Annotated in this window: 52 protein-coding genes, 1 tRNA gene and 3 rRNA genes (2 of these 56 cut by a window edge); 4 read left to right on the top strand and 52 right to left on the bottom strand. The window is 31.7% G+C overall.

Annotated elements, in window-relative coordinates; genetic code table 11:
• From H3N56_RS08420 to obgE, 16 genes are all read right to left on the bottom strand, one after another.
• Window positions 1-781, bottom strand: partial view of a Tex family protein gene (locus H3N56_RS08420; protein WP_185880750.1) — the start only. Its footprint begins 1,385 nt before the window's first position; the window shows 781 of its 2,166 coding nt (coding positions 1-781); its start codon is at window positions 779-781; its stop codon lies beyond the left edge, outside the window.
• Between the two features lie 130 nt (window positions 782-911).
• Window positions 912-1,175: a 30S ribosomal protein S16 gene (gene rpsP, locus H3N56_RS08415; RefSeq protein ID WP_185880749.1), complete on the bottom strand. Its 264-nt coding sequence runs from the start codon at window positions 1,173-1,175 to the stop codon at window positions 912-914.
• Between the two features lie 52 nt (window positions 1,176-1,227).
• Entirely contained in the window at window positions 1,228-2,571 is a 1,344-nt protein-coding gene (ffh, locus tag H3N56_RS08410) for a signal recognition particle protein (protein ID WP_185880748.1), read from the bottom strand.
• A 14-nt stretch (window positions 2,572-2,585) separates the two neighbouring features.
• Window positions 2,586-2,897 carry a YlxM family DNA-binding protein gene (ylxM, locus tag H3N56_RS08405; RefSeq protein WP_185880747.1) on the bottom strand — a complete coding sequence of 104 codons (312 nt, stop codon included), beginning with the start codon at window positions 2,895-2,897 and terminating at the stop codon, window positions 2,586-2,588.
• A 109-nt stretch (window positions 2,898-3,006) separates the two neighbouring features.
• Window positions 3,007-4,287 (bottom strand): adenylosuccinate synthase, encoded by a 1,281-nt coding sequence (locus H3N56_RS08400; RefSeq protein ID WP_185880746.1) that lies wholly within the window; start codon window positions 4,285-4,287, stop codon window positions 3,007-3,009.
• A gap of 19 nt (window positions 4,288-4,306) precedes the next feature.
• Entirely contained in the window at window positions 4,307-5,005 is a 699-nt protein-coding gene (trmB, locus tag H3N56_RS08395; protein WP_185880745.1) for a tRNA (guanosine(46)-N7)-methyltransferase TrmB, read from the bottom strand.
• Between the two features lie 16 nt (window positions 5,006-5,021).
• On the bottom strand, window positions 5,022-6,257 hold the full coding sequence (locus H3N56_RS08390) for a 3-deoxy-D-manno-octulosonic acid transferase (RefSeq protein ID WP_185880744.1): 1,236 nt from the start codon (window positions 6,255-6,257) through the stop codon (window positions 5,022-5,024).
• Between the two features lie 3 nt (window positions 6,258-6,260).
• On the bottom strand, window positions 6,261-6,923 hold the full coding sequence (gene cmk / locus H3N56_RS08385) for a (d)CMP kinase (protein WP_185880743.1): 663 nt from the start codon (window positions 6,921-6,923) through the stop codon (window positions 6,261-6,263).
• Window positions 6,924-6,940: 17 nt separating this feature from the next.
• Window positions 6,941-7,870 (bottom strand): 50S ribosomal protein L11 methyltransferase, encoded by a 930-nt coding sequence (prmA, locus tag H3N56_RS08380; protein WP_185880742.1) that lies wholly within the window; start codon window positions 7,868-7,870, stop codon window positions 6,941-6,943.
• Between the two features lie 8 nt (window positions 7,871-7,878).
• Entirely contained in the window at window positions 7,879-8,673 is a 795-nt protein-coding gene (locus H3N56_RS08375; RefSeq protein ID WP_185880741.1) for a TIGR00282 family metallophosphoesterase, read from the bottom strand.
• 116 nt (window positions 8,674-8,789) lie between these two features.
• The gene (gene rny / locus H3N56_RS08370; RefSeq protein WP_185880740.1) at window positions 8,790-10,355 is read right to left on the bottom strand and encodes a ribonuclease Y; all 1,566 of its coding nucleotides are present in this window, start codon (window positions 10,353-10,355) and stop codon (window positions 8,790-8,792) included.
• A 28-nt stretch (window positions 10,356-10,383) separates the two neighbouring features.
• The gene (locus H3N56_RS08365; protein ID WP_185880739.1) at window positions 10,384-10,731 is read right to left on the bottom strand and encodes an STAS domain-containing protein; all 348 of its coding nucleotides are present in this window, start codon (window positions 10,729-10,731) and stop codon (window positions 10,384-10,386) included.
• Window positions 10,732-11,127 carry an ATP-binding protein gene (locus tag H3N56_RS08360; protein WP_185880738.1) on the bottom strand — a complete coding sequence of 132 codons (396 nt, stop codon included), beginning with the start codon at window positions 11,125-11,127 and terminating at the stop codon, window positions 10,732-10,734. It abuts the gene before it with no gap.
• A gap of 7 nt (window positions 11,128-11,134) precedes the next feature.
• The gene (locus H3N56_RS08355; protein ID WP_185880737.1) at window positions 11,135-11,551 is read right to left on the bottom strand and encodes a hypothetical protein; all 417 of its coding nucleotides are present in this window, start codon (window positions 11,549-11,551) and stop codon (window positions 11,135-11,137) included.
• A 74-nt stretch (window positions 11,552-11,625) separates the two neighbouring features.
• Complete coding sequence (gene miaA, locus H3N56_RS08350) at window positions 11,626-12,528, bottom strand: tRNA (adenosine(37)-N6)-dimethylallyltransferase MiaA (protein ID WP_185880736.1); 903 nt, start codon at window positions 12,526-12,528, stop codon at window positions 11,626-11,628.
• Window positions 12,529-12,585: 57 nt separating this feature from the next.
• A complete protein-coding gene (obgE, locus tag H3N56_RS08345) occupies window positions 12,586-13,872 on the bottom strand; it encodes a GTPase ObgE (RefSeq protein WP_185880735.1) in 1,287 nt (428 codons plus the stop codon).
• A 144-nt stretch (window positions 13,873-14,016) separates the two neighbouring features.
• Between obgE and H3N56_RS08340 the strand changes: the two genes are divergently transcribed.
• The gene (locus tag H3N56_RS08340; RefSeq protein WP_185880734.1) at window positions 14,017-16,008 is read left to right on the top strand and encodes a glycogen-debranching protein; all 1,992 of its coding nucleotides are present in this window, start codon (window positions 14,017-14,019) and stop codon (window positions 16,006-16,008) included.
• Between the two features lie 30 nt (window positions 16,009-16,038).
• On the opposite strand, the gene glgA is transcribed toward H3N56_RS08340, so the two are convergent.
• The 7 genes from glgA to rplU all read right to left on the bottom strand — a co-directional run bounded on the left by glgA (window position 16,039) and on the right by rplU (window position 22,658).
• Window positions 16,039-17,406, bottom strand: a complete 1,368-nt coding sequence (glgA, locus tag H3N56_RS08335) for a glycogen synthase GlgA (protein ID WP_185880733.1) — start codon at window positions 17,404-17,406, stop codon at window positions 16,039-16,041.
• Complete coding sequence (glgD, locus tag H3N56_RS08330; RefSeq protein WP_185880732.1) at window positions 17,407-18,558, bottom strand: glucose-1-phosphate adenylyltransferase subunit GlgD; 1,152 nt, start codon at window positions 18,556-18,558, stop codon at window positions 17,407-17,409.
• Between the two features lie 28 nt (window positions 18,559-18,586).
• The gene (locus H3N56_RS08325) at window positions 18,587-19,714 is read right to left on the bottom strand and encodes a glucose-1-phosphate adenylyltransferase (RefSeq protein ID WP_185880731.1); all 1,128 of its coding nucleotides are present in this window, start codon (window positions 19,712-19,714) and stop codon (window positions 18,587-18,589) included.
• Window positions 19,715-19,748: 34 nt separating this feature from the next.
• Window positions 19,749-21,602 carry a 1,4-alpha-glucan branching protein GlgB gene (gene glgB / locus H3N56_RS08320; RefSeq protein WP_185880730.1) on the bottom strand — a complete coding sequence of 618 codons (1,854 nt, stop codon included), beginning with the start codon at window positions 21,600-21,602 and terminating at the stop codon, window positions 19,749-19,751.
• 110 nt (window positions 21,603-21,712) lie between these two features.
• Entirely contained in the window at window positions 21,713-22,003 is a 291-nt protein-coding gene (gene rpmA / locus H3N56_RS08315; protein ID WP_185880729.1) for a 50S ribosomal protein L27, read from the bottom strand.
• Window positions 22,004-22,339 carry a ribosomal-processing cysteine protease Prp gene (locus H3N56_RS08310; RefSeq protein ID WP_185880728.1) on the bottom strand — a complete coding sequence of 112 codons (336 nt, stop codon included), beginning with the start codon at window positions 22,337-22,339 and terminating at the stop codon, window positions 22,004-22,006.
• Between the two features lie 7 nt (window positions 22,340-22,346).
• On the bottom strand, window positions 22,347-22,658 hold the full coding sequence (gene rplU, locus H3N56_RS08305; protein WP_185880727.1) for a 50S ribosomal protein L21: 312 nt from the start codon (window positions 22,656-22,658) through the stop codon (window positions 22,347-22,349).
• Between the two features lie 212 nt (window positions 22,659-22,870).
• On the opposite strand from rplU, the gene H3N56_RS08300 reads away from it, so the two are divergent.
• Window positions 22,871-23,596 carry a ThiF family adenylyltransferase gene (locus H3N56_RS08300; protein WP_185880726.1) on the top strand — a complete coding sequence of 242 codons (726 nt, stop codon included), beginning with the start codon at window positions 22,871-22,873 and terminating at the stop codon, window positions 23,594-23,596.
• 2 nt (window positions 23,597-23,598) lie between these two features.
• Complete coding sequence (locus tag H3N56_RS08295; protein ID WP_185880725.1) at window positions 23,599-24,102, top strand: flavodoxin; 504 nt, start codon at window positions 23,599-23,601, stop codon at window positions 24,100-24,102.
• 42 nt (window positions 24,103-24,144) lie between these two features.
• Here H3N56_RS08295 and H3N56_RS08290 read toward each other — a convergent pair whose 3' ends face one another.
• The 5 genes from H3N56_RS08290 to H3N56_RS08270 form a co-directional block, all read right to left on the bottom strand.
• The gene (locus H3N56_RS08290) at window positions 24,145-25,854 is read right to left on the bottom strand and encodes a proline--tRNA ligase (RefSeq protein ID WP_185880724.1); all 1,710 of its coding nucleotides are present in this window, start codon (window positions 25,852-25,854) and stop codon (window positions 24,145-24,147) included.
• Between the two features lie 49 nt (window positions 25,855-25,903).
• Window positions 25,904-27,958 (bottom strand): ATP-dependent DNA helicase RecG, encoded by a 2,055-nt coding sequence (recG, locus tag H3N56_RS08285; RefSeq protein WP_185880723.1) that lies wholly within the window; start codon window positions 27,956-27,958, stop codon window positions 25,904-25,906.
• A gap of 49 nt (window positions 27,959-28,007) precedes the next feature.
• A complete protein-coding gene (locus tag H3N56_RS08280; protein ID WP_185880722.1) occupies window positions 28,008-28,754 on the bottom strand; it encodes a YebC/PmpR family DNA-binding transcriptional regulator in 747 nt (248 codons plus the stop codon).
• A gap of 75 nt (window positions 28,755-28,829) precedes the next feature.
• Window positions 28,830-29,408 (bottom strand): uracil-DNA glycosylase family protein, encoded by a 579-nt coding sequence (locus H3N56_RS08275; RefSeq protein WP_185880721.1) that lies wholly within the window; start codon window positions 29,406-29,408, stop codon window positions 28,830-28,832.
• A gap of 12 nt (window positions 29,409-29,420) precedes the next feature.
• Window positions 29,421-30,194 carry an MBL fold metallo-hydrolase gene (locus H3N56_RS08270; RefSeq protein WP_185880720.1) on the bottom strand — a complete coding sequence of 258 codons (774 nt, stop codon included), beginning with the start codon at window positions 30,192-30,194 and terminating at the stop codon, window positions 29,421-29,423.
• A gap of 214 nt (window positions 30,195-30,408) precedes the next feature.
• Here H3N56_RS08270 and H3N56_RS08265 point away from each other — a divergent pair, with 214 nt between their 5' ends.
• Window positions 30,409-31,083 carry a LexA family transcriptional regulator gene (locus H3N56_RS08265; protein WP_185880719.1) on the top strand — a complete coding sequence of 225 codons (675 nt, stop codon included), beginning with the start codon at window positions 30,409-30,411 and terminating at the stop codon, window positions 31,081-31,083.
• 46 nt (window positions 31,084-31,129) lie between these two features.
• Here H3N56_RS08265 and H3N56_RS08260 read toward each other — a convergent pair whose 3' ends face one another.
• The 24 genes from H3N56_RS08260 to ligA form a co-directional block, all read right to left on the bottom strand.
• Window positions 31,130-31,699, bottom strand: coding sequence for a YiiX/YebB-like N1pC/P60 family cysteine hydrolase (locus H3N56_RS08260; protein ID WP_185880718.1), 570 nt, complete (start codon window positions 31,697-31,699; stop codon window positions 31,130-31,132).
• Entirely contained in the window at window positions 31,674-32,393 is a 720-nt protein-coding gene (gene pgeF / locus H3N56_RS08255) for a peptidoglycan editing factor PgeF (RefSeq protein WP_185880717.1), read from the bottom strand. Before pgeF ends, H3N56_RS08260 begins: the two co-directional genes overlap by 26 nt.
• 12 nt (window positions 32,394-32,405) lie before the next feature.
• The gene (aroF, locus tag H3N56_RS08250; RefSeq protein ID WP_185880716.1) at window positions 32,406-33,422 is read right to left on the bottom strand and encodes a 3-deoxy-7-phosphoheptulonate synthase; all 1,017 of its coding nucleotides are present in this window, start codon (window positions 33,420-33,422) and stop codon (window positions 32,406-32,408) included.
• A gap of 44 nt (window positions 33,423-33,466) precedes the next feature.
• Window positions 33,467-36,280, bottom strand: coding sequence for an ATP-dependent DNA helicase (locus tag H3N56_RS08245; RefSeq protein ID WP_185880715.1), 2,814 nt, complete (start codon window positions 36,278-36,280; stop codon window positions 33,467-33,469).
• Between the two features lie 35 nt (window positions 36,281-36,315).
• A tRNA-Asn gene (locus tag H3N56_RS08240) sits at window positions 36,316-36,391 on the bottom strand.
• A 10-nt stretch (window positions 36,392-36,401) separates the two neighbouring features.
• Window positions 36,402-36,518, bottom strand: a 5S ribosomal RNA gene (gene rrf / locus H3N56_RS08235).
• Between the two features lie 53 nt (window positions 36,519-36,571).
• Window positions 36,572-39,485: ribosomal RNA gene (locus H3N56_RS08230) — 23S ribosomal RNA — on the bottom strand.
• Between the two features lie 152 nt (window positions 39,486-39,637).
• Window positions 39,638-41,151 (bottom strand): 16S ribosomal RNA (locus tag H3N56_RS08225).
• The 16S, 23S and 5S rRNA genes sit together here with 1 tRNA gene alongside, the layout of an rRNA operon.
• Window positions 41,152-41,357: 206 nt before the next feature.
• Window positions 41,358-42,026 (bottom strand): glucosaminidase domain-containing protein, encoded by a 669-nt coding sequence (locus H3N56_RS08220; RefSeq protein ID WP_185880714.1) that lies wholly within the window; start codon window positions 42,024-42,026, stop codon window positions 41,358-41,360.
• A 129-nt stretch (window positions 42,027-42,155) separates the two neighbouring features.
• Window positions 42,156-43,664: a glutamate--tRNA ligase gene (gene gltX / locus H3N56_RS08215; RefSeq protein ID WP_185880713.1), complete on the bottom strand. Its 1,509-nt coding sequence runs from the start codon at window positions 43,662-43,664 to the stop codon at window positions 42,156-42,158.
• A 74-nt stretch (window positions 43,665-43,738) separates the two neighbouring features.
• Window positions 43,739-44,840 (bottom strand): peptide chain release factor 2 gene (gene prfB / locus H3N56_RS08210; protein ID WP_185880712.1). Its coding sequence is split into 2 segments (ribosomal slippage): window positions 43,739-44,767 and window positions 44,769-44,840, totalling 1,101 coding nucleotides; the frame shifts between segments, so codons are not numbered across the junction.
• Between the two features lie 19 nt (window positions 44,841-44,859).
• Window positions 44,860-45,312 carry an NAD(P)H-dependent oxidoreductase subunit E gene (locus tag H3N56_RS08205; protein WP_185880711.1) on the bottom strand — a complete coding sequence of 151 codons (453 nt, stop codon included), beginning with the start codon at window positions 45,310-45,312 and terminating at the stop codon, window positions 44,860-44,862.
• The gene (gene acpS, locus H3N56_RS08200) at window positions 45,299-45,682 is read right to left on the bottom strand and encodes a holo-ACP synthase (RefSeq protein ID WP_185880710.1); all 384 of its coding nucleotides are present in this window, start codon (window positions 45,680-45,682) and stop codon (window positions 45,299-45,301) included. Before acpS ends, H3N56_RS08205 begins: the two co-directional genes overlap by 14 nt.
• A 2-nt stretch (window positions 45,683-45,684) precedes the next feature.
• Entirely contained in the window at window positions 45,685-46,446 is a 762-nt protein-coding gene (locus H3N56_RS08195; RefSeq protein WP_185880709.1) for a TatD family hydrolase, read from the bottom strand.
• Between the two features lie 73 nt (window positions 46,447-46,519).
• Window positions 46,520-47,404, bottom strand: a complete 885-nt coding sequence (gene hslO, locus H3N56_RS08190; RefSeq protein ID WP_185880708.1) for an Hsp33 family molecular chaperone HslO — start codon at window positions 47,402-47,404, stop codon at window positions 46,520-46,522.
• Window positions 47,405-47,420: 16 nt separating this feature from the next.
• Entirely contained in the window at window positions 47,421-47,933 is a 513-nt protein-coding gene (locus H3N56_RS08185; RefSeq protein WP_185880707.1) for a helix-hairpin-helix domain-containing protein, read from the bottom strand.
• Between the two features lie 9 nt (window positions 47,934-47,942).
• Entirely contained in the window at window positions 47,943-49,343 is a 1,401-nt protein-coding gene (locus tag H3N56_RS08180) for a coproporphyrinogen III oxidase (protein WP_185880706.1), read from the bottom strand.
• Window positions 49,344-49,353: 10 nt separating this feature from the next.
• Complete coding sequence (locus tag H3N56_RS08175; protein WP_185880705.1) at window positions 49,354-50,343, bottom strand: type IV pilus twitching motility protein PilT; 990 nt, start codon at window positions 50,341-50,343, stop codon at window positions 49,354-49,356.
• 17 nt (window positions 50,344-50,360) lie between these two features.
• Complete coding sequence (locus H3N56_RS08170; RefSeq protein WP_185880704.1) at window positions 50,361-51,167, bottom strand: undecaprenyl-diphosphate phosphatase; 807 nt, start codon at window positions 51,165-51,167, stop codon at window positions 50,361-50,363.
• 9 nt (window positions 51,168-51,176) lie between these two features.
• Entirely contained in the window at window positions 51,177-52,172 is a 996-nt protein-coding gene (rfaD, locus tag H3N56_RS08165; protein ID WP_185880703.1) for an ADP-glyceromanno-heptose 6-epimerase, read from the bottom strand.
• A gap of 9 nt (window positions 52,173-52,181) precedes the next feature.
• Window positions 52,182-53,015 carry a PHP domain-containing protein gene (locus tag H3N56_RS08160; protein ID WP_185880702.1) on the bottom strand — a complete coding sequence of 278 codons (834 nt, stop codon included), beginning with the start codon at window positions 53,013-53,015 and terminating at the stop codon, window positions 52,182-52,184.
• Between the two features lie 63 nt (window positions 53,016-53,078).
• Entirely contained in the window at window positions 53,079-53,807 is a 729-nt protein-coding gene (locus H3N56_RS08155; protein ID WP_185880701.1) for a hypothetical protein, read from the bottom strand.
• Between the two features lie 9 nt (window positions 53,808-53,816).
• Entirely contained in the window at window positions 53,817-56,480 is a 2,664-nt protein-coding gene (secA, locus tag H3N56_RS08150) for a preprotein translocase subunit SecA (protein WP_185880700.1), read from the bottom strand.
• 78 nt (window positions 56,481-56,558) lie between these two features.
• Window positions 56,559-57,671, bottom strand: partial view of an NAD-dependent DNA ligase LigA gene (ligA, locus tag H3N56_RS08145; RefSeq protein WP_185880699.1) — the 3' portion only. Its footprint extends 873 nt past the window's final position; only the last 1,113 of its 1,986 coding nucleotides appear in the window; its start codon lies beyond the right edge, outside the window; the stop codon is at window positions 56,559-56,561.

Below are 57,671 nucleotides of genomic sequence, written 5' to 3'. Positions count from 1 at the left end.
ATCCTTTATTTTTAAAATCTTTCAATATAATTTTTTCTATAAAGTCTCTAGTTGCATCTTCAAATGAAATATTAACATTAAGAATATCTTCTGTTTCTCCACGGTTTACAGCTAATATTCTATGAGCTGGAAGTTTTGAAACGGGTTCCGAATATTCATAATAGTCTCCATATATTTTTTTAGGATCTAACTCTTTGGCCTTTTTTGTTTCTTTAGAATTCAAAACTCCAGACTTTAGCATTATTTCTCTAATTCTTTCTCTGTACAAAGGATTTTCAGATATATTTTGTGCAACTATCAACTTTGCACCTTCTAGTGCATCCTCTACAGATAGAACCTCTTCGTTTAAGAATTGTTTTGCAAGATCCATCACTAATTCTTTATCTTCCAATTTATATATACTGTCTGCTAGTGATTCTAGACCTTGTTCTTTTGCAATATCTGCCTTTGTTTTTCTTTTTTTCTTATAAGGGAAATATAAGTCCTCAATCACTTGAAGTTTTTCAGCAGATAATATCTCAGATTTTAACTCATCTGTTAATTTCCCCTGTTCTTCAATCAATCTTATTACTTCTTCTTTTCTTTTTGCTAAATTTCTCAAATAAGTAATTGATTCCAGTATTTTAGAAATTTGTATTTCATCTAAATTTTCTGTCATCTCTTTTCTATATCTAGATACAAAAGGAACAGTCGATCCTTCATCTAAAAGTTGAATTGTATTTTCAACTTGTTGAAGCTTTAACCCCATTTCTTTTGCCACTATTTTAAAGAGGTTTTCCATATTATCCCCCCAACATTTTATAAATAAAACTGATACTATTATACCATATTTAAAGAAGCATTGTCTAATAAAACAGCGAAAAAAAGAGACTTTATACAGATGTATAAAGCCTCTTACAATCATTATTTAATTAGTTCTTTTTTGCAGCTTCGAATTTTGCCCAAACTCCAGCTTTATCTAATAGAGATTTAACTGTTCTAGTTGGTTGAGCTCCGTTCATAAGGAACTTGATTATTTCTTCTTCTTTAAGAACTACTCTTGAGTCCTCTAATGGGAAGTAGTTACCTAAGTAAGCTACAGCCTTTCCATCTCTTCTTGATAAAGCTTCCATTGCAGCTATTCTGTATACCGGTCTTTTTTTGCTTCCCATTCTAGTTAATCTTAATTTTAACATATAAAATCACTTCTCCTTCTTATTATTTTTAAATTATTTAGTATCTATCTGATTAAAAAGGAAATTTCATTCCACCTTTTCCACCCTTCATTCCAGGCATCTGTGGAAACTTTCCTGTTGAAAACATTTTCATTACTTCCTTCATCTGTTCAAACTGTTTTAGAAGTTTGTTTACATCTGAAACTTCAGTTCCACTTCCCTTTGCGATACGTTGCTTTCTAGTAGCTTTTAGTATCTCAGGTTTTTTTCTTTCTTCTTTAGTCATTGATTGAATTATCGCTTCAACTTTTTTCATTTCTTTTTCAGCTGGAGCTAAATCCCCAATTTGACCTACACCAGGTAACATTTTTAAGATGTTTCCAAGAGGTCCTAATTTTTTTATATTTTGCAATTGTTTTAAGAAGTCGTCCAAATCGAACTTTTGAGTTCTAATTTTTTCTTCTAATGACTTTGCATCATCTTCATTAATTGCTTCTTGAGCTTTTTCAACAAGAGAAACTACATCTCCCATTCCCAAGATTCTTGATGCTAATCTTTCAGGATGAAAAAGTTCCACATCCTCAATTTTTTCACCTGTTCCTACAAATTTTATAGGTTTTCCAACAACTGATTTAATTGATAATGCTGCTCCACCTCTAGTATCACCATCAAACTTAGTTAAAATAACTCCATCTATACTCAATGCATTATTAAAAGATTCAGCTAAATTAACAGCGTCTTGTCCAATCATAGCATCCACAACAAGAAGAATTTCTTGAGGTCTTACTATTTTCTTTATATCTTTTAATTCATCCATTAGCTTTTCATCTATATGTAATCTTCCCGCAGTATCTATTATAAGATATGTTGCGTTAGCTTTTTTAGCAGCTTCTAATCCTCTTTCACAAATTCCAACTGCATCTTTACTATTTTCTTCGAAGTAAACTTCTACTCCAATCTGATTTCCCAAAACTTCCAATTGTTTCATCGCAGCCGGTCTATATACGTCGGCTCCAATCATAAAAGGTTTTTCTCCTTTTTTCTTTAAGAAGTTTGATAATTTTGCTGCAAATGTTGTTTTTCCTGCTCCTTGTAAACCTGCTAACATCACTACTGTAGGGTTTCTTACTCCCTTTGTCAATCTTGAGTTAGTTCCTCCAAGAAGTTCAATAAGTTCATCATTAACAATTTTTATAAATTGCTGTCCAGGATTAACGCCAGTAACAACTTCAGAACCAATAGCTTTTTCTTGTATTTTATTAATAAAATCTTTAACAACTTTATAATTTACATCAGCTTCTAAAAGAGACATTCTTACTTCTCTTAAAGCTTCTTTTATATTACTTTCACTAAGTTTTCCATGACCTCTTACTTTTTTAAAGATATCTTGGAATCTTGCTCCTAAATTATCTAACATAGTCACCTCTATAATTAAAAGATCTTTTCTATAATTTCATCTAACTTCTCAGTTGTAAAATTAGCTTTAAGTTGTTGTAACTCTTCATATAATTCTTGTTCTCTTTTATAAAATCCTATTTTTTCTTCATATTCTCTAAGAACTCTTATTCCACGTTTTATATTATCATAAACAGCCTGTCTACTTATGCTGTGTCTCTTAGCTATTTCAGACAATGATAAATCCTCTTCGAAGTGTTCTAATAGGTATTCTTTTTGTCTTTCACTCAGCAAATTTTTATAATAATCTAAAAGTATTGAAACCTCTAACATCTCATCTAATTCCATAATATCACCCACATATTATATCCAATTATTAAAACTATGTCAAGGACTTTTTCTTTACACTTTTTTGACTTTTTAAAAAGGAGGAGGAAAAATTCCTCCTCCTCAAAAACTATATTTCCCCTAAGAAAATATTTTGAGTTCTATCAGGTCCAACTGAAACAACAGTTATTGGACATCCTAAAATCTCTTCCATTCTCTTTAAGTATTTTTTACAATTTTCTGGAAGTAAATCATACTCTTTTATTTGAGTAATATCTTCAGTCCATCCTGGAAGTTCTTCATAAATTCCTTTAGCTCTTGCTAATATCTCAGTAGCTGCTGGAACTGTTTTGTACACTTTTCCATCTATTTCGTATCCAGTACAAATCTTGATAGTATCTAATCCACTTAAAACGTCGATTTTAGTAACTACAACATCTGTTAGTCCGTTTATTTCAACTGCATATTTTCCAACAACTAGATCTAACCATCCACATCTTCTTGGTCTTCCAGTTGTAGCACCGTACTCTCCACCAGTTTTTCTGATAGTTTCTCCTAATTCATTATCCAGCTCAGTTACGAATGGTCCCTCTCCTACTCTTGTAGTATAAGCTTTCATAACTCCAATTATTCTGTCTATTTTCTTAGGTGATACTCCAGCACCAGTTGTAACTCCACCACTTGTTGGAGAAGAAGAAGTTACGTAAGGATATGTTCCATAGTTTATATCAAGCATCATAGCTTGTGCCCCTTCAAATAAAACGAATTTATCATTATCTAAAGCTTCGTTTATTTCAGGAACTGAATCTATGATTCTATGCTTTAATAATTCTGAATACTCAGTGTAATCTGCTAGTATTTCGTCATAGTTTAATTCTGGTGCGTTATATATTTTAGTAAATAACTCATTTTTTTCATCTAGATTTGATTTTAATTTTTCTGCAAAAATTTCCATATTTAAAAGATCTACTGCTCTGATTCCAACTCTTGAGAATTTGTCAGCATAACATGGTCCAATTCCTCTCTTAGTTGTTCCAATCTTTTTATCTCCACTTTTTTCTTCTTTTAATATATCAAGTTGAATGTGGTAAGGCATAATTAAGTGAGCTCTATCACTTATATAAAGGTGACTTGTTTTAGCTCCTTTTTCATCTAATGTTGCTAATTCCTTTAAAAGAACTTTCGGATCAACTACTACTCCTGGTCCAATTATACATTTACCATTTCCGTGTAACATCCCTGATGGTAGTAGGTGAAGTATAAACTTCTCTCCATTTACAACAACAGTATGACCTGCATTGTTTCCACCTTGGAATCTAACTACATAGTCAGCTTTATGCCCAAGTACATCTATAATTTTACCTTTTCCTTCGTCTCCCCATTGAGTTCCAACTACAACATATCCTGCCATTAAAATCTCCTCCAAATCATTATTTAGTTTTTTCTATTTCAATATAATTGATGTTTTTGTTGTGTTTATTAACGAATAAATCTTCAAATTCTGTTCTTATATTATCAACTGCTTTAGGACTAGAATGTAAATCTGAAGTATGATACACAACCTCATATCCATCTAAATCTTTAGCAAATTCTAAGACATCACTATAGTACTGATCGTGGTCTGTTTTAAAAAATAGTTTTCCACCTACATTCATTATAACATCTAAGAGCCTAAATAGTGAAGGTTGTAAAATTCTATTTTTTTCATTTCCTTCCCATGGATCTGGAAAGTTTATATAAAGTCCCTCAATTTCACCAGGAGCGATGAAATTAGTTATCTCTTCTCCTCTTCTTCTTAAGAAAAGTACATTATCCAACTCTTTTTTTACCGCTTTTCCTGCAGAAAGAACAAGTCTTTTAAATCTTAGTTCTAAAGCTACATGGTTTCTATCTGGATGTCTCTCAGCCATTCCTATTGCGAAGTTTCCACTTCCTGAACCTATTTCAAGATATATTGGATTGTCATTTTTAAAAAACTCTCTCCATTTACTTTTGTATGAGTCCATTATTTCTTTATCATATACTATATGATTTGGAAACTCAACTAATTTTACCATATAAGGATTATAATGAACCCTAGATGAGGCAAAAAAATGTTTCCATAACTTGTCTTCTAATCTTTCCGACATCTCTCCTCCATAATTTTTAATATTTTAATTTTAATTTGATATCATCTATAATTTTTTCTGCCGCTTTACTATTTTCATCAAAAAATATTTTAATATTTTTATTTTCTAAACTATTTTGTTCAACTTCATTTATAGCTTCCAAAAACGCTTTTTCATTTTCAACTTTATAACCAATTTTCTTTTCTAATATTTCTTTTGAAATATCTTTTACATTTTGAATATATGGACCAAAAATTGGAGTTTTTTTATAGAACAATGGTTCTAATAGACTATGTCCACCTATATTAACTAATGTTCCACCAACAAATGCTATATCTGATATGCTATAAAATTTTCTTAATATTCCCATTTGATCAACTAAAATTACTTCATAACTATCTTCTAAGTTTCCATCTATTTCTGAAAGTTTTTTATATTTTAAACCGTTATCTATAATCATTTTTTCTATTGATTCTATTCTTTCAAGATGTCTTGGAACTATTACTAAAATATATTTTGAAAGTTTTTTATAAAGAGATAGAATCTGTTCATCCTCTCCCTCTCTTGTACTTCCAGCTACAAATATTTTTCGTCCATTTGTTCCAATCAAATCTTTAAGTTCATTTTTTTCATCAATAGAATAATCTTCAAATTCTATATCAAATTTTAAATTTCCAATAGTTTTTACATTTTCTACCTTTGCTCCAAGCTCTATAATCCTTTTCGAATCTTCTTGAGATTGCATAAAAAATAGAGAGATATCATCCAAAATTGGTGATAGTATATTTTTTAGTATCTTATATCTTTTAAAACTTCTATCTGATATCCTTCCATTCACCAGCACAACAGGACTTTTCTTAGATACCTCTTTTATAAGATTTGGCCAAATTTCGGTTTCAACTATTATCAATAATTTAACCTCTATTTTTTTCAATATCTTTTTTATTAAGAATATATCATCTAACGGAAAATAAATTATATTTATTTTCTCATTATTTTTATATCTAGATTTTGCCGTTGAATATCCAGTATCTGTAAAAACGCTCATTAGAATATTTTCTTCAAATTCATTTTGTAATTTTCTTATCAAACCTTCAGAAAGATTTACTTCTCCAACAGATGAACAATGAATCCAAATATATTTCCTATTGCCACTTAAAAATTCATAATTTTGAAATAACCTTTTTTTAAAGAACTGTCTTTTCTTCAAGCTAAAAATACTAGTAAGAATTAAAATTGGATATAGTATAATTCTTAACAAATTATAAATCATATACTACCTACCAATTTTTGTTTTAATCATTTCTGATATCTTATCTACAGTTTCAACTATAGTTAAGTGGCTTGTATCTAGCTCGATAGCATCTTCAGCTTTTTTCAAAGGACTCTCTTTTCTATTTGAATCTAAGTAGTCTCTTTCTTTTATTGCATTTAGAACATCCTCATAATTTTCAGATATTCCTTTACTCTCATAATCTTTAACTCTTCTTTTAGCTCTCTCTTCTGGCGAGGCAATCAAAAATATCTTCAAGTCAGCATTTGGAAAAACAACTGTTCCAATGTCTCTTCCATCTAATATCACTTTTTTACCTTTGCTTATTTGTCTTTGAAGCTCAACTAATTCTTCTCTAACTTTTTTAATTGCTGAAACTGGCGAAACTGCGATAGCTACTTCTGGAGTTCTTATTTCTTGAGAAACATCCACGCCATTTAAAAAAAACTTTTCCCCAACTATATCAAGTTTTATATCTTTTAATATATCAGATATTTTTTCTTCATCATCTAAAGATATACTGTTTTTTATGACATACAAAGCTACCATTCTATACATAGCTCCTGTATCCAAATATGTAAATCCATAATTTTTTGCTAATATCTTTGCTATAGTACTTTTACCGCTTCCTGCAGGTCCATCTACAGCAACTATGAATTCTTCCATTTTTCCCTCCAAAACTATTACGCCTTTATAAGTATTGCTCTCCACTCTTTATCGGCTTTTATTTCAACTATTTCAAATCCTATAGCTTCTATTTCTTTTACTAACAGAGGTAACTTCTCGTCTATAATTCCAGAGAAAATTATATATCCATCTTTTTTTACAACCTTTGAGATATCTTTTAAAAGTAATAGAAGTACATCTGCTAAAATGTTTGCAACAACTACATCAAACTTTTTATCTTTAACTACAGATATTAAATCTCCTAGATACACTTTTACTTTATTTTCATCAATTTTATTAAGCTCTAAGTTTTCTTTTGCTGACTCTACTGCTAATTCATCTATATCAGTACCGTAAATTTCAGAAGCACCTAATTTTTCAGCAGCTACCATTAAGATTCCTGAACCAGTTCCAACATCTATAACAGTATCTCCATCTTTTATTGTTTCTTCCATTAACTTTAGACATAGAGATGTTGTTGGATGAGATCCTGTTCCAAAAGCTCTACCTGGATCTAATTCAATAATTAACTCATCGTCTTCAGCTTCATACTCTCTCCAAGTTGGTTTAACTACAAACTTTGCACTTACCTTTTCTGGATAAAGATATTTTTTCCAACTATTTTGATAGTCTTCCTCTTCGTACTCATAGAAATCTATAGAGTAAACTAGCTCTTCGCTATCTCCAAATTTTTCTTCAAACTTTTCTTCTATAGCTTTATTTCTTCTTGCTGAATATGCATTCAGTGGAAAGTAAGCAGATATTGAATAATCTACCATTAGAAAGTCTTTCTCATTTTTATAAAAATCTAACGGATTCTTATTTTTTAGTGGTTCGTCAACTTTTAGACCTGTTGCACCAAAATCATAAAAAGTATCTGCTATCGATTTTTGTGCCTTTTCTATATCATCACTTTCAAATATAACCTTTATCTCTACTACTTTCATTTCATCACCTACTCAAAGATTCCTAACTCTAAAAGAGAAAGGTTTATTCTGTCAATTCTTGTACATTCTCCAACTTCTTCGTCTATTTCTACAGATATTCCATTAACTCTTTCGTTCCCTTCAGCTATTTCAAACCTTTGAGGTAGAGATGTTAAAAACTTTGGAATAATTGATTCTGACTTCATTCCTATTATTCCATTATCTGATCCTGTCATTCCAATATCAGTTATGTATCCTGTTCCTTCTGATAGTATCTTATTATCTGCAGTTTGGATATGAGTATGCGTTCCATATACCAGTGTAGCTTTTCCATCTAAATATTTTCCTAGTGCAATTTTTTCAGATGTAGCTTCTGCGTGAAAATCTATTATTATAATTTTACATTCTTTTCTAACTTCTTCTATAAGTTCATTTACCTTTGTAAATGGGCAATCAATAGGAGTCATAAAAACTCTTCCTTGAAGAGATATTACAGCTACTTTATTTCCTTTTTTATCTTTCTTTATAGTATATCCAAATCCTGGGACACCATTTGGATAGTTATATGGTCTAAGAATTCTATCACTTCTATCTAAGTATTCATAGATTTCTTTCTTATCCCAAATATGATTTCCTCCAGTAATAACATCTACTCCCCAACTAAGCATTTCATCGGCAAGTTTTCCAGTAATTCCAAAACCAGCAGCTGAATTTTCTCCATTTACTATTATAAAGTCATAATTATTTTTATTCTTATCTAAATACCCTTTCAATGCTTTTCTTCCTGGGTTTCCGACTATATCTCCTATCACTAAAACTTTCATATTTCCCTTCTTCCTAATTAATCTTTAATTTTTTCAATCTACATTATAACATTTTTCCTTCAAAATTAAAACTCCAAAATAAAACCTCCATCGTTTTTACAATGGAGGTTAATTTACTATTTAGCGTATTCTACTGCTCTTGTCTCTCTCATGATTGTAACTTTGATTTGTCCAGGATACTGCATAGTTTCCTCTATTCTCTTAGCTACTTCTCTAGCCATTTTAGTAGCTGCGTCATCTGATACAACTTCTGGGTTGATTATTATTCTAATTTCTCTTCCCGCTTGAATTGCATATGAAGATTCAACTCCATCAAACGATGTTGCAATTTCCTCTAAGCTTTCTAATCTTTTTAGGTAAGCTGATAGAGTTTCTCTTCTTGCTCCAGGTCTTGATGCAGATATTGCATCTGAAGCTTGAACAAGTATTGCTTCAACAGTTTCAAACTCAACTTCATTATGGTGAGCCATAACAGCATTTATAACTTCTGGTTTTTCTCCAAATTTCTTTAAGAATTCTCCACCTATAATAGCATGTGAAGCTTCAATATCATGATCTAGAATCTTTCCTACATCATGAAGTAATCCGGCTCTCTTAGCAAGAGCTGTATCTGCACCAATCTCTGCAGCAAGATTCGCAGCAAGTTTAGCCACTTCTATAGAATGCATTAATACATTTTGACCATAACTTGTTCTATATTTTAATTTTCCTAATGTTTTTATAATTTCGATATGCATACCTGGAATTCCTAGTTCAAGAAGAGCGTGCTCTCCAGCTTCAAGGATATCCTTTTCTATTTCTTTTCTTGATTTATTAACAACTTCTTCAATTTTACCTGGGTGAATTCTTCCGTCTGTTATAAGTTTTTCTATTGCTCTTCTAGCAACTTCTCTCTTAACACCATCAAAACTTGATAGTACAACAGCTTCTGGAGTATCATCAATTATAATATCTACTCCTGTAAGGGCTTCTATAGCTCTTATATTTCTTCCTTCTCTTCCAATTATTCTACCTTTCATCTCATCATTAGGAAGATTAACAACTGAAACTGTAGCATCTACAACATAATCTGATGATGCCTTTCCAATTGCTGTTGAAAGTATTCTCTTAGAAATTCTTTCTTTTTCTTCTTCAAGTTTACCCTCATATTCTCTTATAGCTACAGCTGTTTCATGAACTAAATCATCTTTCAACTTAGATATTAACATATCTTTAGCATCATTTTTTGAAAGTCCTGAGATTCTTTCTAATTCATTTTCTTGAGCAATTCTTATTGTTTCTACCTCTGTTTTTTTAACTTCTAAAACCTCAGCAGTTTTTTCAAGTTCTACAGCCTTAACCTCTAATTTCTCTATTTTAGTATCAAGAGTTTCCTCTTTTTTAGTAAGTCTTGTTTCTTTTTGTAAAAGATCTGTTTTAGCTAATTTTATATCCTTTTCAGCTTCCTCTTTCATATGGTAAGCTGATTCTTTAGCTTTTAACTCTATTTCTTTCCCTTTTGCTATAGCTTCCTTTTCAGCTCTTTCTAATATCTCTTTAGCTTTTAATTTAGCCTTCACTTTTTCATCTTCTAAATTGTTCAATTCAGTAATTTTTTTATCTATAACAGACTTTTTATATAGCATAGCTATAACTATACTTAGCCCGATTATTGCCAATCCTATTCCGATTACAACGTTCATATTCCTTCCTTTCGTTATTTATTTTTTATTATCTAAAACTTTCTACAGCCTCGTCTTCACTCTTATAGATTTCAAATATTTCATCTAATCCAATCATTTCAAATATAGTTCTAATATGCTCATTTAAATTAATTAACTTAATATCTCCGCCCATTTCTTTTACAACTCTTAATTTTCCTCTTAATATACCCATAGCCAAACTGTTGATATGAACAAGACCATCAAAATCTATAACAAATTTTGTAGTATCCATTTCAACTAATTTACTGATTCTATCTTTTAATTTTGGTGCAACTAAAGCATCAAGCTCACCTATTACCTTAATTACTTTTATATCCCCAACATTTTTTTCGATCATTTCAAAGTTTGTAGTCATTTACTCTACCTCCCTAATTTTCTTTTCAACTTTAAATTTGGTTCCATTCAACTTTTTTTCTATTCTAAAATCATCAGCTATGGCTTTGGCTATAAATAGTCCCATGCCCCCTTCTTCCTTACTCTTTTTTTCCTCATCAAAACCAACACCATTATCTTCCACAATCAGATAAATAGTATCTCCTTGCTTTTGAAGTTCTATTATTATATCTCCTGGTTGGTATTGGTATCCATGCTCTACAACATTTGTTGAAAGCTCATCAATTATAGATAATATTTGCATTATATCTTTTTGATCTAATTTCTGAAGCTCTAAATATGTTCTAGCAAGGGCTCTGATAAGAGAAAGATTTTTTAAAGAAGAAGGTACGTATAATCTAATCTCATTTTTTAACATCCTTCATTCACCTTCTCTCTTCAAATTCAACTATTTTCCATTCTTTGTTTTTTAATTCATATCCAATCTTAAAATAAGTAATCTGTTCATCAAATCTAAAAGCTACCGTATTTTCTGCTCTTTTATTAGAAATTATTGGTTTTGTATAAGAAATATTCATTTTAGAAAAATCATACATATTCAATTCGTTCGTAATAAATCTCTTTTTCATAGGCATATCTATTGAAGAAGTAAATAAATTAGTTTTATTTTTTTCTAATTCATTTTTTATATTAGTTAGAAGTTCATTTAATAATTTTTCATTTTGAATTTTTTCATAAAAATCCTGACTCATTTTTTGGTTATTTAAAGAGTCTTTTTTTTCAATATTTGAACAAGAAACAGTTAAAAGTAATATTAATAGTACACTTATCTTTTTAAACATTACACCATCTCCCGCTAGCTTTTCTGTATAATGATACCACATCACTATCTAATTATCAAGTTAATAATTTGGGTCTAAAGCTTCGAAAATTTTTCTAGAACATCCTGTATTATTGCATTTTCTGACATATTATCCAAGTCATACCATATATAACTAGTATCGTTTTTAAACCATGTAAATTGTCTTTTGGCATACTTTCTAGAATCCTGCTTTATTTGATCAACAGCTTCATCAAAAGTTAATCTTTTATCCAAATATTCTAATATTTCATTATATCCAATTATATTTATTTTTTTCAGACTCTCTCCATATTTGTGATACAATTCTTCAACTTCTTTAATCAATCCCATCTCCAGCATTATATCAACTCTTTTATTAATTCTCTCATATAATACTGCTCTATCTCTTCCAAGACAAATCTTTAGAAATTTATAATTATTACCTTTTATGTTTTTCTTTGAAAGTACAGAGAATTTTTCTCCTGTTAAGTAAAAAACTTCAAGAGCTCTTTCCACTCTTCTTCTATTATTAGGATGTATTTCCAAGGCTGCTTCCGGATCAACCTCTTCTAATTTTTTATATAACTCATCCTTTTCTATAGTCATAAGTTCATCTCTTAACTTCTGGTCTCCCATTGGTAAGCATGATAATCCCTCAGTTATAGAATTTATATATAACCCTGTTCCGCCAACCATTACAATGTTTTTTCCAAGTCTCTCCTCTTCGGAAAGTATTTTATTTGTTTCTCTTTGAAAATCACCAACATTATATCTTTTTGTAGGTTCTGTTACATCTATCATAAAATGGTTTACTCCTTCCATTTCTTCTGGAGTAATCTTTGCTGTTCCTATATCTAGTCCTTTATATACTTGTGCTGAATCTACCGATATTATATCTGCCTCAATAGCTTTAGCTAATTTTATTGATAAACTTGTTTTTCCAACACCCGTTGGACCAGCGATAATAATCCCCTTCATTTTCTCCTCCCTTCATAATGGAAAAGGGCTGCACTTTAAAAGTTCAGCCCATCTTTATTAATCAACATAGTCAAATTCTACATCTGCAATTCTTACTGTATCTCCGTCCTCTACTCCTGCATCTCTTAATGCATCTTCAAGTCCTAAGTTTTTCATCATATGTAAGAAACTAATAACTGAATCCTCATCATGAGTGATTATGTATTTAGCAAGAACTCCATCAACGATAGATCCCTCAACAACAAATACTCCATCCTCATCTTGAGTTATCTCATAATCTTCTTTTTCAGGTCTAATCTGTTTTAGAATTTCAAAGATATCAGTTTCCTCTTCTATTTCATCTCTTTCAGTATCTTGAAGAACATGCCAAGTTTTATTTAAAACATCTTGGATACCGTCTCCTAATATTACTGAAACTGGATAAACTTCATTCCCTTGAGACTCTACGTAAGCTTTAAACTCTTCATATTTTTCCATATCCCATAATAGATCCATTTTATTAGCTAAAACAATTTGCTTTTTAGTAGCTAACTTTTCACTGAATCTAGATAACTCATTATTAATTCTATCATAATCTTCTATTGGGCTTCTTCCTTCAATTCCAGCAACGTCAACTAGATGATATATTATTTTACATCTTTCTATATGTCTTAAGAATTTGTGTCCTAATCCAACTCCTTCATGAGCACCTTCAATAAGACCTGGTATGTCAGCTATTACAAAAGATCTCTCTTCTCCTAATCTAACAACTCCAAGTTTTGGTTCTAAAGTTGTAAAATGATAATTTCCAACTTTAGATTTTGCTGATGAAACTTTATTTATAAAGCTAGACTTTCCAACTGATGGGTATCCAACTAAAGCAACGTCAGCTAAAAGTTTTAATTCTAACTTTACTTTTATCTCAATTCCTTCTTTTCCTTTTGTAGCTATCGTAGGAGTCTTTCTAATTGAGTTCTTGAAGTTTGTATTTCCAAGTCCTCCTTTTCCTCCTTTTAAAAATACTCTTGCAACATTTTTCTCACTCAAATCTGCAAGAAGTTTTCCTGTTTCAAATTCTCTAACTTGAGTTCCTACTGGAACTTTTATTATTAAATCCTGTCCAGTCTTTCCAAACATATTCTTCTTTGCTCCATTCTCTCCATTCTCAGCTTGGAACAACTTCTTATACTTAAAATCTATTAAAGTATTTATGTTTGGATCAGCTAGAAATATTAAATCTCCACCTTTTCCTCCGTCTCCACCGTCTGGGCCTCCGAACTGAATGCACTTCTCTCTTCTGAAAGTTGCAGCTCCGTCCCCTCCATTTCCGGCTTTAACTGTTATTATTACTTCATCTATAAACACAGCTTTCACTCCTTAATTTCAAATTTTATCAATCATTTTATTTTACACTCTTTTTCAGTTTTTTGCAAGTTTTCTAAGTTTTTATTTGCTTTTCTAGCATTAACAATGTATAACTTATTAACTAAAAAATAGTAGGTGATAATGATGTTTGAAATAGATGTTGGAACTCCAAAACTTGGAAATTTTATAGAGGAAGATGGAACTAATTTTGGAATCTTTTCTCAAAATGCAACCAAAGTTAAAATTAATTTTTTTCAAAAAGAGGATGACTCCATCCCCTTTTTTTCTTATGAATTAGATGGGAAATTAAATAAAACTGAAAATATTTGGCACATAAAAATTCTCAATTTACCAGAGAAGACTTTTTACACTTGGTCTATCGATGGACCAAAAGATAGTCATGGGCACTGTTTTAATTATTTCAATCACCTTATGGATCCCTACGGTAAGTCCATAACAACAATTTTGGTTGGTGTTCCTCCCAAAACGATTACACTAAAACAAACAAATCAGAATTTTAAAAATGTTACCACTAATATTGAATTTAAAGATTCAATTATCTATGAACTACAAGTTAAACTTTTTACTAAAAATTCAAACTCTGGAGTTAAAAACCCCGGAACATATGAAAGCATCTCCGAAAAAATTTCTTATCTTAAGAATCTTGGAATTACAACTGTTGAACTACTTCCTATCTTTGAATTTGATGAAAATACTGTATTTAAAGATCCTAGCACAAAGAAAAAATTAAAAAACACTTGGGGATATAACCCCATTTCATTTTTTTCGCCCTCAAAAAAATTCTCTACTTCCAAAAATCCTGCTGATGAAGTCAATGAATTTAAGGCTATGGTATCTGCTTTGCACCAAGCTGGAATTCAAGTTATTTTAGATGTTGTCTACAACCATACAGCTGAATCTGGAGAAAAAGGGCCTATTTATAACTTTAAGGGAATTGATAACAGTTTATTTTATATGATGACCCCAGATCAAAAATTCTATATGAACTATTCCGGAACCGGAAACACATTTAATTGTAATACAGAACCATCAAAAAAAATAATTTTGGACTCTCTTAGATATTGGCATTTAGAAATGGGTGTAGATGGTTTTCGTTTTGATTTAGCTCCTATATTAGGAAGAAATCAAAAAGGAGAGTGGATTGGACCCAATTCAATATTATCTGATATCCAAAATGATATCGACTTAAAAGATGCTATTTTAATCTCAGAAAGTTGGGATGCTTCAGGTGGTTATTTTTTAGGAGATTTCCCAATAAAATGGAGTGAATGGAACGGAAAATTTAGAGATAATGCCAGAAAATTTATCAGAGGAGATTTCGGACAAGTTCCAGACTTAATAAAAAGAATATTAGGTAGTCCCGATATATTCCCATCTCCAGAAAAATCATTAAACTTCATTACTTGCCACGACGGTTTTACTATGTGGGATTTAGTAAGTTACAATCAAAAGAATAATTTCGATAATGGTGAGAATAATAACGATGGAGAAAACAATAACTTTTCTTTCAACTGTGGCTTCGAAGGAGAAACTACAGATGAAAGAATAATAACACTACGAAAAAAACAAATTAAAAATTTTTTAGTTTTACTTTTAATGTCTCAAGGAATTCCAATGCTCCTAATGGGTGATGAAATTGGTAGAACTCAATTTGGGAATAATAATGCTTATTCACAAGATAATGAAAAAGTTTGGTTTGATTGGGACAAGATTATTGATAATCGTGAACTTTTCTTTTTTACTAAAAACATGATTAGATTCAGAAAAAGATATGATATTTTGCGGAACAACAGATTTTTTTTATCCGACACTTCGTCTCCTTATTCTATAACCCTACATGGAACCGAGCCAAACGCTCCAGATTTATCTTATTATTCTAGAAATATAGGGATAATGTTTATAGATTCTTTATCTAATACCAATATATACTTAGCCTTTAATTCCTCAGATTCTATGATTCAACTTGAGTTACCACAATTAAACAATCAAAATTGGTATAGAGTTGTTGATACGTCTAAAGACTCTGGGTTTGAATTTTTAAACGAACCTGAATTTCTAGATATATCATCTTATAAACTCGGACCAAGAAGTTCTATTATACTTGTTTCAAAGTAAAAAAAGGTATCCTTCATAGGATACCTTTTTTTACTTTATTACTTCTTCATATAAATCTATATATTTTAAACTAATATTTTCCCAAGAATTATTTTCTAGCATTGCTCTTTTTTGTAACTCTTTCCATTTTTTAGAATCTTTATAAATTGAAAGAGAATATATCAGCGTATTTAACATTTCATGGGCATTATAATTTTTAAAACTAAATCCAGTTCCATCATTCTCATACTGATTATAAGGTTTTACTGTATCCGCCAGTCCTCCTGTTTCTCTAACTAGAGGTATTGTTCCATATCTCATAGATATCATTTGTGATAATCCACAAGGCTCAAAATCAGAAGGCATCATAAATATATCTGATCCTTCATATATATCTTTTGCTAAGTCTTCATTGTATCCAATTTTCACAAAAACTTTTCCTGGATATCTTTGTTCTTGTTCTTTAAAAAACTCTTGATAATGATGCTCACCACTACCTAATAAGATAAACTGAACATCTAATTCCATCATTTCATCAAAAACACAAGAAATCAAATCTATTCCTTTTTGTCTATCTAGTCTCGTCACAACACTTACAATTGGAATTTCATTATTTATTTCTAATCCTGTTAGTTTTTGTAATTTTTTCTTTTTTGTTTTTTTATTCTTTGAAGGCTTATAAACTTCTGTGTCTATTCCATTTAGAATTCCTCTTAACTTATAATCTATATGGTTAAATAATCCAGATAATCCTTCCCCATAATGGTTGGTTTTAATTTCATTAGCATAAGTTTCACTAACTGTAGAAACAAAATTAGAGTAGTTGATTCCAGCCTTCATAAAAGAAACTCCATCTCTGTATTTTATAGCCTCTTCTCTATAATAAGTATTATAGTCAATTCCCAAAATATCTTCTAAATTCTCTTTTCCAAATACACCTTGAAATCTAAGATTGTGTATTGTAAAAATTGTTTTTATTCCTTTATCATTTAGATATAGAGGTATCATTCCTGTGTGCCAATCATTACAATGAATTATATCTGGCCTAAATCCTGTTATATCAAATGTTTCTAGTACTGCTTTAGAAAAAAAGGCAAATCTTTCACAGTCATCGAATTCTCCGTATATTTTATGACGTTTGAAATAATACTCATTATCTATAAAGTAATATGTCACACCCTCATAAACCAATTGTTCCACTCCTACATATACACTTCTCCATGCTAAGTTTATATATTTATGACCCAAATAAACCATCTCTTTTTTAAATTTTTCAGGGATAGAACTATACTTAGGCATTATTACTCTTATATCTACTCCTGCTCTATTCAAAGATTTTGGTAGTGAATGAGCAACCTCACCAAGACCTCCTGTTTTTATAAAGGGCCAAGCTTCACCAGTCGCAAATAATATCTTCATCTAGCTCTCCTTTAATTCTCCAAGTATTTTTTTCAACTCTGAATCATACCAACGTAAATTTTTTTCAATAACCAGTGGATATTTTCTCAATCCACAAAGTTGTGTTTTTTCAGGAAGTTCATTTCCTTTGTCTATGATAACATTTTTTAATTTTACATCCTTCCCAATTTTGCACCCTTGTAAAATAATGCAGTTTTCAACTACAGCTCCTTTGTCAATTTCAACTCTTCGTCCTATTACAGAATCTTTAACTTCTCCCTCTATTAAACATCCATTTGCTATTAGAGAATTATTGACCTTGCTTTCTGATCCATAATGAGTGGGAGGAGTATCTTTAATTTTAGTATAGATTTTTCTTTCTCCAGAAAAAAGCTCTTTTCTAATTTTAGGTGTTAAAAGATCCATATTAAATTCAAAGTAACACTCCAATGAATTTATATACTTTGCGTAACCTTTAAATTCAATTCCTCTTGTCTTATAATTTTTAATATTTTCAAAAATTGCATCTTTTATTCCAGTGACTTTTCCCTCTGTTATTCTCTTAAATATAAGTTTTAAAAAATTTGATTTTGACATTATGAACATATCTAAAGATATTTTATCTCCATCATTTTCAAAAAAATTAATTCCTGACTCAACTACATTTTGATTCTCCAGAATTAAATTAGTGGTTTTATTAAAACAACTATCAACCTTTTCTTTTACAGATTTATACACTACAGTTATTTCATTTTGATTTTTTTCATGCTCTTCCACTATTTTTTTCAAATCAATATTATAAACTATATTAGGATTAATAATAATGATATTCTCCTGCTTGCTCTTTACAAAATACTCTAAATTTTTTTCTAAAACTTTGATATTGGCCATTTTCCCATCTACTATCGCTGGATTAAAAAAGAAAATCCCATCAGATTTTCTATCCAAATCCCAAGGTTCTCCAGAACCTATATGATCAATTAGTGAATGTCCATTTTCTTCTTCTAAAAAAATTCCGATGTTATGCACTCCAGCATTAACTAAATTAGACAGTGCAAAATCCATTATTCTATATCTTCCTCCGACTGGAACAGAAGATGCATTTCTAATTTTGGTCAATCCCCCAATATGAATATCCTCAAGATAAATACAAGCCATATATCTATTCAGCATTTTGTCCCCCTAAAATTAAGCATTTTATTTATAAAATTTCTTTTTTATCAGCTATAACTACAATATCTTCTCCAGTTCCTATCTTTAAGTCATCACCTATTTTTACATCTGTTGCTATTATAGTTTTATTTATGATTACATTTTTCCCAATTATAGTATTTTTCATAACAACCGAATCTATAACTTTACTATTTTTTCCGATTTTTACTCCAGAGAATATTACTGAATTTTCTACAGTTCCTTCTATTTCACAACCTTCGTCAACAATTGAATTTTTAATTACAGCGTCTTTTCCTAAATATTGTGGCGGGTAACTTTCTTGTCTTGTATAAATTTTCCAATTATTATCATAAATATTTAAATTATTACTTTGATTTAGTAAATCCATATGTGCTTCCCATAAACTATCTATAGTTCCAACATCCTTCCAATACCCTTCGAAATTATAGGCATTCAAGCTATAATTCTTTTCTATCATCTTAGGAATTATATTTTTCCCGAAATCATTTTCCGATTTTTTTTCAGCTTCATCTTCAATCAGAAGTTTTTTTAGAGCTTTCCAATTAAATATATATATTCCCATTGAGGCTAATGTACTTTTAGGAACTTTTGGTTTTTCTTCAAACTCATAAATTTTCCCTTCTGAATCTGTATTCATTATTCCAAATCTACTAGCCTCTTTTAATGGAACTTCTAAAACTGCTATTGTTGCATCTGAATTTTTTCTTTTATGAAAATTTAGCATTTTAGAATAATCCATTTTATATATATGATCTCCTGATAAAATTAAAACATACTCAGGAGAATAACTATCTATATATGGCATATTCTGATATATTGCATTAGCTGTTCCCTTGTACCATCCACCACCTACTTTTGTTGTATGTGGCTGAAGAACTGTCACCCCACCATTTTGTCTATTCAAATCCCATGGCGTCCCCGTTGAGATATGCTGATTTAATAGGTGAGGTTCATACTGAGTTAAAACTCCAACCGTATCAATTCCAGAATTACAACAATTACTAAGAGGAAAATCTATTATTCTATATCTCCCACCAAAAGGAACTGCTGGTTTAGCTATCTTTTCTGTTAAAGGTATCAATCTACTTCCTTGGCCCCCCGCTAAGATCATAGCTATTATCTCTTTTTTTACCATTTTTAGTCCTCCGTCTTATACTATTTAATCAAAACTATCCTTTACTCTTGAAAAATTGTACTGAAAAAGCTGGTATATTAACTTCTATACTTTGCTTTCTTCCATTCCACTCTTTTTTTGTTGGAATAATTTTTTCTTTATTTCCAATTCCACTTCCCCCATACTCTAAACAGTCACTACTAAATACTTCTGTATATTCAGTATTTTTCGGAACTCCTATCCTATATTTTTGTCTATTCAATCCTGAAAAATTTAAAACTACAATAAGTGTATCATTTTCCAATTTCCCTTTCCTTTCAAATGAAATTATACTATCAGAAATATTACTATGTTCTATCCATTCAAAACAACCTGGATTTCCATCCAATTCCCAAAGAGCTTTTTCATTTAAATAAAATCCGTTTAAATCTTTTACAAATTTTTTTAATTTTTTGTTCAAATCAACATTTATTAAATACCATTCTAATTCCTCGTAAAATCTCCATTCTAAATAATGCCCAAACTCTCCACCCATAAATAATAATTTTTTCCCTGGATGAGCAATCATATAGGCATACAATAATCTTAAGTTTGAAAATCTCTCCCAGTCATTTCCAGGCATTTTATTTACTAATGATTTTTTTCCATGAACTACTTCATCATGTGATAAAGCTAAGATATAATTTTCAGAAAAGGCATACACAAGAGAAAAAGTTAGATTTTTATGAAATTTACCTCTATCCATAGGATTTATAGACATATATTTTAAGGTATCATTCATCCATCCCATGTTCCATTTATATTCGAATCCAAGTCCTCCATCTAATTCTGATTTAGTAACTCCCTCCCAAGAGGTTGAATCTTCAGCACATATCAGAGCATATGGAAATTCTTGTTTAATTGCATAGTTTAAACTTTTTAAAAACTCGATACCCCATAAATTTCTATTATCACCATACTGATTTTTAAGTTCTGGATGGCCATCTCTTCCAAAATCCAAATACAAAATATTGGCAATAGCATCCATTCTTAGTCCATCAATATGAAATTTATCCATCCAAAATAACGCATTGGAAATTAAAAAACTTCTAACTTCATTTCTAGAAAAATCAAAGTTAGCTGTTCCCCAACCATCATTCTCTCCTAAAAGTTTCCAATTTGATTCATATGTTGGTGTTCCATCAAATCTATAAAGCCCATGATTATCTTTACAAAAATGTCCAGGTACCCAGTCAAGTATTACTCCTATTCCATTTTTATGAAAATAATTTACAAAATACATGAAATCCTCCGGAGTTCCGTATCTACTGGTGACCGCATAATATCCTGTTCCTTGATATCCCCAAGAATCATCTAACGGATATTCATTTATAGGCATTATCTCTATATAGTTATAATTCATTTCTTTTACATAGGCACATAATTTTTCAGCTATCTCTCTATAATTAAAAAAATTATCCCCATTTTTTATCCACGATCCTAAATGAACCTCATAAATATTTACAGGCTGATTACGGGTTTCTTTTCTTTTTTTTATCCAATCCTCATCCTCCCAGTCGTATCTTAAATCTCCGTATACTATAGAGGCCGTTTGTGGTCTAATTTCTGAATATCTAGCGTATGGGTCAGCTTTATCTCTCCACTTCTCATCTTGTCCCAAAATTTTAAATTTATATTTTTGATATTTATAAATTCCAGATAAAGAGATTTCCCAAATTCCTTCATTGTTTATTTTTCGCATATCCATTCCTTGCCACTGATTAAAATCTCCAATAATCTGAACTTTTTTAGCATTTGGTGCCCAGACACGGAATACGCATTTCCCCTCATTAAATATAGCACCTAAATAGTCATAGATTTTACGATGCTCTCCTCTATGAAACAAGTAAATATCTAATTCGTTTTTCATACATTCCTCCGTACATTTAGTGGTACTGATATTACCTTATCTCCTGATTTTTTGCAATACAAAAAATAAAAAAATCGGTAACTGTAATAGTTACCGATTTAAATTTCTTATTAGTTAGCTTTCTCAGCATAGATAGAAACTTGTTTCTTGTCTCTTCCTAATCTCTCGAACTTTACGTATCCATCGATTAGAGCGAATAAAGTATGATCTTTTCCGCATCCCATGTTAGTTCCAGCGTGGAATTGGTTTCCTCTTTGTCTTACTATGATGTTTCCAGCCTTAACAACCTCTCCATCGTATTTCTTAACTCCAAGGTATTTAGGATTAGAGTCTCTTCCGTTCTTAACAGAACCCTGTCCCTTTTTCTTTGCAAATAATTGTATATTTAATGTAAATTGCATTTAAATTTCCTCCTTCTCTACAAGCTTTAAATGTTTGGGATATCCCTTTGATAACTCTTTCAACATAAGCACCATGGTATCTAGAAGAGTATTAACTTCATTTCCTTTACTTGAAAAATCCATTCCTCTTAAATCTACTTCTAAATAACCCTCAGGATCAATTTCATATCTTGGCGTTATATCAAGAACGTCCTGCATACCTCCCAATGGGAATTGCATTGCCATTGAGATAGCCGCACAAACTATGTCTTCACCGTGGTTTGCGTACTCTGCATGACCGGTAGCTTTATATCTTATAACTCTACCATTTTTTCTAAAAATCTCAATCTTCGTCATAATTTAATTACGCGTTGATTGCTGTTACTTTTATCTCAGTGAAAAGTTGTCTATGACCTTTCTTTCTGTGATATCCTGTTTTTGGCTTGTATTTGAAGTTAACTACTTTAGCACCTTTACCTTGAGCTACAACCTCTGCAACAACTTTAGCTCCTTCAACTATTGGAGTTCCAACTTTTACATCTTCTCCATTAGCTATTAAAAGAACCTCTGTTAATTCTACAGTTGTGTTAACTTCAGCATTTAGTTTCTCAACTCTTAATACTTCACCTACTGCAACTTTGTACTGTTTACCACCAGTTTTTATAACTGCGTACATTCTAACACCTCCAAAAGTATAAGATCGCTGGGTTGGGTTGCTGAAGACCCGTTCCATGCGTAATCTATCTGATATAATAGCATATATCACCATATTTGTCAATAAACATAAATAAATCACCTCAATTAAAAAAAAGGATTTACTTGAAAAAATATAATTTCCGTTATATAATCTTTATGTAATTAGTAAACAATAAAAAGGATGATGATTTAATGATATTTCAAAGAACTGAACTTTTAATAGGAACTGAAAATCTTCAAAAACTTAAGGATTCCCATGTTATAGTTTTCGGAGTGGGTGGAGTAGGAGGATTTGCTGTTGAATCTCTTGTTAGAGCTGGTATTGGAGAAATTACAGTAGTAGATTTTGATACAGTCGATATAACAAATATGAATAGACAAATAATAGCGACTCAAACTAGTGTTGGAAGAGATAAGGTAGAACTAATCAAAGAAAGAGCTTTATCTATAAATCCAAATATTAAAATTCATCCATACAAAGAAAAATTCTTCAGACATAATTCTGATTTATTTTTTTCAAAAGAACATAAATATACATATATAGTTGATGCTATTGACATTGTCACTGCTAAAATTGATTTAATTGAAATTGCAAAAGAGCAAAATATTCCTATCATCTCTTCTATGGGAACAGGAAACAAAATAAATCCTACTATGCTTGAGGTAACTGATATACATAAAACCTCAGTTTGCCCTTTAGCTAAAGTAATGAGAAAAGAATTAAAAGAAAGACGTATAAACAAACTGAAAGTCATTTATTCTAGAGAGATTCCTATGAAACCAAAGAATAATGACGGAAATAGAGAGAAACAAAACAATGTTGGAAGTATTTCTTTTGTTCCATCAGTAGCTGGTCTTATAATAGCTAGTGAGGTTATAAAAGATATATGTGGGTTAAAAAATATAGGAGGAAATTAATAATGAAAAAAATTGGTATATTTTATGGTTCAACATCTGGGAAAACAGTTGGAATCGTTGATGAAATAGAGTTTTACTTAAGAGGCACAGATTATGAGACTTTCGATGTTGCTAATGGAATAGATGAATTAGAAAGTTTTGACAACCTTATATTTGTTTCTCCAACTTACGGAGTGGGAGAACTTCAAGCGGATTGGGAAGCTGTTTTACCTAAACTTAAAGAAACTAACTTCTCTGGTAAAGTGGTTGGAATCGTTGGATTAGGAAATCAATATGCTTTTGGTGAATCTTTCGTGGGTGCTATGAAGCATCTATATGATATTGTTATTTCTAACTCTGGTAAAGTAGTTGGATTCACATCAATTGATGGATACCACTACGAAGAATGTGAAGCCTTAGTTGGTAATGAGTTTGTTGGATTAGCTTTAGATGAAAATAATCAAGATGATGATACTCCGGATAGAATCAAAAATTGGATTAATCAAATAAAACCAGAATTTAATTAATAAAAATCCCTGCTGTGTAATCACATAGCAGGGATTTTCTATTTAGTATTGCTTCATTAATTCTTTAACTTTTGCAACTACTTCATCTTTGGATATTTCTATAGTTTCGTTAGTTCTTCTGATTTTTAATTCTACAATTCCTTCAGCTGCTTTTTTTCCACAAACAACTTTGAAAGGGAATCCCATTAAATCTCCATCTTTAAATTTAAATCCAATTCTTTCATCTCTGTCATCTAACATAGATTCAATTTTTTCTGACTCAAGAGAATTATATATCTCTTCAGCTAGTTTAACTTGATCTTCATCTTTCATATTCGCAATAATTACATCAACTATAAATGGTGCTATTGCTGATGGCCAAATAATTCCATTCTCATCATTATTTTGCTCTATTGCAGAAGCCATAGTTCTTGATACTCCAATTCCATAGCATCCCATTTCAATTACTTGACTCTTACCATTAACGTCTAAATAAGTTGCACCTAAAGCTTTTGAATACTTATTTCCTAATTTGAAAATATGTCCACATTCAATTCCTCTTGCACTCTTTAATGTTCCACCACATTTGTGACACTTTTCACCTTCAGAAACAGTTCTTATATCAGCTACTATCTCTGCTTTATAATCTCTTCCGTAATTCATATTTAGGTAATGAGTATCTTTTACATTTCCACCTGCTGTATGGTTAGTTATTTCTAACACAGATTTGTCTGCAATTATTTTAATTTCTTTTAAATCCATTCCGTATGGCCCAATAAATCCTTTTATAAGTCCATGATTTTCAAGCTCTGCATCATTTAACATCTCTACCGCTACTGTATCAATGATATTTTTAAGTTTTACTTCATTTACTTCAAAATCTCCTCTGATAAGTACCATGTAAACTTCATCTGTTGCCATATCTTTATACATCATAGCTTTAACTGTTTGCTCTACAGGAACATTTAAATATTTTACAACATCATCTATTTTTGATACATCAGGTGTATCTTCCATTTTTAATTCTCTTAATTCTGATTTTTCTAAATGATTTATTACACTCGCTGCAGTTTCAACGTTTGCTGCATAATTACATGAATCACAATAAATTATTTCGTCTTCTCCAGATTCAGCTAAAACGTGGAACTCTTGAGAACCGCTTCCACCAATTGCTCCAGAATCTGCCTCTACAGCTCTAAATTTAAGTCCGCATCTTTCAAATACTTTAGAATATGCAGATTTCATATTTTCAAATTCATCATCTAGTGACTCAAGACTTGAGTGGAATGAGTAAGCATCTTTCATAAGAAACTCTCTTCCTCTCATAAGACCAAATCTTGGTCTTCTTTCATCTCTAAATTTTGTCTGTATTTGATAAAGATTTAAAGGTAGAGCTTTATAAGATGAAATATCATTTCTGATTATATCTGTTATAACCTCTTCGTGTGTTGGTCCTAATACAAATTGTCTCTCATGTCTGTCTTGAAGTCTCATCATTTCAGGACCCATAACATCCCATCTTCCACTTTCTTGCCATAATTCAGCTGGTTGTAAAACTGGCATGAATATCTCTTGAGCTCCAGCTCTATCCATCTCTTCTCTTACAATTCCCTCTACTTTTTTTAGTGCTTTTAATCCAAATGGAAGGTATGTGTATATTCCACTTGCTAACCTCTTAATCATCCCTGATCTAAGTAATAGTTTATGACTGATTACTTCTGCTTCTTTAGGAGTTTCCTTAAGAGTTTTTACATAATATCTACTAAATCTCATTCTTGCCTCCGTCTTTATCTTATTTAGCTATATTCTATCATATTTTATTTTAAGAGGTCAAACTCTCCTTGAACTTTTCTTCTATATCTACCCTTAAAAACTCATTTTCTATCTTTCCATCTGTTTTTAACAAGTAATCAGTGCAAATATCCTTAACTAATTTTATAGTTTTTACATCATGAACTATATCAATAAATTTCAAATCACTTATTCCACTCTGTCTTGTTCCAAATATCTCTCCTGGTTTTCTAAGTTTCAAATCTTCTTCAGCAATTTTAAAACCATCCTGTGTTTCTTCTAGTATCTTTAATCTTATTCCTGATCCTTCATTTCTTGTCTTTGATAAAAGAAAACAATAAGACTGTTTCTCTCCTCTACCTACTCTTCCACGAAGTTGATGAAGAGTTGATAACCCAAATCTTTCAGCATCACTTATTACCATTATTGTAGAATTTGGAATATTTACTCCAACTTCAATTACAAGTGTTGATACAAGAATATCTAACTCTCCATCTTTGAAATCTTTCATAACTTGATCTTTTTCAGAAGATTTCATTTTTCCATGAAGAACTCCAATTCTAAATTTTGGCAATTTTTGTAAAATTTCTTCATATATTTCAGATGTTGATTTTATAGAAAGTTTTTCACTCTCCTCTATAAGTGGAGCTACAAAATAAGCCTGTCTTCCCTCTTTTATTTTTTTATCAATGAAATCATACATTTTTTCTTTTTCTTCTTCTGACTGTAACCACTTAGTTTTAATAGGTTGTCTTCCTGGAGGCAATTCATCTATAATAGCTACATCCAAATCTCCATAGATACTAAGAGCTAATGACCTAGGTATCGGAGTGGCACTCATTACTATTAAATTTGATAATATCCCTTTATCTCTTAGAAGTTTTCTTTGGACTACTCCAAATCTATGTTGTTCATCTATTACTACTAAACCTAAATTTAAAAATACTACGTTCTCTTCTATAAGTGCATGAGTCCCTATAACTAAATTTATTTCTCCATTTGAAATTTTCTCTAGCATAGCCTCTCTTTTCTTTCCTTTAACACTTCCTGTTAATAGCTCTACATTTACCCCTAATTTTTCAAATGCTTTCTTTATTGAAAACAAGTGCTGAGTAGCCAAAATTTCTGTAGGAGCCATTATAACTGTCTGATATCCATTTTCTATCATATACAGTAATAAGAGCGTTGATACTACTGTCTTTCCACTTCCAACATCCCCTTGTATAAGGTGATTTATTACTTTCCCCTCATTTAAACACTTATGGATTTCTGTTATTACTCTTTTTTGAGCTCTTGTTAAATCAAACTCTAAATTTTTTAAAAACTCTTTTACTAAATTACTCTTTCCATCTAATTTATATTTCCCATTATTTTTACTACTAACTTCAAATCTTTTTTCTAATATTCCCATCTCTAAAACCAGAAGTTCTTCAATCCCGAATCTTCTCTTTGCTTCTTCTAACATTTTATCATTTTCTGGAAAATGAATTGATTTCAAAGCTTTAATTCTATTCATTATCTTATATTCAGATATTATTTCAGGTGGTATATTTTCTTGGAAAATATTCAAATAATTATTTATTGCTTCTTTTAATATTCTTCTTATTGTGTTTTGAGTTATTTCTTTACTACTGCTATAGATTGGTAAAATTTCTCCACCTAAATTATTTTGATTTTTTAATAATTTATATTCAGCTCCAACCATTTGAAGTATATAACCAACTTTAACATTTCCAATAAATATATACTCTTCTCCAACTTTTAATGTTTTCTTCAGATATGGCATCTGAAACCACACAAGCTCTATTACTCCTGTTCCATCTGTTGCTCTAGCTTTTACCATTTTTAATCCTGATCTAACTTGAGGAGATTCTAGGCTCATGATTTTAGCTTTTATAACAACATATTCCTCTCCTCTTAACTCACCAATTTTCTTCATATTTGTTCTATCATCATAAGCTCTGGGAAAATAATATAATAAATCATATAGTGAATTTATACCTAATTTTTTTAATCCCTTATTTGTTTTTTCTCCCAATCCTTTAAGATTAAAAGTTTCCAAATTTTTATAAATATGTTTGTACACTTATATACCCCCATACGAAAAAAGGATTGGAAAATCCAATCCTTTCTAACTATAATTGTTCTAATAACTCATCAGATATTTCAAAGTTAGAATAAACATCATTTACATCGTCTAACTCTTCTAGTGCTTCATATAAAGCTAATACTTTCTTAGCTGTCTCTAAATCTGTTATGTTTACTTTGTTATCTGGTAACATTGTAACTTCGGCTTCCTCGTAAGAATAACCCTCTTCTACTAACTTTTCTAATACATTTTGGAATTCAAGTGGATTTGTTAAAACTTGGAACTCGTCATCCTCTTCAATAATATCTTCAGCACCTGCTTCAAGTGCTGCCATCATGAATTCTTCAGAATCCATTCCATTGGCCTTTATAACTATTTCTCCTTTTTTCTGGAACATCCAAGCAACTGCACCATCAGTTCCTAAATTTCCACCTTTTTTAGAGAAAGTTGATCTAACTTCAGAAGCTGATCTATTTTTATTATCTGTTACAACCTCAACTATGAATGCTGTTCCTTCTGGTCCGTATCCTTCATATCTTATTTCCATGTAGTCTACGCCTTCAAGTTCTCCAGTACCTTTTTTTATAGCTCTTTCTAGGTTGTCTTTTGGCATATTAGCCGCTTTTGCTTTATCTATAGCTAGTCTTAATCTTGGGTTAAATCCAGGGTCTCCACCCGCTTCTTTTGCAGCTATTGTAAGCTCTTTTCCTAATTTAGTGAAAATTTTTGCTCTTTTTGTATCCTGAGCACCTTTTCTATGTTTTATATTAGACCATTTACTATGTCCAGCCATGTAATTGCCTCCCAATTTTTCTAGTTTCTTCTATAAATTTTATCATAATATAAGAGATTTTTCAATATTACAGTTCTATCTTTCATTCTCTATTTCTTTTTTTACAACTTTTAAATCACTCCAAAAATCAACAGCTACTTTTGATTTCTTTCCACCATCGTCTCTTGACTGTTTTGCAAAGTTTGCATCATAAGTAACTAGAACTTTTATATTTCCTTTCCAAAGTTGAATCTCTCCTCTTTCTTGAAGAAATTTAACCTCTCTTTGAAATATAACTTCTGCAACTTCTTGCCCTAAAGCTACTATAACTTTTGGATTTATAAGAGCTATTTGCATATCTAAATACTCTTTTAAGTCTCTTCCATCTTCTGGAGAAACTTCTCTATACTTATAATTACTCTTTGATAACGTTGTTATATAATATTTATCTGGATTCAAATCAACTATGTCACATAATTTTATTAAAAATTCTCCACTTGATCCAGTTGAAACTTTTAGCTCTTCTGATATATATAGATTATCATCGTCACCTACAAATAAAACCTCAGCCTCTTTATTTCCACTTCCAAGTATAATTTTTTCTTTACTATCTTTTAATCCTTCTATAGAACCAACTTCAAATTTCAATTCTTCCCAAAGAGCCTGTTTTTCCATATTATTTATCTCCTATATTTTAAAAATTTTTGTGCATACATCTTGGCATGCAATTTCTATATCAACATCTATCTCATATCTATCTAGTTCTTCCAAAATAGTTTCCAAAGCAACTTTTGAGTCATTACTATCTTTACTCATATGTGCCAAATACACTTTCTTCATATTGACATGATAACTCTCTCTTATAAATCTTGCCGTATCATTATTAGACAAATGCCCATTCCTACTCTTTACTCTAGCTTTTAAATCCCACGGATAAGCACATTTCATAAGAAGATTGTAATCATAATTAGACTCTATTACCATTATATCGACATCTTTAAAATGTTCTCTTACAACATTATCCACATAGCCTATATCTGTGGAGATAGCTATCTTTTTTCCAGTATTTCCCTCTACTCTAAATCCAACTGTTCTTTCTGCATCATGCATAACGTCAAATGGAGTTATTTTTATTGAATCAATATAAAAATCTTTTTCTATATATACTATATTTTTATCAGATATTTTTCCAAGTTTTAATATTCCACTCTCATAACTTTCAGGAGTTATATATATAGGTATATTATATTTTCGAGATAAAATCCCAGCCCCTTGAATATGATCTCCATGTTCATGAGTTATTAAAATTGCTGATATTTCCTCTATATTTTCTTCTATATTTTTAAGTCTTTCCTCTATTTTCTTTCCGCTAAAACCTGCGTCCACAAGAATTTTTATATTGTCAACTTCTAAAAAAATTGAGTTTCCTCCACTTCCACTTCCAAGTATAGATATTTTCATTCTTTTCCTCTTTTCTAATTTTCAAAAAAATAAAGCGGTAACTAGTTTACCACTCTTTACTATATCAGAAAAAAATTATCTTTGTCAATCTATCTATATTTATATTTAAATATAGATTCAATTTTATTGATATCTCAGCTATTATGTATTTTTAAATTGAATTTTAAAAAAAACTATAGTAGAATTAACTATAAACAGTTATAAGGAGGTTTTTATGGATTTTAAAGAATTTTTAAAATCTAAGAGAGAGTTACTTGGGTATAGTCAAAATAAATTTTCTAAACTCGTAGGAATTACCCAATCTTATTTTAATTCTATTGAAAGAGGTGAAGTTAAAAATCCACCTAGTGAAGAGGTATTAGAAAATATTATTTCAGTTCTTCAACTAGATTCTAAAGATAGAGAGAGACTTTTATACCTTGCCGCTATTCAGAGAACTCCTTTAATAATTCTAGATAAATTAAAAAAGTTAAATAAAGATTTAAAAAGTAAACATAACCAAGATTCACCTAATAACTCAATTCCTTTATTTGAAAGAATTAGCGCAGGTTTGGGAACTTTTGCAGATGAGGCTATCTCTGATTATATTGTTCTTCCTGGATTAAAAAATATAGAAAATATTTTTGCTGTAAATGTTAAAGGTGATTCTATGGAACCTACTATAAAAGATGGTTCTATTATTATCTGTAAAAAAGATGTAGAAATTAGAAATGGAGAAATTGGAGCATTCTTTGTAGATGATGAAGCTTTTGTTAAAAGAATCAAACTTACAAGTGAATATATTGCCCTTATGAGTGATAATCCAAATTATCCTCCAATATATATTGGACCAAAAGAAAACTTTAAAGCTATTGGTAAAGTTATAAAAGTTTTAAGTGATGTTATCTAAAAAAGCTTCCCTCAACAAAGTAAAATTACTTTTAGGGAAGCCTTTTTTATTCTATAACAACTTGATATAATTCTTTAGAATTTAGAAAATCATATGGTAGAACAGCTAAACCACTATCTGAATCAATATCTAATTTATATCCTAAATCCTCTGCTGTTTTTTTATAAATAAACCAAACATATTTTGAACAATAAAAACTCTTATCTCCGTTTTTATTGATAGATGGTCTATATTGTCTATCTGAATATTTTTTTGAGTTTTCAATAAATTTGTTCTTAAAATTTTCATCAAAATTATTGTATCTTAAAACGATAACTTCTCGTTCTTCATTTAGCCAACTATACGCATCTACTTGATAATAGTTCACTCCAATTTTAGGATAATCTCCAATATCGGAATCGTTTACCATAACTGCCGAATGGCCTACCCAAGATATTGGTTCACTCCAAATTTTATTCTTTACTATAATATCTCCTGTCTGTAATTTATCCAAATTTTTCATGACAACTTTCGTATCTTCCCATTTCATATCCTTTGGAAGAGATGTACAACTAGCCATTGAAAATATTAAAAAACAATAACATAAGATTCTACTTAAAGTAAATATACCCCCCATTTCTACCAGCTCCAGATCCATCTCTACGATGTGAATGAAATTTTTTATCCTCATATGTACAAAGATTATTTCTTATAATATTATCTTTTGAAGCTCCATTCTCTAGTAAAAGGTGATAATTAAACTCTTGATTATCAAAATATATTTTATTATCAGAAAATTTAAAACAATTATTTAAAATAGTTTCAGAAAATTCTGATTCAAACTCCCTATAAAATTCATTTGAAACTTCATATCTTTCTCTACTTATTCCAATTCCTAAACCTATCAAAAGATTTTCTACATCTGTTCCATACTCTTTTTTCATAAGATTTATTAAATTTAAAGCTATCTTTTTGAAACTCCCCTTCCATCCAGAATGGCAAATTCCTATAGCTTTATTAATTTTATCATAAAAATAAATTGGTAAACAATCAGCATATTGAGTAAATATGACTATATTTTTACTGTTAGTTACAAATCCATCACAATCCTCATAAAAAAAACTTGATGAATCTTCTACTTTAACAACGTTTTCAGAATGAGTTTGTTTTCCATAAACTAATTTTTTATTACAACATTTTATCTCTTTTAAAAGAGTTTCTCTAGTTTCAAGATCTTGAACATTTCCAAGTCCCATATGAGTATATATGGCTCCTACTCCTAGTTCTTCAAACTCTTTTAGTATCATATACTTTCCTTCATCTACAAACATATTTATACCTCTTTATGCTTTTAATTCTTTTCTAAGAACTAATACTTTTTTAAGTTTTTTACATAGTTCTTCAAATTCTTCAAAGTTTAAAGACTGCTCACCATCTGATATTGCACAGTTTGGATTAGAATGTACTTCTACCATAGCTCCATCAGCTCCTGCTATAATCGACGCTAAAGTTACTGGCACTACAAGAGATCTTCTTCCTGTCCCATGGCTAGCATCAATTATTATCGGAAGATGTGATTTTTCTTTTATAAGTGCTATTCCATTTATATCTACAGTATTTCTTGTCATAGTTTCAAAAGTCCTTATTCCTCTTTCACAAAGAATAACTTCTCTATTTCCAAAAGCTATTATATATTCTGCCGCCATCAATAAATCTCTTATTGTTGCACTCATTCCTCTTTTTAAAAGGACTGGTTTTCCACAACTTCCTAGTTCTTTTAATAAACTAAAATTTTGCATATTTCTAGCTCCAACCTGCATTACATCAGAATATTTAGCTATAAGTTCAATATCTTTACTATCCATAACTTCAGTAACAACTTGTAGGTCATATTTATCAGCAGCAGCTCTCATATATTTCAAACCTTCTTCTCCTAGACCTTGAAAATCATATGGGGATGTTCTTGGTTTAAATGCTCCACCTCTTAAAAATTGTCCGCCAAACCTCTTCACTTCTTTTGCTATTTCAAATATCATTTCTTCATTTTCTACAGAGCAAGGTCCAGCCATTAGAACAAAATTATCTCCACCGATTTTCACTCCATTAACATCGATAATTGTATCCTCAACCTTAAAATCTCTACTAGCAAATTTATATGGTTTTGTTATATCAACAATCTTTTCAACAAATTCCATAGACTCTATTTCATCTTTTGATATACTTTTTTTATTACCTAAAACTCCAACTTTTACCTTTCCTAAATCTTCTATTACAATAGTTCCTAAATTTTTAGCTTCTATTAAATCAGTCAATTTTTTTATATCACAAGGTAAAGTATTATCTTTTAAAACTATATACATCTTCATCACCTAATTTTTATTTTTCTCACTATTATATCATGTTTTTATAAACAATAATGACGAAATTCACATTTTTCACATTTTTTACTATCGCTGTTAATTTTTTCAAAATTTTTAGCTTCTATCTTTTCTATTGATTTATCAAACTCCATTAAAGTTTTATTGACAGATGATTGATTTATATCTATTTCTACAATGGGATTTTCAATATTTTTAGTATAGTATAAAATTCCTGTTTTTATTTCTACCCCTAATTTTTTACTGAGAAGATAAGAGTATATCTCCAATTGTTTTCTATGATTTTTTTCAACTGTTAAGTCTTTATGAAAATTTCCAGTCTTAAAATCTATAACTTTATACTCATCATTCTCTTTAACTATTAGGTCTATTTTACCCTCTATTATATAATTTTCTCTTATTAAAAAAACTTGTTCCTCAGCAGCTATTGCATTTCGTAAAAATTCTTTCCCATTTTTAAAATAATCCAACACTTGATTGAGTCCCAGTTTCAAACTTTCTTCATCTAAAGTTATTCTTTCATTCTTTTTTAAAATTTCATAATTTTCATAATACCACTCTTCAATTTTAAATATATCAATATCTATTTTCTTTGAAAATATTACGTCTTTATTTATATTTTCAATCGTCTGATGGACTAAGGTTCCAAAAAAAGTATCTTTTCCATTTTTCCCTTGAAATTTAAAAATTTTATTCATTTTATATCTAAATGGACACTGTTTATAATTTAAAATGTGAGATGTGAAAGAGTATTTATCTTTTACATTTGCAATTTTAACATCATCAACGAAAAGATTTTTCATTTGAAAATCCTCTTGAGAAATATCTACTATATCATCATAAATCCTTTTAAAGGGAAGACTCGGAACTTCTTTTTTAGAACTATTCATTTCTACACAAGATAATACTAATAAATTTTGAGCTCTTGAAAAAGCAGTATAAAAAAGTCTCCAAAAATCAAATTCTTTTATTCTATAATCAGGTTCATATGGTTGTTCCCAATAGAATATTTTCTCTATATCTTTTTCTGTTTCCATCTCTTTCCTATCTGGTACAGAATCTAAAGAACCAACTATTACTATTGGAAACTCTAATCCCTTAGATTGATGAATTGTTAAAAATGAAACTGCTCCCTTAGGAGTGAAGTCTTTTTCATCTTCAAACTCATCAATTCCTCCTTCTTTTAGAAATTTAAGATGCATATTAAATAAATAACCTACAACTTTATCGATGTTTTCATTATTTAATTCAGAAATCCCACAAAGCTTCTCAAACTTTTCTAAGATTTGAGAAAAAATTCCTAAATTATATGAACTTCTTTCACTTAGAATCTCGATTCCTTCCTCTTTCAAGTGCAATTTCAAGGTATTTAAAGATATAAGTTCATAAAACAAATCTAAGACACTCTCTCCATTATCAACTATATTTTCATACGAAGCTTTTTTTGATTCTAACCACACTTTGAATTCATCATCTTGTAATAATTCTTTTTCTATTTTTTTTAAACAGTATTTATAATAATCTAAAGTTTCAGACTTAACACCCTCTTTAAAAACAGTTGAATCTACTCTTGGAAATACATAAAGTAATATACCTATAACTTTGATTATTTCTTCTCTATAAAAAAAAAGATTAGACCTTGGAGAATAAACACTAATTCCCTTTGACTCTAAATAATGTATCAGACTTACTATTCTTTTATCTCTTACTGATCTGAATAAAAAGGCAATCTGATTGTAATCATCTATTTTTCCTATCCTCTTCATATAAACTATAAATCTATATATTCTTTCTGCCCATTCTCTTTCAGAATTTTTTACTGAAAGCTTAACTACAGATATATTTTTGCTTTGTTTTGACTCTGTAGCTTCTATCTTTTTAGAGTGTCTATACCCTTCCCAATTTAAAGAGTCTATCCACTTATTACAAAAATCTACAATTCCACTTTCTGAACGATAATTAGTATTTAAAGTTACAATCTCACATTCTGAATTATTAAATTTTTTAGAAAACTCCAGAATATTTTTTATAGTTGCCCCTCTAAATCTATATATACCTTGATCGTCATCTCCTACAACGCAAATATTTTTATGATTTTCTCCAATTAAAAAAATGATTTTCTCTTGAATTGAATTAGTATCTTGGTATTCATCCACCATTATAAATTTTATTTTTTCTCTCGTATTTTCTAAAATTATTGGGTTCTCTTTTAATATTCTATATGCTTCTAACTGAATTGTAGAAAAATCTAGAGTATTTTCTTGCTTCAACAACTCCCTATATTTTATATATCCCTGAGCTAAAAATGCTGTTTTTTTATTTTTTAAAAACTTAGATAAGTCAATTCCTTCTTCACTTATTCTATTAAACCATTTTTGTAAATTGCCAGATTTTTTCCAGCTAGTTGGAAAATATTTCCCTTCAAAAAAATCTTCAAATCCATCAACTTTTTTAAATTCGTTGAATTTTGAAAATATAAAAAATTTCTGTTCTATATTTTCAAGTACTGTAAATCCTTTCGACATTATACTTTTTTGCATATTCTCTTCAATAATTTTTAAACAAATTGAATGAATAGTCCCAATATACATTTCACTGATATTAATATCTGTTCCTATCAATCTATTTGATACTCTTGTGATTAGCTCCTTAGCTGCTCTTTCTGTAAAAGTCGTTATCATAATATTTTTAGGATGGATATTCAATTCTTTTATCATGTACACAACTCTTTCCACCAGAGTTCTAGTTTTTCCGGATCCTGGACCTGCTATTATTAAGAGAGGTCCAAATACAGTTGTTGCTGCTTTCTTTTGATTTTCATTTAATAAGGATAGTCCCATACTTCCTCCTAAAATTTTTCCAAAAAATAAAAAAATGGCGCTTCTTGCTGGGCTCGAACCAGCGACAACACGATTAACAGTCGTGTGCTCTACCAACTGAGCTAAAGAAGCACTTTTTTAAGATTGGCAACTACTTATCCTCCCAGGGGGCTGCCCCCCAAGTACTTTCAGCGTTTATGAGCTTAACTTCCAGGTTCGAAATGTTACTGGGTGTACCCTCATAGCTATCGTTGCCAATCAATATTCAAATGTCTTTGGAACACTTGAAACTATATAGTAGTTGAGATTTATTAGGTTAAAACTTCGACATATTAGTATTGGTCAGCTAAAAGTATCGCTACTCTTACACCCCCAACCTATCAACCTCCTAGTCTCGAAGGTGTCTTAAAGAATACTTATCTTGAAGTCAGTTTCCCGCTTAGATGCTTTCAGCGGTTATCTGTTCCAAACGTGACTACCCAGCTGTGCCACTGGCGTGACAACTGGTACATCAGAGGTTTGTCCATCCCGGTCCTCTCGTACTAAGGACAGATCTTCTCAATATTCTAACGCCTACAGTGGATAGGGACCGAACTGTCTCACGACGTTCTGAACCCAGCTCACGTACCGCTTTAATGGGCGAACAGCCCAACCCTTGGGACCTTCTCCAGCCCCAGGATGCGATGAGCCGACATCGAGGTGCCAAACTCTACCGTCGATATGGACTCTCGGGTAGAATCAGCCTGTTATCCCCAGGGTAGCTTTTATCCGTTGAGCGACGACCCTTCCATTCGGAATCGCCGGATCACTATGTCCTGCTTTCGCACCTGCTCGACCCGTCAGTCTCGCAGTTAAGCTCCCTTCTGCCATTGCACTCTCCGGTTGATTTCCATCCAACCTGAGGGAACCTTTGAACGCCTCCGTTACTCTTTCGGAGGCGACCGCCCCAGTCAAACTGCCCACCTAGCACTGTCTCCGAGGGTACAAACCTCAGATTAGAATTTCGATGTAGTATGGTTGGTATTCCACCGTTGACTCCGCGTAATCTAGCGACCACGCATCATAGTCTCCCAACTATCCTATACATACGACACCAAAACCCAATACCAAGCTACAGTAAAGCTCCATGGGGTCTTTCCGTCCTACTGCAGGTAATCGGTATCTTCACCGATAATACAATTTCACCAGGCCTCCCGTCAAGACAGCTCTCAGATCGTTACACCATTCGTGCAGGTCGGAACTTACCCGACAAGGAATTTCGCTACCTTAGGACCGTTATAGTTACGGCCGCCGTTCACCGGGGCTTCAATTCGGAGCTCTCACTCCTCCTCTTAACCTTCCGGCACTGGGCAGGTGTCAGCCCATATACATCGCCTTACAGCTTAGCATAGACCTGTGTTTTTGTTAAACAGTCGCCTGAGACTCTTCACTGCGGCCTCTCACAGCTTTGCGACGCGTGTTCGCTGACCATGAAAGGCACCCCTTCTCCCGAAGTTACGGGGCAATTTTGCAGAGTTCCTTAACGAGAGTTAGCCTGTCCGCCTTAGATTTCTCATCCTGACCACCTGTGTCGGTTTGGGGTACGGGCACTAATATCTTTAAACGCTTAGAAGCTTTTCTCGGCAGTGTGGTATTTGCACCTTCATCTTACGACTCCGTATCACGCCTCAGATCTAGTCTCGCGGATTTTCCTACGAGACCACCCTACACGCTTACACTGGCACTTCCGTTCGCCAGCGTGCATAACCTCCTGCGTCCCTCCATCACTCAATATCAGTGGCACAGAAATATTAATCTGTTTTCCATTCGCCTACGCATTATAGCCTCGGCTTAGGACCCGGCTTACCCAGGGAAGACAAACTTTACCCTGGAACCCTTGGTCTTCCGGCGTGGGAGATTCTCGCTCCCATTCTCGCTACTTATTCCTGCATTCTCACTTCTGATACCTCCAGAGTCGCTTACGCTTCTCCTTCAACGGCCTACAGAACGCTCTCCTACCAATTGCTTACGCAATTCCACAGCTTCGGTTTATAACTTAGCCCCGTTACATTGTCGGCGCAGAGACTCTCGACCAGTGAGCTATTACGCACTCTTTAAAGGTATGGCTGCTTCTAAGCCAACCTCCTGGTTGTTTGTGAATCTCCACCTCCTTTCCCACTTAGTTATAATTAGGGACCTTAGCTGGTGGTCTGGGTTGTTTCCCTTTTGACCATGGAAGTTAATTCCCATAGTCTCACTCCTGAGCTCTTAAATTATGGTATTCGGAGTTTGATTGATTTCGGTAAGCAATATGCCCCCTAGATCATTCAGTGCTCTACCCCCATAATTGAACACTCAAGGCTGCACCTAAATGCATTTCGGAGAGAACGAGCTATCTCCTGGTTCGATTGGCTTTTCACCCCTAAACCTACCTCATCTCCCAACTTTTCAACGGCGGTGAGTTCGGGCCTCCACTGTGTCTTACCACAGCTTCACCCTGGACAGGCTTAGATCACCAGGTTTCGCGTCTACGCCCAGCGACTATGTCGCCCTATTCAGACTCGGTTTCCCTTCGGCTCCGTTAAACTTAACCTTGCCACTGAACGTAACTCGCAGGATCATTCTCCAAAAGGCACGCCATCACCCCGAAGGGCTCTGACCGCTTGTAAGCACATGATTTCAGGTTCTATTTCACTCCCCTCCCGGGGTTCTTTTCACCTTTCCCTCACGGTACTATGCGCTATCGGTTAGTAAGAGTATTTAGCCTTACGAGATATGGTCCTCGCTGATTCACACAGAATTCCTCGTGTTCCGTGCTACTTGGGATTAGTTACGCATTTGAAACAGGTTACCTGTACGGGGCTATCACCCTCTACGGCGAACTTTTCCAAGTTCTTCCAGTTCGGTGTTTCAAAATGCTGAAAGCTTTACAGACTTTCTAGAGACTATCCCGCTACCCCATATACACAACGGCTGTAACCTTGACATGTATATGGTTTAGGCTCACCCCCGTTCGCTCGCCGCTACTTAGGGGATCGTTTTTACTTTCTTTTCCTCGCGTTACTTAGATGTTTCAGTTCACGCGGTTCCCTCTTTCGTGCTAAGACTCCATCTTAGCAGATTTCTCCATTCGGAAATCCTAGAATCAATGTTCGATTGCAACTCCTCTAGGCTTATCGCAGCTTACCACGTCCTTCATCGGCTCTTACTACCAAGGCATCCTTCATGTGCCCTTAATATCTTAACCTATTTTTATTTGACAGACTAACTACTCAAAGATTATTTGAATTGTTAGTTATTTGTTAATTATTCTCTCAATATCTACTATATAGTTTCCAATGTCCAAAGTTGATGATAGAACATCATCAATCGAATAGAGAAAGATTGTAGTCTCCTTAGAAAGGAGGTGATCCATCCGCACGTTCCCGTACGGATACCTTGTTACGACTTCACCCCAATCGCTAATCACACCTTAGGAACATCCCTCCCTTACGGGTTAGGCCTGCCACTTCAGGTGCAACCAACTCTCGTGGTGTGACGGGCGGTGTGTACAAGACCCGAGAACGTATTCACCGCAACATAGCTGATTTGCGATTACTAGCGATTCCAACTTCATGTACTCGAGTTGCAGAGTACAATCCGAACTAAGAACAGCTTTAAGAGATTAGCTCACCCTCGCGGGTTGGCAACTCTCTGTACTGCCCATTGTAGCACGTGTGTAGCCCAGCGTATAAGGGGCATGATGACTTGACGTCATCCCCACCTTCCTCCTGCTCGTCGCAGGCAGTATCGCATGAGTGCTCAACTTAATGATAGCAACATACAAAAGGGGTTGCGCTCGTTGCGGGACTTAACCCAACATCTCACGACACGAGCTGACGACAGCCATGCACCACCTGTCACCAAGTTCCGGCAAGCCGGCACATCTCCATCTCTGGAAACTTCTTGGGATGTCAAACGCTGGTAAGGTTCCTCGCGTTGCGTCGAATTAAACCACATGCTCCACCGCTTGTGCGGGTCCCCGTCAATTCCTTTGAGTTTCATACTTGCGTACGTACTCCCCAGGCGGATCACTTATCGCGTTAGCTTGGGCGCTGAGGTTCGACCCCCAACACCTAGTGATCATCGTTTACGGCGTGGACTACCAGGGTATCTAATCCTGTTTGCTCCCCACGCTTTCGCGCTTCAGCGTCAGTATCTGTCCAGTGAGCTGACTTCTCTATCGGCATTCCTACAAATATCTACGAATTTCACCTCTACACTTGTAGTTCCGCCCACCTCTCCAGTACTCTAGACTAGCAGTTTCCAACGCAATACGGAGTTGAGCCCCGCATTTTAACATCAGACTTACTAATCCGCCTAGACGCGCTTTACGCCCAATAAATCCGGATAACGCTTGCGACATACGTATTACCGCGGCTGCTGGCACGTATTTAGCCGTCGCTTCTTCTGTTGGTACCGTCATTTTTTTCTTCCCAACTGAAAGCACTTTACGATCCTAAAACCTTCATCGTGCACACAGAATTGCTGGATCAGGCTTGTGGCCCATTGTCCAATATTCCCCACTGCTGCCTCCCGTAGGAGTAAGGGCCGTGTCTCAGTCCCCTTGTGGCCGTTCACCCTCTCAGGCCGGCTATCCATCGTCGCCTTGGTGGGCCATTACCCCACCAACTAGCTAATGGAACGCAAAGTTCTCTTCTAGCGCATATAGCTTTCATAAGAATCCCATGCGAGAAACTCATAATATCCGGTATTAGCTGTCGTTTCCAACAGTTGTCCCAGACTAAAAGGCAAATTCTTTACGCGTTACTCACCCGTCCGCCACTTTCCATTCCGAAGAACTTCAAGTCGACTTGCATGTGTTAAGCATTCTGTCAGCGTTCATCCTGAGCCAGGATCAAACTCTTCATTCAAATATATTTTTAAAGTCTTACGACTTAATGTACACCATTTAATGGTTGTTATTGCATAACTTTTGACTATCTTTCTCTATTCGGTTGCTAATGTCCTATTTGTTTTTTGTTTTGTTTTTCGTCTGCGGTGTTTCCCGCTGACAAAAATAATAGTACCATAATTTAAAAACTTCGTCAACACTTTTTTTAAAATATTTTTATTTTTTTTAAAAATCATATTTCAAAAAATCATTTTTAGATATTATCGCTAATAATTGTTCTCCATACTCCTCATGTTCACAGTACTCTTTCAAAGCTTCAATAGCCAATTCTATACTTTCATTTTGAATCAAAACTTCTCTAAATCCTTCGTAAGATTTATGTCTTGAAAGATTTATAACATAGTCATCTACAGACTCTCTTAAGCTATTGTATTTTTTATAATAAACTTTGTCAGACTCTAAAGCCTTTATTCTAGAATCATTACTATTAAAAGATTTTACTCCAAATAGATTACTGGCTTCTTTTGTAACTCTAGATTTCCCCCAACCACTTTCTAATGATGCTTGAGCCAAAACTATTGACGTTGGTGGTATTATCATTCTATTTAATAATTTTTTATAATTCCCTTTTGGAACTCTGTACTTTTCAAACCGTCTATTAACAAATTCTATCTCTCCCAATGTAAGATTAGTTTTTTTCGAAATCTCTCTGACTCTTTCTTTCTCAGATAAAATTTCTTGTTTAACATCTTCTATTATAGGCAACATTATTTTTATAAACTCTTTTTTATTTAAAATCAAAGTACTGGCTTCCTCTCCTCCATAAGAGTATATGAAAGAAAAGTTTTTCTGAAAGCACAACAAAAATAAAATTAAAATCATTATTTTTTTCATAAGCTCTCCCAATTAATAAAAAATAAATTTAAAAAGTATTTTCTAATTATAACTTTGAATTCACAACATGTCAAATTCAAAAATAAAAAAAAGAGTTGAATTTCTCAACTCTTTTTCTGCTAATTCTACTTAAATATTATATAAATTTTTCATTCTTATTATTCTTTGTGCAGTTCTATCTCTTCCTATTATAGAAACTAGGTTGTATAAATCTGCTCCTTTTGGTAGACCAGTTAATACAGCTCTAAGAGGCATATAAACTTTTCCAGGACCCTCTCCAACTTCTTCTAATGTTTCTTTTAATAAAGCCTTTGCTTCATCTATTGAAATTTCTTCAGAAGACTTTTGGATTTTTTCAAGGAATAAGTTTATAGATTTTTTACCTGTTTCATCTTGAATACAGTTATATAATCTTTCAATTCCTTGTCTTTCTTTTTTATCCATATCTTCAGTTAATTCAGGAAGTTCAAATTCATCTTTAAAGTAAACTTCTGATTCGTTAGCTATTTCTTTTAAAGTTTGAGCTCCTTCTCTTAAAATTTCAACTATTTTAGAAAGAGTTTCAAATTCTTTATCTGTTACTTCTAACCCAACAAATCCTTTTGCTCTAAAGAAAGGTATTGCTAGTTCAGTTAATTCAGCTAAGTCTTTCATTCTCATATGGTGATTATTTACCCATCCTAACTTAACAAGGTCAAATACTGGTCCTCCAAGTGCAACTCTATCTATATCAAAGTTATCCTTAAATTCTTGTAAAGAGAAAATCTCTTTGTTATCTCCAAACGAGTATCCCATAAGACCTAAGAAGTTAACTAATCCTTCTTTTAAGAATCCTTCTTCTCTATACCAGTTTAATGAAACCGGATTTTTTCTCTTTGATATTTTAGTTCTATCTGAGTTTCTAAGAAGAGGCATATGTATAAATTCAGGCTCTGGCCATCCAAACGCTTTATAAAGTTGAATATGTTTTGGAGTAGATGCTATCCACTCTTCTGCTCTTATTACATGAGTTATTTTCATTAAGTAGTCATCCACTACGTTAGCTAGATGATAAGTTGGGAACCCGTCCCCTTTAATTAAAACTTGATCGTCTATCTTATTGTTTTCAAATACGATATCCCCTCTTAGTCTATCTTTTATGATTGTTTCACCTTCATAAGGCATTTTTAATCTTATAACATATTCTTCACCAGCAGCTAATTTAGCTTCTACTTCTTCTTTGCTAAGAGATCTACAGTGCCCGTCATAACCAGGTGCTTTTCCCATAGCTTTTTGTCTATCTCTTAATTTCTCAAGTCTATCCTGAGTACAGAAACAGTAGTATGCTCCACCTTTTTCTACTAATTGTTTTGCATAATCTCCGTAGATACTAAATCTTTCTGATTGTCTATAAGGTCCAAAAGGTCCACCTACATCAGGTCCCTCTTCCCAAGCTAAATCTAGCCATCTTAAAGCATCAAATATCATCTGCTCTGATCCATCAGCATATCTATTTTGATCTGTATCCTCTATTCTTAAAACAAATTCTCCTTTGTGAGCATGTGCAAAGGCAATGTTAAACATAGCTATATAAGCTGTTCCTACGTGAGGATCTCCAGTAGGAGATGGTGCTACTCTAGTTCTTACTTTTCTTTCCATAGTTTATCCGTCCTTTTACAGAATATTATTGTTTTAGTAAAAATTTTACCACATATTTTTGTTTTTTTAAAGTGCTATTTAGTTTTTACCCATCTTAAGTATCCATTTATAAACATATCAATATCTCCATCCATAACTGCTCTGATATTACCAGATTCTACAGATGTTCTGTGATCTTTAACAAGAGTATAAGGTTGGAAAACATAAGATCTTATTTGATTTCCCCAACCTATTTCACTTTGTTCACCTTGAATTTTTTTCAGTTCATCTTCTTTTTTCTTCATCTCTAACTCTAATAACTTAGCTTTTAGTAACTTCATAGCTGTCTCTCTATTACTAAGTTGTGATCTTTCTCTTTGACACGTTACGACAACTCCTGTAGGAAGATGAGTTATTCTAACAGCTGAGTCTGTCATATTTACGTGTTGACCTCCAGCTCCACTGGCTCTATATGTATCAACTCTTAAATCTCCAGTATCTATATTTACCTCAACTGTATCATCAACTTCCGGCATTACATCCACTGAAGCAAAAGATGTATGTCTTTTCTTATTTGCATCAAATGGAGAAATCCTAACAAGTCTATGAACACCTTTTTCAGCTTTTAAATACCCATATGCTCTAGCCCCTTGAACTAGAAGTGTTATTGATTTTATTCCAACTGAATCTCCCGCCATATAATCTAGTTCTGTAACTTTGTACCCTTTATTATTAAACCATCTCATATACATTCTATATAACATATCGGCCCAATCACAAGATTCTGTACCACCAGCACCAGAGTGAATTGTTACTATGGCATTATTTCCATCATGCTCTCCATCTAACAGCATTTTAGTATCAAAGCTATCTATGTCATTTTCTAATTTTTTATGTTTCTCTTCTAATTCAGCCTCAAAATCAGTTTCACCAGCATCTACAAACTCAACTAAAACTTCCACATCAAAATATGATTCTTCTAATTTTTTGAACTCATTTACAATCTCTTTTTCTTCATTTATATCTTTTATAATTTTGTTACTAGTTAGTTTATCATTCCAAAATCCTTCTGCCATTGTTTTAGACTCTAACTCTTGGATTTTCTTTTCTCTGTTAGCAAGGTCAAAGAGACCCCCTTATTTCATCTATTTTTTCCTTACAAATTTGAAATTCTCTCTTTAGCTCTAAAATGTCCAATTTTTCCTCCTAAAATATATTAAATATTTTCTAATCTTTTTTTTATGTCCTTAAATTCTTTATAGTTATAAACTCTGCCATTTAAAGAATAATTTGGTCCAGTTAAACACTTTCCAAGACAACCATCTGTTGAAACTATGAATTTTCCATCCTTTGAAACTCCACTTTTATCTAGTTGCAAATATTCTGAAAGTTCTTTATATAATTCAACACCTTTTTTTTTGCACACTTTTCCAATACAAATTTTTAAGTAGTTTTTATTTTTATCCTTAAATTTAGGATAAAATTTTAATGTCCCGTCTAAAGTTGTGGGTAACACTCCTATTTTTTCTGATATATATCCCTTTATTTCATTAGGTATTTCTCCAAGTTCATCCAATACAAAAGATAATATTTTGAAATCATTTTTTTTATCAGAAAGAGAATCTATGTAATCATCTAATCTTTTATAAAACTCTTTATTTACTTCCATTTTTCTCCTTTCTAAATATCAAAGCTACAGCTGTTGCATATTCTTTGCAATGAGATATAGATATATCAATCTTATAATTTTCATTATATTTTTCAAGAGCCCCCGTCAAATTTACATAAGGTTTGCCTAATTCATCATTTAATATCTCTATATCCAGCAGGCTAAACTCTCTAACTCCTGTTCCTAAAGCTTTTGAAATAGCTTCTTTTGCTGAAAATCTTCCTGCATAACTTGCAAAAGGATTCCCCTTTTTTTCAACTATTTCTATTTCTTTGGAAGTATAAACCTTCATTTTAAATCTCTCATTTTTAAGAGCTTTTTCAATTCTATATATCTCTACTATATCATTTCCAAGACCATAAATTTCCATCTTTAGGCCTCTATCTTATATAGTTTTTTTGCGTTTTCTGTTGTAACTTTAACTACTTCTTCATATTCAATACCCTTTATTTCAGCTATTTTTCTAGCTACATATTCTACGTATAATGGTTCATTTCTTTTCCCTCTATTTGGTTCTGGAGTTAAATACGGAGAGTCTGTTTCTATAACCATTCTTTCTAAAGGAATATTCTTAACAACTTCCACAGTTTTTTTAGAATTTTTAAAAGTTAAAACTCCACCAATTCCCAAATAAAATCTATCTATCAAAAGTTTTGCTGTATCATAAGATCCTGGATAACAATGAAGAACTCCAGTAATTTCAGGATATTCTTTTAATATGTTAACTGTATCTTCCATAGCATCTCTAGTATGAATAACTACTGGTTTATCAACTCTTTTAGCCAGCTCTATTTGCTTTCTAAAACACTCTATTTGAAATTCTTTCGGAGTTGTCATCCAGTGATAATCTAATCCAATTTCTCCAATAGCTACAACTTTTTTATCTTGAGCTAATTCCTCTATTTTTCCCTCTAATTCTTCATTGTAATCCGTTATATCTATCGGATGAATTCCAACTGTTGCATATATAAATGAATATTTATTAGCTAGTTCTACACTTCTTTCAGAACTTTTTAAATCATATCCAATATTTACAATAAATTCTAAGTTTTTCTCTATTTCATCTATAATAATCTCTCTATCTAAATCAAATTTTTCATTATCTAAATGGCAATGAGTATCTACTAATTTCATTTATATCACCTCAATATCATTATAACAAAAAATGTAGTTAAAGAATATATTCTTTAACTACATTTTTTTGAAACTATCCTAATATATCTTTTAAATCTTCTCTTGTAAATTCATATTTTTTACCACAGAAATGACAAACAGCTTCAACTACAGGCTTTTCTTCAAGCATTTCTGTAAGTTGCTCTTTTCCTAAAGTAATTATCCCTTTATAAAATTTTTCTCTACTGCAATTACAGTTATATTTTATTTTTTTCTCTTCAAGAATTTGATATTCCTCTACTACAGATTCACCAGTCTCATCATTCATATCCTCGTATAGAAGTTTTAAGATTCTTTCTAGTGACATTTCACCTTTAAACAGTTCAGTCATATTTCTTATAGCTTTTATTTTCTCTTCTAAAGCTGTTATAAACCAATCTTCAGCGCCTGGTAAAAGTTGAATCATGTATCCACCAGCTGATTTAACTTTATTTTCACTTTCTAATTCTATTCCTAAAGCTATTACAGTAGGCGTTTGCTCAGAAGTATAATAATAGTAAGCAATATCGTAAGCTATTTCTCCTGATTCTATAGTTGATATCCCAACATATGGATCTTTTAATCCCATATCTTTTATAACATTTAGTGTTCCTTTTCCTATTATTCCAGCTACATTAGGTTGTCCTGATTCTGTTGGTGGTAAATCCGCATCTGGATTTGAAAGATATCCTTTCACACCATCTTTATCTAAAGTTACAATCATACTTCCTAATATTCCATCTGTACTTGTTCTAAGAGTTAAAACATCATCACCCTTTAAACTAGATCCCATTAATTCTGCAGCTGTAAGTAATCTTCCAAAAGCAGCTGTAGCTGTTGGACTTGTTTTATGTATATCTAAAGCCTTTTGCACTATTTTCTTTGTATCAACTAGTACAAATCTAGCATTATTACTTACACCTCTTATTAATCTATCCATTTTTTATACCTCCTAATTAATCTATCTTCTCATATTTTATAATATCTTTATACTTATCATACTTGGTATCTGACAAAATTTTCTTTAACTCTAAGTTATTACTTATTTTACTATTTTTTGCTCTGTAGTCCTCTATATTTTTTATTTCTTTTTTAGTAAAACCAAAATATTTTAAAATTTTATCATCAGCATTATTTATATAGAGTTCCTTTCTTTTAAACTCTGATGGCTTTGAAAAATTCTTTGCCAATTTTTCTTGAGTTTTATCTCCTATCCCACTTATTCTAACCATCTCTTTCAGATTTGAAAACCCTCCAGTTATTTCTCTATATTCTATTATTTTATTAACATAATTTAAAGAAATCCCCTTGGCTAACATCTCTTCCTTACTACTAGTATTTATATCTAAATATTTAGTCTGTGGATTTTTAGTATTAGGACTTAAAATAACTCTAAATTCATCTTCTTTCTCTGCTGCATACACATTTATAAAACTCAACATCAAAATTATAACAAATATTTTTTTCATAGATTTCTCCTATTTTACATCATCAAATAGCTTCATCTTTGTGTCATTTCTTTCTACCATTTCTCTAATATAAAGAGCTGGATCTTTTGGATTTACTAGTCTTGTTATTTGATCTAATACTTCAGTTTCATAAACTACAGTTTTACTTATAGCTCCTCCACCCAGTCCCATAGTAGACTGATTTTCCTCTATCATTTCTATATTGAATCTAGATTCAAATCCAGGTTTTGAGTATCCTACATTCTCTCCCCAATCCAAACTATTCTTTTGTCTGTACATATAATACGGATGCATTCCTTTGTTCTCAACTAATTTTTTAATTCTATTTTCTATAGTTATTCTATCAACATCTGACTCTTCAAAACTCTCTCTATATAAATTGGACCCTTTTTTCAGAGCAAGCGAATGAATTGTTAAATTTTCAATATCGTATTTTTCTAGTTCATTAAGAGTTGATAAAATATCAGAAACTCCTTCACCCGGAAGTCCCAGTATTATATCCATGTTTAATATAAATCCTATTTCTTTAATTTCTGAATAAACCTTATCAAAATTCTCTCTGTTAAATTTTCTATTCAAGTTACCCAGAGTAACCTCATTAAAAGTTTGTGGATTTAAACTTACTCTATCGACACCATATCTTTTTAAAATTTCAAGTTTTTTAGTTGTTATACTATCTTCTCTTCCAGCTTCAAAAGTAAATTCTTTCAAATTAGAGGTATCTATATATTTATGAATAGTCTCCAAAACTCTTACTGTATCCTCTTCTGTTAGAGTACTAGGGGTTCCACCACCTATATATAGAGATTCATATTTAAACTCTCTTTTGCTAGAATAATCCCCTATAATTTCTATCTCTTTTAATAATGTTTCTACGAATCCAGGATAATACTTACCTAAAGCACTATTTATTTCGTAAGATGCAAATGAACAGTATTTACATTTTGAAGGACAAAATGGTATTCCTATATACAAGTTCATAGCTTCTTTATTTAAAAGTTTTTCTTCAGTTTCTAAAACCTCTAAAATCAGCTCTATCTTTTCTTTTGTCACTAAATATAATTCAGTTAAAATCTCTTTAACCTCATCTTTTAAAAATCCCATTAAAAATAATTTTCTAGTCATTTTTGATGGTCTCACACCAATTAATCCACCCCAAGGGTATTTTTTATTATATGCTTTTAAAAGTGCTGTTTTTGTCATTATTACTTTTTGGTCCTCTATGACATTTTCGTAATTTTTTATTTCTTGAATTCCAATTTTGCCATCTATTTGAACCTCTATTTTTATTTTCCCATCGTTTTCACTAGAAACAATCTCTATATCTTTATCAACTGCTTCAGGTAATAGAATCCTTATAAATTCTATTATACTTTTTTCTCTTAATGGGAAATTTGATTTCAATACCAACTTTTCCTCCTTAACGCATCCTCTTTAGACACTGCTCTTTTGTTATCATTCCGTATTTTGAACCACTTTCCATTACAGAATATATTTGATTAAAATTTCCCGTTCCAATTAAATTTTTAACGGCATTATTTACTACAAGAATTTCATACAGTAGAACTCTTTCATTTGAGCTATTCAATATTAATTCCTGTGAAATTATCCCTCTTAGATTAGAAGATAACCTTTTACATAATCCTGTAACTTTTTCTTGTGGAAACTCACTAACTATTCTTTCAATAGTTTCGACAGCTCCATTTGTATGAAGTGTTGATATCACTAAATGACCTGTCTCTGAAGCTTTTATAGCCATCTCCATACTCTCTTTATCCCGTAACTCTCCGACAACAATTATATCTGGATCTTGTCTTAAAATATTCTTTAAAGCACTATTAAATGACTCAACATCAGTTCCAACTTCTTTTTGTTTTATTATTCCAAGTTTATTTTTATAAACATACTCAATAGGGTCTTCCACTGTAATTATATTTAAAGCTCTTTCAGAATTAATCCTATCAACCAAAGCTGAAAGTGTTGTAGACTTACCGCTTCCAGTGCTTCCCGTTATTAAAATTAATCCGTTTTTAAATTCAGAAAAACTAACTATTTCTTTTGGTAATCCCAAAGATAATAGATCTGGAATAATCTCAGGTAAGACTCTTACAACCAGCGATATATTCCCTTTAGCTACTCTATGTAGATTCCCTCTATATCTTCCTAGACCTTCTAGTCCAAATGAAAAATCTAATTCTTTTTTCTGCTCAAAACTATAATTTTGTTTTAAATCAAAAAATGGAAAAATTATCTTCTCTACATCACATGATTTGACAATTTCAAACTGATCTATCCTTTTTAGAACTCCATCTATTCTAAACAGAACCATCTCACCATGCAATAAATGTATATCGGAAGCTTTTAATCTGGATGCCTCTTTAAATACATCTTTCAAAGATAATTTCTCCATATCTCCTCCTAAAATTGTTATCTCATAAGAAGTAGAACTAAAATTCCTAATATTACTCTATAAATTCCAAACACTTTAAAAGTTTTCGTTTTTATATATCCCATAAACCATTTAATTACCACATAAGCAACTACAAAAGAAACTATTGTTCCAAGCCCTAAAAGTTGCCATTCTTGAGTATTAAAAGTAAGACCATTTTTTAAAATTTTCAGTAATGTTGCCCCAGCCATAGTTGGAATTGCAAGAAAAAACGAGTATTCTGCTGCAACTCCTCTAGAAAGTCCTAATAATAAAGCCCCAATTATTGTTGCTCCTGATCTAGAAGTTCCTGGTATCATCGCTAAACATTGAAAAAATCCAATTGTAAAAGCTAATTTATAACTTAGTTGTTTTAGTGATGTCACTGTCGCTTTATTTTCTATTTTCTTATCTATAAATATGAATATTAGACCGTATATAATAAGCATCGCTGCAATTATTTTAGTATTATCCATAAAATATGCCTCTATATAGTCGTCCGCTAAAAGCCCTATTACTCCAGCAGGTAAAACTCCAACTATTATTTTGCTCCAAAGTTCCATCTTATCAGAAAATTCTTTTTTAGTTTTTACAAATGGAGTTAAATCTTTCCAAAAATAAAGTACTACTGAAAGTATAGCTCCAAATTGGATTATTACTAAAAAACTATCCATAAATTTTTTTGTTACATATGGAGAGTTTATAAATTTTTCTACAAGTATCATATGTCCTGTACTACTTACTGGAACAAACTCTGTTAATCCTTCAACCACTGCTAAAATAATAACTAATAAAAAGGGATTCATTCTTTCCCCCTATAAGTAAGGATCTTCTTTAGTAAGGTAGCTAACATAATCTTTAACTCCCTCCTCTAAAGAATAAAACTTTTTATTATAACCAGCTTTTTTAAGTTTATCCATACTAGCTTCTGTGAAATACTGGTACTTTCCTCTTAAATCCTCAGGCATTGGAACAAACTCTATTACATCTTCTGTTTTTATATTCTGATTATTGGCAGCATATCTAATTGTCTCTAATGACAAATCATGGAAACTTCTTGCTGTACCTGTACCCAAATTATAAACTCCAGACTGAACTTTTTCAAACATGAAAAATGCAAGTACATCCACTACGTCTTTTATATATACGAAGTCTCTTAACTGCTCGCCATCTTTATATCCGTCTTTATGTGATTTAAATAGTTTAACTCCTCCATCTTTCAGATACTGATTAAATGTATGGAATACCATCGAAGCCATTCTTCCTTTATGATACTCTTGAGGTCCATAAACATTGAAGAATTTTACTCCTACCCATTGTTTAGGATGATTTTTTTGTTTGAATGCCCAATCATCAAAATATTTTTTTGAATACCCATATTTATTTAATGGTAATAATTTTTTTAACTCTTCTGGTGATACTTCATCGTTATACCCTTGCTCTCCAGCACCATAAGTAGCTGCAGATGAAGCATATACATAATTTATATTTCTTTCTGTACAGAAATTCCAAAGTTTTTTGCTATACTCATAGTTATTCTTCATAAGAAGATCTCCATCTTTCTCAGTAGTTGCAGAAATTGCCCCCATATGTAAAACTCCAGTTACTTTTTCAGCATTTTCTGGAATAGCTAACCAATCAAACAGCTCATCTCTATCGCACCAATCAGCATAATCTCTTTTTCTAAGATTTAACCATTTATCTTCTGTTCTTAATTTATCCACTGCTAATATATCGTTTATTCCCATCTCATTTAATTTCCAAATAAAAGCACTTGCTATGAATCCAGCTGCTCCAGTTACTATAATCATTATTTCCTCCTACTTTTTTCTATTTTTTAATTCTTGGAATTCTTCTATAGTTATACCTGAATCTCCAATGTCGACACCCTCTCTATTTCCACCATGAAAATCAGATCCACCTGTTATCGCCAAATCATAATCCAAAGCTATTTTTCTGTATTTTATCACATCTTCCGGTGTAAAACTACTATATTCAGCCTCTATTCCATCTAATCCTACTTTTTTCAAATCTTTTATAATACCTTCAACTATTCTATCATTTGAACTTATTAATTTAGGATGAGCCAGCACTACTACTGCTCCATTATCTTTTAAGATTCTTATGGCATCCTCTGGTCTAGAACTTGCTTTTTTTACATATGCAACCCCGTGTTGCCCTAAATATTGGCTAAAAGCCTCTCTTCTTGTGTAAACAATTCCTTTTTTTACTAGCAAATTCGCTATATGAGCTTTACTTATTATACTTCCAGTTGCTTCCTTTTTCAATTCGGTCATATTTATTTTAATATTATATTTTGCTAATTTCTCTATAATTTTCAGATTTCTCTCTGTTCTTAAATCATCTAATATTTTTAGTTCTTTTAAAAAATTTTCATCTTTATAGTTTACAAAATATCCTAAAATATGAATTTCATAATCTCCCATATAACATGATAGCTCTATCCCAGGAATGAGTTCTACCCCTATTTTCTTAGCATAAGATTCAGCTTGCTCCAAACCATCAATAGTATCATGGTCAGTTATTGCAATTCCTTTAACTAAATTTTGTTTAGCTTTATCCAGCAATTCAATAGATGTAAATGTCCCATCCGACGCTACTGTATGTGTATGCAAATCATAACTTTTACTCAAATTAACACCACCTTTAAAAAAGGCGTCTTAATAAAAAGACGCCTTTTGTTTTAATTAATTTTGTTAGTCGTCCCACTTCTCAAGCTTTGAGAAATATTCAGGATAAGCAATATAAAGCCCTTTTGCATTTAGATTATTTTTTTCAAGTTTTGTTTTATCACCTTTTTTATAGATTTCAACAATTTCTAAAGTTCTACCAGAGATTTCTCTATTATACCAACTTTTCGAATTGAAAAACTCATCTCTTTTTATAAAGTTATTAAGTAACTTTCTAAGTTTTTTTACATCTTTTTCACTTAAATCTTTTTGCTTTGAAAATTCCACTATTTGAGCCCACTCTTTTTCAGTAGCAACCTCTTTTGCAATGTGGTTTGAAGGGTTAGCCATTCTTAAGTTAGACTCTTTTACCATTTTTTCCACAAGACCTTTTGGATCTTTTATATTTTCATCATTCAGATAAAATTCTCTATCTAATTTACCAACAATTTTAACTAATAAATCATTAAACTTCTCTTGATCCTCTGGAGTTATATCTTTCGTTTTTAGAGAAGTTAAGAAATCAACATCTTTTTCATCAACTTTTCCTGATTTTCTAAGGAAAAATAAAACTTCTTCAGCACCGTACCAGTCTTCAATTAAAGACTCTTGCTTTACAACTGTTGGAATAGTTTTATCCCAATTTTTAGCTGATTCTTGATTTATATTGTACTTAGTTATTATATCCTCTTTTGATTTAAATGAACTACACCCAATAAGAGCAGCTAAACAAATTAAAATAGCTAGTTTTTTCATCTTCCCCTCCTAAACTCTTCCACAACATTTGCTGTATTTTTTTCCACTTCCACAATTACAAACCTGTTCAAAATCTCCATCTTGAGAATCCTCAACTTGATTTTCGTTATAAGCAATATTTTCAACTGCTTCTCCTTCTAATTCAAGCTCGTCTTCTGGATTTTTTACAACTACTTTAAACATATAAGATGTTGTTTCTTCTTTTATAGTTGATAACATTCTAGAATACATATCTCCAGATATTAATTTATATTCAACAACTGGATCTTTTTGTCCGTATGATCTAAGATAAATTCCCTCTCTTAAAGCATCTAGAGCTTTTAAGTGTTCTCTCCATCTAGCATCTACTACTTCAAATAGAACATACTTTTCTATCTTTCTCATCAGTTCGCTACCTAATTCAAGTTCTTTTTCTTTGTATTTTTCTAAAACTCTATTGAAAAGTACTTCAGCATACTCCTCTACAGACATAGATTTATATTCGTCTAGGTCCTTAATCTCATAGTCATATTTTTCTAAAACTACTTCTGCAACACCTTGAATATCCCACTCTTCTTTATACTCTCCAAGGAATCTCTCTACAACTATTCCATCAATACTATCTCTTAACATATTTATGATTGTTTCTTGTAAATCATCTTTAGTAAGAGCTTCATTTCTACTTGCATAAATAGCTTCCCTTTGTTTATTCATAACATCGTCAAACTCAAGAAGATTTTTTCTAATTCCAAAGTTTCTAGATTCAACTTTTTTCTGAGCATTTTCTATAGCTTTAGATATCATTCCATGAGTTATAGGTTCTCCTTCTGGTAATCCTAGCTTTTCCATAACAGTTTTAACTCTGTCAGAACCAAATAGTCTCATTAAATCATCTTCAAGAGATAAGTAAAACTCTGATGCTCCTGGATCTCCCTGTCTACCAGATCTTCCTCTAAGCTGATTATCTATTCTTCTAGATTCATGTCTTTCAGTTCCAAGTATGAATAATCCTCCAGCTTCTATAACATGTTGTTTTTCAGCTTCACATTCTAACTTCATTTTTTTATGAACTTCTTCGTAGTTCTCAGCTTCTCTTGATCCAGCTTCTGCAATAGCTCTTGCCTCCGGATTTCCTCCAAGCATTATATCAGTTCCTCTACCTGCCATGTTTGTTGCAATAGTTACTGCTGCGTATCTTCCTGCTTGAGCAACTATTTCAGCTTCCTTCTCATGCTGTTTTGCATTTAATACACTATGAGGAATTTTTCTAGCTTTTAATAAATCTGAAAGTTCTTCAGAACTTTTTATAGATATAGTTCCTACAAGAACTGGTTGACCTTTTTTATGTAAGTTTTCTATTCTATTTATTATTGCATCTATTTTTTCTTTTTCAGTTTTATAAACTAAATCTGGGAAGTCAGTTCTTTGAACCGGTCTATTTGTTGGTATAACTACAACTCCAAGACCATATGTGTGAACAAATTCTGCAGCTTCTGTCTCGGCAGTTCCCGTCATTCCAGAAAGCTTTTCATACATTCTAAAATAGTTTTGTAGAGTTATAGATGCTAGAGTTTGATTCTCTCCTGCAACATTTACCCCCTCTTTAGCTTCTATAGCTTGATGAAGTCCATCTGAGTATCTTCTTCCATCCATCGCTCTTCCAGTAAACTCATCTATTATTACTACTTCACCTTCTCTGATTAGGTAGTCTCTATCTCTTACAAATAATTCTTTAGCTTTAAGAGCTTGATTCAAGTAATGAGTTAATTCTACATTTTCTGGAGAATATAAGTTATCAAGTTTTAGTACATCTTCAACTTTTTTAACTCCCTTATCTGTAAGAACTATATTTCTTGATTTTTCATCAACCTCATAATCTCCCCACTTTTCATCAGGGATATTCATTTCTTTTTTCTTTTTAGCATCTTTTATTACTTCTGTTTCAAAACTTCTATCCATCATAAAAGCAACTTGGCAGAAAATTTGATACCATTTTGTAGATTCAGACGCAGCTCCTGAAATAATTAATGGAGTTCTAGCTTCATCTATTAATATAGAGTCAACCTCATCCACTATACAGAAGTTAAGTTTCTTCTGAACTTTTTCCTCTATGTTATTAACCATATTATCTCTTAAATAGTCAAATCCAAACTCTGAATTTGTTCCATAAGTTATATCTGAGTCATAAGCTTTCTTTCTATTTTCAGTAGTCATACCATTTATTATAACTCCTGATGTAAGTCCTAAGAAGTCATATACTCTAGACATTTGATTACGGTCTCTTTGAGCTAGGTAATCGTTTACTGTTATAACGTGAACTCCTTTTCCTGTAAGGGCATTTAAATAAACAGGAGCTGTTGCAACTAGAGTTTTTCCTTCTCCAGTTTTCATCTCTGTTATTTTCCCTTCATGAAGAACTACTCCTCCAACAAGTTGAACATCATAATGTCTCATTCCTAAAACTCTTTTCGATGCTTCTCTTACAACTGCAAAAGCTTCAACTAGAATATCATCTACCTGTTTTCCTTCTGCTAATTGCATTTTAAACTCATTTGTTTTCCCCTGAAGTTGCTCGTCTGTTAATGACTCCATATTTAATTCTAAAGCATTGATTTCATCAACAATTTTTCTGATTCTTTTTATCTCTCTATCATTCTTCGTTCCAAATATTTTCTTTAGTATTTCCCCTACCATTTAAACATCCTTTCGAATACGTATTTTTTGTTATTTTCTCAAAATCTATGGTACCACAATTAAGCTTGATAGTCAATTCTACTTGCCTTTTATCATACTTAGAAACTCTTTTTCTGTAACTATTTTTATAGTTCCAATTTCTTGTGCTTTTTTTAGTTTACTTCCAGCATCCTCCCCCACGATTAAGTAGTCCAATTTTTTACTTACACCAGATAAATTTGTCCCTCCATTTTTCTCTATGACCTCTTTTATTTCATCTCTTGTAAAAGATTCTAATTTCCCAGTAAATAAGAAAGTTTTTCCAGCAAAAGGAAGGCTCTCAATAGTTTCATTTACTTCAGCTTCTTTTAATGAGAATTTTACTCCGTTATGTTTTAATTTTTCTATTCTTTCTATATTATCTGGATTTTTAAAATACTGATATACAGAATTTGCGACCTTTTCTCCAATCCCATCTACTTCCAATAGTTCTTCTACACTCATTTTTGATAATACATCTATATTTTTACTTATTTTAGATAAAATTCCAGCCAAAAATTTTCCAACATGAGGCATTCCAAGTGAATAAAGCACTTTAGGATATTCTCTTTCTTTACTTTTTTCTATAGATTCTAAAATTTTCTCAATACTCTTTTGTCCTAATTTATCTATTTTTTCTAAATCTTCTCTATGATTTTTTAAATTATATATATCTGCTACATCCTTTATAAATCCCAGCTCTAAAAATTTCTCTACTATTTTGCTTCCGAAACCACTGATGTTCATTCCATCTCTTGATACAAAATATTCAATTGTCCCTTGGATAATTGCAGGGCATTCTTTATTAGGACATTTCAAATCTACCAGTCCATTTTCCTTTTCTAAATGCGTACCACATATTGGACATACCGTTGGAATAGTTATTTCCTTTTCCTCTCCAGTTCTTACTTCTTTAACTGATTTAACAACCTGAGGAATAATCTCTGCTGCCTTTTCTATAAATACTCTATCTCCGACTCTGATATCTTTTCTTAGAATCTCTTCATAGTTATGAAGACTAGCTCTTTTTACTCTACTTCCAGATAATTCCACTTCTTCTAGTTCAGCAACTGGTGTCACTTTCCCCGTTCTTCCAACTTGCCAAGTTATATCCAATAACTTTGTTGTAACTTGTTTAGCGGGAAACTTATATGCTATTGCCCATCTTGGACT

Origin of the sequence: Cetobacterium sp. 2A (assembly GCF_014250685.1) — a bacterium.
Lineage (GTDB): Bacteria > Fusobacteriota > Fusobacteriia > Fusobacteriales > Fusobacteriaceae > Cetobacterium.
The sequence above is the reverse complement of the archived record's forward strand: the minus strand, read 5'-3'. Positions and strand labels throughout refer to the sequence as shown.

Excerpts from the sequence above, each read along its gene's own strand:
- H3N56_RS08280 (WP_185880722.1), bottom strand. The coding sequence starts at position 28,754 with ATGGCTGGACATAGTAAATGGTCTAATATAAAACATAGAAAAGGTGCT.
- secA (WP_185880700.1), bottom strand. The coding sequence starts at position 56,480 with ATGGTAGGGGAAATACTAAAGAAAATATTTGGAACGAAGAATGATAGA.
- H3N56_RS08155 (WP_185880701.1), bottom strand. The coding sequence starts at position 53,807 with ATGAAAAAACTAGCTATTTTAATTTGTTTAGCTGCTCTTATTGGGTGT.
- H3N56_RS08260 (WP_185880718.1), bottom strand. The coding sequence starts at position 31,699 with ATGGGGGGTATATTTACTTTAAGTAGAATCTTATGTTATTGTTTTTTA.
- H3N56_RS08295 (WP_185880725.1), top strand. The coding sequence starts at position 23,599 with ATGAAAAAAATTGGTATATTTTATGGTTCAACATCTGGGAAAACAGTT.
- H3N56_RS08340 (WP_185880734.1), top strand. The coding sequence starts at position 14,017 with ATGTTTGAAATAGATGTTGGAACTCCAAAACTTGGAAATTTTATAGAG.
- aroF (WP_185880716.1), bottom strand. The coding sequence starts at position 33,422 with ATGTATATAGTTTTAAAAGATAATACTTTACCTTGTGATATAAAAAAA.
- H3N56_RS08175 (WP_185880705.1), bottom strand. The coding sequence starts at position 50,343 with ATGGAGAAATTATCTTTGAAAGATGTATTTAAAGAGGCATCCAGATTA.
- H3N56_RS08400 (WP_185880746.1), bottom strand. The coding sequence starts at position 4,287 with ATGGCAGGATATGTTGTAGTTGGAACTCAATGGGGAGACGAAGGAAAA.
- H3N56_RS08270 (WP_185880720.1), bottom strand. The coding sequence starts at position 30,194 with ATGAAAATATCTATACTTGGAAGTGGAAGTGGAGGAAACTCAATTTTT.
- H3N56_RS08220 (WP_185880714.1), bottom strand. The coding sequence starts at position 42,026 with ATGAAAAAAATAATGATTTTAATTTTATTTTTGTTGTGCTTTCAGAAA.
- H3N56_RS08170 (WP_185880704.1), bottom strand. The coding sequence starts at position 51,167 with ATGAATCCCTTTTTATTAGTTATTATTTTAGCAGTGGTTGAAGGATTA.
- rfaD (WP_185880703.1), bottom strand. The coding sequence starts at position 52,172 with ATGATTATAGTAACTGGAGCAGCTGGATTCATAGCAAGTGCTTTTATT.
- ylxM (WP_185880747.1), bottom strand. The coding sequence starts at position 2,897 with ATGGAATTAGATGAGATGTTAGAGGTTTCAATACTTTTAGATTATTAT.
- trmB (WP_185880745.1), bottom strand. The coding sequence starts at position 5,005 with ATGTCGGAAAGATTAGAAGACAAGTTATGGAAACATTTTTTTGCCTCA.
- prmA (WP_185880742.1), bottom strand. The coding sequence starts at position 7,870 with ATGAAAGTAGTAGAGATAAAGGTTATATTTGAAAGTGATGATATAGAA.
- H3N56_RS08365 (WP_185880739.1), bottom strand. The coding sequence starts at position 10,731 with ATGACTACAAACTTTGAAATGATCGAAAAAAATGTTGGGGATATAAAA.
- H3N56_RS08375 (WP_185880741.1), bottom strand. The coding sequence starts at position 8,673 with ATGAAAGTTTTAGTGATAGGAGATATAGTCGGAAACCCAGGAAGAAAA.
- H3N56_RS08275 (WP_185880721.1), bottom strand. The coding sequence starts at position 29,408 with ATGGAAAAACAGGCTCTTTGGGAAGAATTGAAATTTGAAGTTGGTTCT.
- H3N56_RS08205 (WP_185880711.1), bottom strand. The coding sequence starts at position 45,312 with ATGGAAGTAAATAAAGAGTTTTATAAAAGATTAGATGATTACATAGAT.
- H3N56_RS08265 (WP_185880719.1), top strand. The coding sequence starts at position 30,409 with ATGGATTTTAAAGAATTTTTAAAATCTAAGAGAGAGTTACTTGGGTAT.
- pgeF (WP_185880717.1), bottom strand. The coding sequence starts at position 32,393 with ATGTTTGTAGATGAAGGAAAGTATATGATACTAAAAGAGTTTGAAGAA.
- ffh (WP_185880748.1), bottom strand. The coding sequence starts at position 2,571 with ATGTTAGATAATTTAGGAGCAAGATTCCAAGATATCTTTAAAAAAGTA.
- H3N56_RS08390 (WP_185880744.1), bottom strand. The coding sequence starts at position 6,257 with ATGATTTATAATTTGTTAAGAATTATACTATATCCAATTTTAATTCTT.
- H3N56_RS08195 (WP_185880709.1), bottom strand. The coding sequence starts at position 46,446 with ATGAAATTAGTAGATACTCATTGCCATTTAGATAATGAAAAATTTGAT.
- hslO (WP_185880708.1), bottom strand. The coding sequence starts at position 47,404 with ATGGATAGATTAATAAGAGGTGTAAGTAATAATGCTAGATTTGTACTA.
- rplU (WP_185880727.1), bottom strand. The coding sequence starts at position 22,658 with ATGTACGCAGTTATAAAAACTGGTGGTAAACAGTACAAAGTTGCAGTA.
- miaA (WP_185880736.1), bottom strand. The coding sequence starts at position 12,528 with ATGAAGGGGATTATTATCGCTGGTCCAACGGGTGTTGGAAAAACAAGT.
- rny (WP_185880740.1), bottom strand. The coding sequence starts at position 10,355 with ATGAACGTTGTAATCGGAATAGGATTGGCAATAATCGGGCTAAGTATA.
- H3N56_RS08245 (WP_185880715.1), bottom strand. The coding sequence starts at position 36,280 with ATGGGACTATCCTTATTAAATGAAAATCAAAAGAAAGCAGCAACAACT.
- H3N56_RS08300 (WP_185880726.1), top strand. The coding sequence starts at position 22,871 with ATGATATTTCAAAGAACTGAACTTTTAATAGGAACTGAAAATCTTCAA.
- H3N56_RS08360 (WP_185880738.1), bottom strand. The coding sequence starts at position 11,127 with ATGTTAAAAAATGAGATTAGATTATACGTACCTTCTTCTTTAAAAAAT.
- H3N56_RS08325 (WP_185880731.1), bottom strand. The coding sequence starts at position 19,714 with ATGGTAAAAAAAGAGATAATAGCTATGATCTTAGCGGGGGGCCAAGGA.
- glgA (WP_185880733.1), bottom strand. The coding sequence starts at position 17,406 with ATGAAGATATTATTTGCGACTGGTGAAGCTTGGCCCTTTATAAAAACA.
- rpsP (WP_185880749.1), bottom strand. The coding sequence starts at position 1,175 with ATGTTAAAATTAAGATTAACTAGAATGGGAAGCAAAAAAAGACCGGTA.
- H3N56_RS08355 (WP_185880737.1), bottom strand. The coding sequence starts at position 11,551 with ATGTTTAAAAAGATAAGTGTACTATTAATATTACTTTTAACTGTTTCT.
- rpmA (WP_185880729.1), bottom strand. The coding sequence starts at position 22,003 with ATGCAATTTACATTAAATATACAATTATTTGCAAAGAAAAAGGGACAG.
- cmk (WP_185880743.1), bottom strand. The coding sequence starts at position 6,923 with ATGGAAGAATTCATAGTTGCTGTAGATGGACCTGCAGGAAGCGGTAAA.
- glgD (WP_185880732.1), bottom strand. The coding sequence starts at position 18,558 with ATGCTGAATAGATATATGGCTTGTATTTATCTTGAGGATATTCATATT.
- H3N56_RS08310 (WP_185880728.1), bottom strand. The coding sequence starts at position 22,339 with ATGACGAAGATTGAGATTTTTAGAAAAAATGGTAGAGTTATAAGATAT.
- H3N56_RS08185 (WP_185880707.1), bottom strand. The coding sequence starts at position 47,933 with ATGAAAAAAATATTTGTTATAATTTTGATGTTGAGTTTTATAAATGTG.
- gltX (WP_185880713.1), bottom strand. The coding sequence starts at position 43,664 with ATGGAAAGAAAAGTAAGAACTAGAGTAGCACCATCTCCTACTGGAGAT.
- glgB (WP_185880730.1), bottom strand. The coding sequence starts at position 21,602 with ATGAAAAACGAATTAGATATTTACTTGTTTCATAGAGGAGAGCATCGT.
- H3N56_RS08290 (WP_185880724.1), bottom strand. The coding sequence starts at position 25,854 with ATGAGATTTAGTAGATATTATGTAAAAACTCTTAAGGAAACTCCTAAA.
- acpS (WP_185880710.1), bottom strand. The coding sequence starts at position 45,682 with ATGGAAATTTATGGTCTTGGAAATGATATAGTAGAGATATATAGAATT.